Raw genomic sequence first — 57,671 nt, forward strand, 5'->3', positions numbered from 1 at the left:
TTTTCATAAAAAAAGACCCTATCCTGAGTCTCATTTAATCTGATATTTTTTCAGAATGGTCAATTTATTTTGAAAATTTCGTACTTCATTTGTTTAATTTAGCGCGCTGCTTAACAGCAACCATCCATGGGGTGGAAGAGTGATCTCAAAAGAAGAAGCTTATGGTGTTCTTGAAAAAGCTGAGGAAGCCGGTCTTGTTCATTTGACGAGCAATGTCCAAGGAGGACAATTCTATATCTGCAACTGCTGTGGTTGTTGCTGTGGTGTACTGAGATCTATTAATGAACTTGGTTTTTCAGAAGGTGTTAATTCTCATTATTATGCTAAAATAGAGGAAGACTTATGCAGTGGCTGTGGAATATGTTCAGATGAAAGATGTCAGATTGATGCAATTGAGGAGAATGAGGGTGTTTACAAAATTGTACAAAGCAAATGTATTGGATGTGGACTTTGCATAAGCACTTGCCCTGAAGAGGCTATTTCCCTAAAAAGGAAAGAAGAGGAAAAGATCGTCACCCCTCCGGTTGATGAAGCTGATTGGAACAAGCAACGTAGCATCGATAGAGGAGTTGATTTTTCAGTTTATCAATAAATTGTTCAACTTAGAACTGCCTCTAACATGTATCTCTCGTTTTTAAAAATTCTTCCGGGCACAAGATGTTGTGTCTATATTATTTTTCTTCCCAGATTCAAAATTCCATTGGGGGAGGGCAAAATAAAATCGCCAAATCTTCCATTCAATTTGATTGGAGATAAGTTGAACCCGCATCCGTGTAGGCGAAGCCGATATATTGGGCAGAGACGGAGAGCAAATCCATGTGGGATGGGGCTCAGGGGAAAAGACCGTGGATATGATCCTCCTGGCTACGGGCCGCCGTCCTTCCATCCGGGACCTGGGTCTTGAGAATCTGGGGGTTGAACTTGACAACAGGGGCTTGCCAGCCTCAAACCCCGATACCCTTCTTCTAATCAGGGAAGGACTCATCCCGAAAAGTAAATAATCAATCATTGGCCCCTTCTATGTCAGGTCGAAAAGGGTTTTCAATTAACAAGAAGTGAAAATCTGATTTAAGGAAGTACAGGCCGGACGACCCCATAAAACCCCTTCTTGGTCCCAGAAGAGGTGCTAAGGTACTGATCAGACAGCCCGGTCATATTTTGGCTGGGTTTTTTATTGTTTAAAAGGATTTCTTGATTTTAGGGCCCACTTCCTTTACCTGCCAATACCTGCAAATTAGGCTTAAGTGCGGGGAGCTAAGATTATACACATAAAAAAAGGCCTCAGAAAAACTCTGAAAGCCTTGATAGTCTGAGTGGTGATCCCACCGGGAATCGAACCCGAGTTTCCGGCGTGAGAGGCCAGCGTCCTAACCGCTAGACGATGGGACCACAAAAAAGTACCTATATGTATATTAAATTGGTGGTATTGTCAAACAAAATTAACAGCTTAAACCGGCTTCTTTTTTTGCCCTTTCCTGAACCCGAAGATCAAATAGATCAACCAGCCGATGATGGGAATAATCGCAATAAAATGCCAGAAAAATTTCATTTTTATTGATCCGAAATCTTTAAGGATAATGTCGATCAATGCCAGCATGGTCAGGCCTAGCGATATGGCAAAAACAAGCAGGATATACAGAATGGTTTGGTCCATGGATTAAACGGTTATCCCTTTAACTTGTCTGAGATTTTTAAAAGGGTGTCCACATAATAATTGCTGTGATTATACCTGAACAAGACCTCGTGTTGTTTTTGTCGGGCAATTCCCGGCTTCCAGCCATGGTGTTTCAGGTAGTTGGCAACACTGAAAATGGCATCTGCATGGTTGAAAAGATCGATTTTTCCATCGTTGTTTCCATCTTTGGCAAGCCGGAGGGCATTGGAGGGCATGAATTGGGAAATTCCCATGGCACCGGCATACGAGCCCCTGATGTTTTCCGGGGTAATTTTTTCTTGTTCTGAATATTTGATAAGGGCTTTGAGTTCTTCATATCCCCATTTGGATCGCTGTTTAACTTTTTTCAAAAAGGTCTCTTTTTTGGGTTTTTTCTTGTCAGGAATGGCATTCCAGATTCGTTCTCTCAAGGCATCATCCGTCAATGCCGCCATGGTGGAAAGTGTGTTGATGACGGTTCGTTTCCCCAGGTAGGTGCCAAGCCGGGTTTCAACGAGCAGAATAGCCGTGATGATGGTTGGGTCAACGCCAGATATTTTTTGGGCCTGGTCAAGGGCTGTTTTATGCTCAGTGATATATCCCTGCGCGGTTTTAATGGATTTTTCTGATGTAAACTGATCATAGTTAAGGCTTGATTCGGTATGCATAAAAAAAAGGGAAACACCGGAAGGATCGAAAAATACAGATTTGCTGGCAAACAAGCGTTCTGTCTTTTCTTGATCAAAGCCATCTTTGACCAGAGATTGGATCAATTTGTCAAACTCATTGCCTTTGTTTAATTCCTGCCCGGATAAAGGGGAAGATAGAATTGAAAAAAGGATGAAAATAAAAGAGGTAATCAATTTTTTTTGTAATGACAGCATCTTCATTCTCATGGGTTTTTTGTCTGCTCCCTTTTTATTATCGTGTATTGAGAATCCGCCTTGGGTCTCAATTTTTACCTGTTATATCTTATTTTTTTGGGGATTGCATTAAAAAAAAGGATTTCCATACAAACAAGCCCCCCGGTCACGAGAAGTGGCCGGGGGGCTGCTGGGCTTTGACGGGTTAAAAAGGGTTAAATGTCATAATACAGATAGAACTCATGGGGATGCGGACGACTGATAACCGGCTTAACTTCATTTTCCATCTTATAGTTAATCCAGTATTCAATAACATCTTTGGTAAACACATCTCCTTTTAACAGGAAGTCATGGTCTTCTTTCAGGGCAGCCAATGCTTCTTCCAGGGAGGCGGGGGCAGACTGGATTTCAGCAAGTTCTTCCGGTGGAAGATCATAGATGTTTTTATCCATGGGATCGCCCGGGTCCATTTTGTTCTGGATGCCGTCAATCATGGCCATGGCAATGGCGGAGAAAGCCATATAGCCATTGGCGGATGGATCGGGTGTCCGGAATTCAAGCCGTTTTGCTTTTGGCGATGCAGAATACATGGGCAGGCGGATAGCCGCACTTCTGTTCCGGCTGGAATAGGCCAGTTTAATGGGTGCTTCAAACCCCGGAACCAGCCGTTTGTATGAGTTGGTCGTGGGGTTGGTGATGGCACAAAGGGCTTTGCAGTGATTCATGATACCGCCGATGGCGTAAAGCGCATCCTGGGACATGCCCGCATATTTGTTGCCGGCAAATAACGGGTTGCCATCTTTCCAGAAGCTCATATGGGTGTGCATACCGGTTCCATTGTCGCCATATAAGGGTTTGGGCATGAACGTGACGGTGTGATTATATTTGGCGGCCACGTTTTTAAGGACATATTTGAACCAGGCAAGGTTGTCTCCCATGTTCAGCAGGGAATCAAATCGAAGATCAATTTCAGACTGACCTGCAGACGCCACCTCATGGTGCTGGCATTCCATGCCGATGCCAAGGTTTTCCAGGGTCAGCATCATCTCGGTTCTCATGTCCTGGTATTTGTCAGCCGGGGGGAGAGGGAAATACCCATGTTTGGGACGAATTTTGTACCCAAGGTTGGGCATTTCATCTGAACCCGTGTTCCAGTGCGCTTCAGGAGAATCAATTTCGAAAAAGGAGGCATGGGGGTCGGAGGCATACCGAATATTGCTGAAGATGAAAAATTCAGGTTCGGGACCGACATAAATCGTGTCTCCAAGTCCGGTGGTTTTGATGTATTGTTCCACTTTTTGGGCAATACCCCTTGGATCACGGCTGTAGGCTTCCTGGGTGATAGGGTCATGGATATTCCCGATGATGGCCAGGGTCGGAACCTTGAAAAACGGATCGATTTTAGCGGTTCTGGCTTCCGGGATAACGATCATATCAGAGTTGTCAATGTTCTGCCATGCGCGCATGCTGGATCCGTCAAATCCAAATCCGTCCTCAAATGCGGATTCTCCGAGTTCGCAAATCGGGACTGAAAAATGCTGCCAGGTGCCGATGAAATCCATGTAACGGATATCGACAACTTTTATGTCATTCTCTTTTACCATTGCAAGTACATCTTTGGGGGTCATTTTAATTCCTTTCCTAATAAGGGGTGTTAATATATGTTAAAGCGCTTCTGTTCCAGTTTCACCGGTTCTCACCCGGATGACCTGCTCAACCGGTATGACAAAAATCTTTCCATCACCGATTTTTCCGCTGTTGGCAGCGGCTCTCACCGTGTTAATGGTTTCATCAGCTCTTTCGTCACTGACAACGATTTCAACTTTGATTTTGGGGACAAAATCAACAACATATTCTGCGCCTCTGTATATTTCCTTATGTCCTTTTTGCCGGCCATAGCCGTTAACTTCCGTAACCGTCATTCCATAAATCCCGATTTCGCTTAAGGCTTCCTTTACATCATCCAGTTTAAATGGTTTTATAATGGCCTCAATTTTTTTCATTGGTAATCTCCTTTGCAGTTATATGTGGAAGACTTTTCAAAATGGCATTTTTTATCTGCTCAAGTCCTTTTTCGGTTTCAATTTTTGCATCATTCTCAATGCTTTTGACATAAAATACATCAACAACCTGGTCCACCTTTGTGGCGACCATGGCCACATTCACATTTGTATGGCTCCTGTACAAGGCATTGGTAATTGAAAATAAAAGTCCTGGAAAATCATAGGTAAATACCTCTATGATGGAAAAAAAACTGGACGTTTCATTGTCGATCCTTACGGTATTGGGTTTTGGCATTTTACCGGAGGATACCTGTATCATTCGGGGGATTTGATTGAGGGCGTTATCCAGGAAATGGTCATCTTTAAGGGCCTGGACCAGATCATTTTCCGCTTTTTCCCATTTTTCTTTTTCAAACAGTCTGTCTTTGGGGGGGGTGACCTTGAAAATATCCATGATATGCTCTTCGCCAAGAGAATAGGCCTGGGATGCCACAATGTCCAGTTTGTTCATGAAAAAGACCCCGGCAATTTTTGAATACAGGCCGGGTTGGTCCTTTCCACAAATGGACACGGTGCGGATATCTGAATTGTTTTCTTTTGATATCTGCCAGATAAAGTCTTTGTCGCCAAGATTCCTGAAAAGGTTTATGTGGTCAACAATACCCTGTGCAGGAACATAGACCAGATATCTTCGAGACATGGATTCAAGATGATGGTTTATCTCATCTTCTCGCCAACTTTCTTTCAGCAGTTTTAGAACATCTGTTTTCTTCTTGTCGATGAGGCGCTGGGTTTTCTTTGATGCCAGCTCCCCTTTTTTAAGAATGCTCATTGTTTTTAAGAAGAGATCTTTTATCAGGTTTTCAGTCCAATCGTTCCAGGCCTTGGGTCCTGTGGCTTTGGAATCTGCCACTGTCAGCAGGTAAAGCATTCTTAACAATCTGATTTTACCGATTTTATTGGCCATGTAAACAGCGGTTTCTTCATCCGAAATATCTCTTCGGGTGGCGGTTTTTACGAGGGCCAGGTGATGTTCAATTAAAAAGACAGCATCCTGAATTTCCGTTGAATTGAATTGGAATCGTTTCAGAATCGGCTCCGCAATTTTTGCGCCGGTTTTTGAGTGCTCTTTTGCAGGGTCAGACTTGCCGATATCATGGAGCAGGGCGGCAAACAGCAGGACGTTTTTATTCCTTACTTCTTTGAATACGGCAGGATAAAGGGTGTTCATGGGGGGAGAGACAACATCCTTAAAGCTGTTGATTATCTGGACACATCGAATCGAGTGTTTGTCCACTGGAAACAGGTGATAATGGTTATACTGAATTTTGTTGATAATGGCAGAAAATTCAGGAATAAATTTTTCCAGGATGCCGGTTGCCAGCATGACATTTAACACATTAAATTCCCAGTAAGACAGGGCCATGATTTTTTTAAATATTTTAATACAGTCCCTGTTTTTCTGCATTTCATCATCCACAAGATGTAAGAATTCACTGACGATTCTCCTGGCTTCATTGGACAGGGGAATTTTTCGCTGGCCGCTTTCAAGAAATATTTTGAGCAGCAGGTCCGGTTTCTGAAGGATAACGACGGTGTTGGCAAAATTGAGTCGTCTTTTTTTAATGAGCAATCCCTCTGTTTTCGTGGGACGGGTTTTGGTGCTGCCTTTTTTGATACGGCAGGAGGCCATGATATCTTCAAACGTGATCTGGTTGATTTGTTTTAACACATCCAACCGGTTATGGAGTTCGCCTAAAAACCGTTCAACGTCTGGCTGTTGTCTCTTTGACCGATACCCCAAAAGCCCTGCTAATTCGGTCTGATATTCAAAATGAAGGGTGTCACATTTTCTTTTTGTAATATAATGTAAAACGTTTCTGATTTTCCAGATATCATTCAGGGCATCTTCCAGGGCCAAATATTCAAAATTGGATAAAAATCCATAGTATTCCAGATCCCTTCTGGTCTTGATGTCGGATTTTATTTTTGCATACCATAAAAGGGTGTGATAATCCCTGAGACCCCCAAATCCTGATTTTAAATCCGGGGCAACAAGATAGGTTGAGTCGCCAAAGTCAAAATGTCTTTTCTCACCATGTTCGAACAGGTAGTTCAGCGTATTTTTCAGATGTTTGGTGGACAGCTCTTTTCTGAATCTTTCCATGAAGGCGGTATAAATTAATGAAGCACCACAGATGAATCTGGCATCCAGAACAGTGGTCAGGATATCAAAGCGTTCAAAGGCCATCTGAAGGCATTCATCAACCGTTCTTACAGCATATCCGACTTCAAACCGGGCATCCCACAGAGGGTAAAGAAGCTCCTGGACAAATGCTTCAACATCAGGAGGGATATGTTTTTCAAACAGGATTAAAAGATCAATATCCGAATGAATACACTGTTCTTTTCGGCCATACCCGCCCAGGGCAATGATGGCAAAAGGGCTGCCTGCAATGGTTAATTTTCTTGCAGCAATGCTTTGTTCAAACACTGTAAAAAAGTATTCATCCAGGATAACGGTGTGCTTTTCAAGAAAGCCGGGTTCTTCACCGCCAAGAAATTTTTTTATCAGCGCTTCTCTCTTCTTGATCAATATGTCGGTGTTTAATTTGTCCATGGTTGTATGAATTAGCAATTGGCGTGCCAGCGTAAGTCTGGCATGGGTTTTCCGGTTCGGCATTAAAAATACGAGAAAAATATTGCCTTATAAGATGATTTAATAGCACAAATGCAACTTTTTGCATAGAATAAATATCATTTTTGTAATTTGACGAATTGGAACTAAGATTACAGCAGAGGTGACATAAAAAAATAAAAGAAAATCAGGAGGGGAAAAAGCGTGTTGCAGCCACTCTTTTATGGGAAGGCAGCTGCGAAGGAAATTAGTATAACTGGTTTTTTATCAGTCTTTTTCAATTTTTTCCGGCTCGTCTTCTTTGTCCTCAATTTTAGTTTCTTTGGTTGCTTTTTTGAAGTTTTTAATTCCTTTACCCAGGCCGGCACCGATTTCCGGAAGTTTTCCTGCTCCGAATATAATGAGGATAATTACAAGAATGATTATCAGTTCCGGCATTCCAAGTCCCATCATGGCATACTCCTCTTTACTTCATGTTGTTATTAAATCAATTAAAAAGGTTTAACACTAAGTGTTTAAAGTGTCAATATTTTAGAATTTATTAGGATAAGGCATTGAGTTACATTTTTGTAATATGATTTTGAACCCGTTTTTTTTTAAAAGATAAGACTTGTGCAATGCTATTTTGTGATTAACATTAGCGCTTAACTGATAACAAAAACTTCAAAAATATATATGGAGAGTTGTATGAATAAGGAAGCTGTCAATGAATTTCAGGGTGCTAGAAAGTATGTTCTGGATCAGGAACTTGCCTCAATCGTTAATATTTCAATGAAACTTGAGATGCCGCTACTTCTCAAAGGTGAGCCGGGAACCGGGAAAACCATGCTGGCCCATGCCATTACTGAAAATTTGAACATGCCGTTGATTGTTCTGAATGTAAAATCCAGCATGAAACTGGTTGATGCATTGTATCAATATGATACGCTTACCCGTTTAAATGATTCCAGGTTTGGAGATTCCAAAAGGGATGTGAGCGATATCAATGAGTATATTAAAATGGGGAAAATCGGACAGGCATTTTGTGCTGACAAAAAAACCGTTTTGCTGATTGATGAAATCGATAAAGCCGATACGGACTTTCAGGATGATATGCTGGATGTTCTGGACCAGATGCAGTTTGATATCATTGAAACCGATAAAACCATAAAAGCCAGACACCGGCCGGTTATCATTATTACTTCCAATGCCAAGAAAGATCTTTCCGACCCGTTTTTAGGCCGGTGTAATTTTCATCACATCGCTTTTCCCGACCCCAAGATGATGCGCAAAATCATAGGGGTGCATTTTGAAGACATTGATGCCAAACTGGCTGAAAATGCAATTGATGCGTTTTACAGCATGAGATCGATTGATTCCATTGAGAAAAAACCGGCAACAAGGGAATTGATCAATTGGATGCGGGCATTGAATGCGGATCCGGATTTCAGGGCAAAGGACCTTGTTAAGGGCAAGCTTCCATTTCTCGGTGTTCTGTTTAAGAAGAGCCCGGATTATGAAAGGGCAACCAATATCGCCTCAAGAAAACGAATGTTTTAACTGGGGATGCCATGTTTGTAAAATTTTTCTATACATTAAAGGAGATCGGAATTCCCGTATCGCCCACCTCTTTTCTCACGCTGCAAAAGGCGTTGAACCAGGGGGTCATTAACAGCCTGGATGATTTTTATACCTGTGCCCGATCTATCCTTGTCAAGAGCGAGCGGTATTTTGATCTGTATGACCAGGTATTTGCCCATCATTTTGAAGGCGTTCCGTTGCCGGAAAATGATGGGTTTGAAATCGATGAAATTGCCCAGGGCATGCTGGATGAATGGCTGAAGAATTCCAAAATGGTTGCTGATGCATTGGGTGTTGATGAAGAAAAACTCAAAAAAATGTCACCAGAGGAATTGATCGATTATTTCAAAGAACGACTGAAAGATCAGGAAGGCCAGCACCACGGCGGGTATAAATGGATTGGTACCGGTGGATATTCCCCGGTGGGGCATTCAGGCTATAATCCCGGCGGGATGCGGGTTGGCGGACGATCCGGAAATAAATCAGCTGTAAAAGTGGCCAATGAACGTCGGTATAAAGATTATTCAACCGATGGGCCGCTGACCCAGGCCAGGATCGGTGAGGCCTTAAAACGATTGAGAAACATGATCCCATCCGGGCCCAAGGACACCATCAATATTGATGACACCATCCGGGAGACCATGAGAAATGCCGGTGAGATTGAGCTGGTGTTTGACAGGGCTTTAAAGGACAGGCTCAAGGTTATCCTGCTCATTGATAACGGCGGCTGGTCCATGGATCCGTATATCCAGGTGGTTCAAACCCTTTTTGATTATGCCAGATCCCAGTTTAAGGAAGTGAAGACCTATTTCTTTCATAACACCATCTATGATTATGTCTGGGAAGATCCCTCCCGGTATAAAAAACCCAAAAAAATTATAGAATTTGCCCGGCTTGATTCTGAAACACGGCTGGTGATTGTCGGGGATGCCAGTATGGCACCTTATGAACTCCTGGCCCATGACGGTTCCATCCATATGATGGAAAGAAGCGGCAGGCCCAGCATTGATCAGCTTAATTTCCTGGTGGAGACCTTTCCCCATTCTGTCTGGCTGAACCCGGTTTCAGAAAACATGTGGGGCTATACGCACACCATCATCGCCCTTTCAAAAATTTTTTCCATGTATGAATTATCCCTGGATGGCCTTGAAAAAGCAGTGTCCCGGCTCATGAGCAAGACATAAGGGGTGGGGAATTCACATGGGGTCAGGCTTTTTTTAGGGTTCTTTTTACCTGTCTATTCATGAAATAATGATAAAAAAGCACCCTAAAAAAAGCCTGATCCCGTCCATTAAAGCGGAACACCAGGTGAGGTAACATGATAAAGGGTTCGGGTGTTGTTGAATATGGTTTGTGAAAGGGTTTCCGGGTCTGTCTGCCGGATTTCGGCAATCCTGAGCAGAACGGATTTAACAAAGACCGGTTCATTGCGCCGGACCTTATTTTTCTGGGGGGCCGGCGTAAGGTAGGGGGCATCGGTTTCAATTAAGATCCGGTCTTCAGGAATAAGCGGCACAAGGCTTCTTAGATATTCCCCCCGTTTTTTCAGGGTCACTATCCCGGTAATGCCAATATAGTATCCCAAATCAAGATAGTTGAACAGGTCTTCTCTGGTGCCGGAAAAACAGTGTATAACACCTTTACGGCTTTTGGGACCGTCGGATTTTAAAATATCATAAAACCTTCCGTTTGAATCCCGTTCATGAAAAATCAATGGCAGGTCAAGATTTCCTGCCGTCTCAAGCTGGGTTTTAAAACAGTCTTCCTGGTCTTTAGCCGGAGAAAACATCCGGTTATAATCCAGGCCGGTCTCCCCCCAGGCCTTTACACAGGTGTTTCTCCGGGCCAGGCGGATTAATTGAGTCATTGTCTCTGCTGAACAGTGTTTTGCATCATGGGGATGAATACCCACGGATGTGATGATATGGTCATGGGTCTGGGCGATTTGAATGGCTTTTAAAGATGTCTGATGATCAACGCCGACAATCATGATGCCGTGGACCTGTTCATTTTCCGCCCGGTCAATCACATCGCCCAGGTCGTTATCATAGCAACTGTCATCAATATGACAATGGGAATCAAATAATATCATTTTTACTGTTTTTACCTTTTTCAATGGGTCATCGCTTCATTTTAATAGATTAAGCCTTCACTGAATGGAAGAAGCCGTTTTACGGTAACAGTGAAGGCTTAAATGCAAGAAAAACTGTTTTCAGCACTCCTTGACACATGCAATTTATAACAGTAAATTCAGTTTCAGTCAATTCAAGGACGGTGTAGATAAGATATTGCGAAGATATGGACGACAAGAAGACTAAAAATTTAATTATGCGGCTGTTTAATGTCCGCAAAAGATATGGCGGAATCCTGGCCTTAAATGACATTACCCTTGATATTGAGCAGGGTGAATTTATTCTTATTTCCGGGCCTTCCGGCGCAGGGAAATCCACGCTGCTGAAAATATTGGGCCTTGCGGAAAAGGCCTCGGAAGGCCAGATCCTGATTGACGGAATGAACCTTGCACGGATCTCTTCTTCCCGGCTTCCTTTTTTAAGGCGGCGGTTCGGTATGGTCTTTCAAGATTTTAAATTGATTCCCAACCGAACGGTCTATGAAAATGTGGCCCTTGTTCTGGAGGCTGCCGGGGAAAACCGGTCTTATATCAGAAAAAAAGTCATGCAGGTGCTGAGAACCACCGGCATGGAGAAAAAACAAAAAGCGCTGCCGCCAACACTTTCCGGCGGTGAGCAGCAGCGGGTGGCGGTTGCCAGGGCTGTTGTGGGGAACCCCTCGGTTATTCTTGCCGATGAACCTACGGGCAGTCTGGATGCAACCTCAGCCCAGGCCATTCTTGATTTTTTAATGGACTACCATAAAAAAGGGGCAACCGTATTGATTGCCAGTCATAATCTGCATCTTCTGGAAACACATGTTCGCGGCAGGAATGTTGAAATCTGTGATGGAACGATAAAACGGACTGCCACAATGCTATAAAACAGGGAAAGAAATTCAAATGAACCATTTTCTGAAAAAAGCGCTGGCAGATATTTGTTCGAACAGGGTTTTGAATTTGATTACGATTATAACGATTTCCCTTTCCATATTAGTGGTCAGTGTGTTTCTGCTTTTTTTTGAGAACGCCAGCCGGGTGATTGAATCATGGAACCAGGGCGGACGGGCCATGATTTATTTTAAAAAAGAGTTTCATCCGGAGATGCTGCCTGAATTAAAAACAAAGATCAATGCCCTGGGGGGGATTGATCGGATCACCTATATCTCAAAGACCCAGGCCTTGGAGGACCTTAAAAAGAAATTGTCAACCGGAACGGCCTTTTTAAAAACCTTAAAAGAAAATCCATTGCCGGATGCCCTGGAAATACGAATGACGTCCTATCATAATTTTGAAGACGTTAAGGGACTTGCCCAGGCAATACAGGCCATTGACATCGTTGAAGCGGTTGAATATGGGCAGGGATGGCTGGAACAGTTTTTAAAGATTTTCAACCTGTTCAAGATGGCCGGGTATTCCCTGTGCAGCCTTTTTTTTTTAATTGCATTGTTTATTACCGCAAATACCGTGCGGATGGCCTTTTACTCCCGCAAACTTGAAGTTGAAATCATGCGCCTCGTGGGGGCGACAGAAACATTCATCAAAGCCCCCTTTTATCTGGAAGGGCTTGTTCAAGGCTTTTTGGGAGGTATTCTGGGACTGACGGCCCTTTCGATCAGCTATTTGACGTTTTCATCGGGAATGACCCAGCATCTTGCCGCGGATGTGTTTGTTGACATCCGGTTTTTGTCGGTAAAAATCATCGTGTTAATTGTTTTTGGCAGTACTTTTTTAGGGTGGTTTGGATGTTATCTGTCCTTGAAACAAATATTAAAATAATGGTGTCTGTCGGGGTTATGGTAATGGTATTCTCCAGTGTCGGGGGTGCCGATCACAACCGGGTGGTCTATAAAGGTCTTGTGACGTCCTTTAAATTGAACATTCGGGAAACACCCGCCAATACCGCTTCTGTTGTGGCGGTGGTTGAACAGGGTGAGACGATTGATGTGCTGAAAAAACAAGGGGATATCGGCGGATGGTTGACCGTGGCCGTTAAAGGCAAGAAAGGCTATGTCAGAAATCGCCCTGAATATATTCACCTGACCCTGGTGCCAAGGAAAATCCAGGTCAAAAAACAGGTGAAAAAAAACCGAGACCGGTCCAATGAAACAAACCCGGAGGGCGGTGCCAATATCCTTGATCGACTTCAAACCCAGGAAAAAATGGTGGAAACCTTTTCCCAGAAAGAGGTTGAAATCATAGAGGGATTAAATGAAATTGATTATGCAGTGAACAAAGCCCGCACAAAAATCATGGCATTGTCCAGGGAAAGTGAGCAGTTGGCAGGGAAAATAGCGCAATACCAACAAGAGCGGGATCGATTGTCCAAAGAAATGACGCTCAATCGAGAATATGCGGGGAAACGGCTGACAGCGCTCTATAAAATGAGTCGGATTGGCCGATTGGATGTCCCGGGACGGCCCACCTCTGTGTTTGATTTTGTTCTTCAGCAAAATTCAATGAAACGAATCATTACCTCTGATGTCCAACTCCTTGAGCGACAAGATTCGGTGCTTGAAAAGTTTGAAATACTCGAACAATCGCTTCAAAGAGAGATTCAGGCAAAAACAGCCCTTGAAACAGACATCAAGGATCAAATCCGGATGAATGAAAAAGAGATCCGGAAAAAAGAAGTTATTTTAAAAGAGATACGTGGAAAAAAGGCATTGTCCCTGGCAGCAGTTGACGCTTTAAAACAGGCAGCCCGTCAGCTGGAAGCGCGTATCGACCAGATACAAAAGGGGGCGGTGGCTCCAGCGGAAGAGGGCGATTTTTCCCAATATAAAGGGCGGTTGATGATTCCGGTATCGGGTGAGATCATGTCAACATACGGACCGTCTATGCCAAAGGATTACAAGGTCTTCACTTTTCAAAAAGGAATTGATATAAGGGTGGAAAGGGGTGAACCCGTAAAATCCGTGTTCAAGGGAGAAATTATTTTTGCCCAATGGCTCAAGGGGTATGGAAATTTATTGATTATCAATCACGGCGACCATTATTATACGCTGTATGCCCATGTTGAAGAAATTTTTAAAGACAAAGGGGAGACGGTTGAAACCGGTGAAGTGATTGCAACTGCAGGGGATACCGGATCCATCAAAGGGATGTGTCTGCATTTTGAGGTCAGGCATCATGGGAAACCTCTAAATCCTATGAAGTGGTTAAGAAAAGGAGCGTAAAGATGAACGTCAGATGTTTCAGGGGATTCAAATCGGTGTTTTCCGTGGTGATGGTGACCTGTTTGTGTGTCTTTGTTGCAGGGGTTTCCACTGCGGTGAGGGCCGATGAGAATGCCTATAAGTCACTGAAGCTGTTTACGGATGTGCTGGAAGAATTGGAGAAAAATTATGTGGATGATGTGGATGCTGAAGAATTGATCCATAATGCCATTAAAGGTATGGTGGGAAATCTTGACCCCCACTCAAGCTTTATGCCGCCCGAGGCCTTTGATGAACTTCAGGATGATACAAAGGGTGAATTTTCCGGTATTGGTATTGTCATCACCATGAAAGATTCTATTTTAACCGTGGTCTCCCCCATTGAGGGTACGCCGGCCTATAAAGCCGGTATCCAGGCCGGCGACATCATTATCCGGATTGATGATAAATCAACAAAAGACATGGCCCTCTGGGAGGCCGTCAACATGATGCGGGGCCCCAGGCATAAACCCGTCCTGATAACCATTATCAGACAAGATGAACTGGATGCCATTGACTTTTCCCTGAAAAGGGATTTGATTCCCATCGAAAGTGTCAGAAGTGTGATGCTGGAACCGGGATATGGGTACCTCCGGATTACCAATTTCAGGATGAGCACGTTGGATGATATCAAAAAGCATCTGGAGATTCTGGAGTCTCAAAATAATGGATTAAAAGGCCTTGTCATGGATTTAAGGGATAATCCCGGGGGGCTTTTGGATCAGGCGATTAAAATATCTGATCTGTTTCTGGACCAGGGCAATATTGTGTCCATTAAAGGACGGCAGGCAAGAAATACACAGGAGTTTAAGGCATATCCCAATGATGAAGACCGGAAGTATCCGATTGTTGTTCTGATCAACGGCGGGTCTGCGTCTGCTTCGGAGATTGTGGCCGGTGCCCTTCAAGACCATTCCCGGGCATTGATTCTCGGAACAACATCCTTTGGAAAAGGATCGGTGCAGACGGTTCGGCCGTTAAAGGAAGGGTTTGGCATTAAATACACCATTGCCAGATATTATACGCCCAATGGAAAGTCTATCCAGGCAAAGGGGATAGAACCGGATATTGAAGTGGAATATGAGATCCTTGAAAAAAAAGAAAAAAAGGTATCCACATTTGACAGGATGATACGAGAGAAAGATTTAAAAAACAGTTTAAAACCGGAACGGACAAAACAACCGGAAAAAGTAAAAAAACAACCCAGGAAGCATCAGAGACTTCTTGATACGGATCAGCTGCAACAAGACGCGCAAGTTAAAAGGGCCCTTGATATTCTGATAAGCTATGGAGTCTTCAGCAAACTAAATGGCAGCTAAAAAAAAGGGGGCACCTCCAAAAAAGGGTGTCCCTAAAAAGAAGAGTGCGCCTCAAAAAAAGGCTGTATCAAAGAAATCGACATCCCCCCGGAAAAGCCCAAAACCGATTATCTTCACTGAATTAAAAAAGATACTGGTGGGGATTGGCATCCTGTTGTCATTGTGTTTAACCGTGGCGATGATAGCCGATATTTTCTTACAGCCCGGACGCCTTGAGAAAAAAAAACCAATGGTTATACGGCGGCCGGCCAAACCTGAAATCAAGCCCATCCAGGAAGGTCTCAGTGAGGTGACGTCCAAAAGAATGGTCACCGGCTTGAAAAAAAAATCAGGTAAGCCCATCACATACGAGGTATTTGAGGATATTGATCACACAACCATACCAAAACCAATGCCCCCTTCAATGGATCATACGCCCAAAATAGCGATTATTATTGATGACATCGGGTATGATAAAAAAATTGCGTGGGCATTGGGGGATTTAAATTCAAACATTACCTTTTCAGTACTGCCCTTTGCCCCATTTGGGCGGGTTATTTCTGAACGACTGAATGCAATGGGGTTCCAGTTAATGCTTCATCTGCCCATGGAACCCATGGAATATCCCCAGGTGAATCCCGGACCCGGGGCCATCTTGTCGGAGATGTCTCCTGATCTCCTTTTAGATCAGCTCAGAAAAGATATTAAAGAGGTCCCCTATGTTGTGGGGGTGAACAATCATATGGGGTCAAGGCTGACCTCCCATTCAGACCAGATGAACCAGATTTTTACGATTTTGAAAAAAAAGCACTTGTTCTTTATCGATTCCCGGACGTCATCGGAATCCCAGTGTGAGGCATCGGCAAGGCTTTTCAAACTTAAATTTGCCCAGAGAGATGTTTTTTTAGATAATCTCCAGGAAACAGCCTATATCACCGGACAATTGAAAACCTTGATCAATCTGGCCAAGAAGCATGGCTCTGCCATTGGTATCGGACATCCCTACGAAGCAACCCTGAAGACCCTTTCAAGGGAATTACCAAAGCTGAAGAATACCGTGGAGATTGTCCGGGCAAGCGACTTGACAACGATTCCGGGATAACTTGTGCCATGGACGGCACTAGTCTATTTCATTGAGTATGAAAAGTGCGTTTGACATGGGTATTCGTTCAGGAAAAGGGGGGGTGGCTTCAATACTGTCAAGAAAATGGCGATTGACAGCAATCAGCAGGGTATTTAATGGATCAATACTGATTAAGGCATCCTTTGGAAAAGACGTCATGCCCTTAAAGTTTTGGGGGCAGAAGTCAATAAGGGGTTTTTTGCCACGTTCCATATAGATGGGGTAGCCATGTGTTCGACAGATAATGGGACGGGCAGAATATAAAACACATGCCTTGTCAATTAAAAGGGGACAGGCATCGTCTTGATTTTTCAGGCGTTGAATAACCTTTGCCTGTATTTTTTTTGGCAGCTTGATAAACGCTGCCGATATGGCAAAGGCCTCAACCGGAAAAATCGTGAGAAATTTACAGCAGGTGTCACATCCTTTTTTACACACAATGGCTGCTGCGTATTTTTTTTCTATGTGCTGGATATGGCCGTCGACTCTTTTCAGAAGTGCGGTGTAATTTTCCAAGAGCAAATGAAGGCTGTTTTCATCCATTGGTGGTTCTCGCCGACTACACATCCACTGGTTTCCAGACACCGTTGTCACACCAGATCCTTGAAAACCATGACCCCGGGGGCAGCACTTTTTTTGATAAATCGGACGTGTCAATGTCACCATCCGTATCACACAGGCGATCCCAGGGTTCCAGGATGACAGGGCCGTTGGCAGAAGGGACAAGACGCGGTGCCAGGGGGTCACCCCAGGAACGGGAGTGAATCTCCTGTTTGAGGGCATCCATGGTTTTAAATGCTAACATCTGGGTCAGTGTAACAACAGCCGGCGGGCTTAAGGGGAGTTTGGCCTCAAGATTTTGTTCAAGGGCTCTTCTGGGGGTAACCCATATGCCATGCCGGGTTTCCATGTTGTCCGGGGCACAGGTTTGATTCTCCGGCATAAACGCAATAAAGAAACGGGTATCAAATCTTTTTTTCATTAATTCAGGGGTAATCCAGTGGGACCACCGGCCAAGGCAAGAGAGGGACAAGGTCCAGTCTTCACTGGTTATTTTTGTTTTGAACCAGGACGCTGGCAGTCCTTTATTTAACCGATAGCGGCAGATGGCATCCACATCTTTTTGTGTCTTGCCCTTGACGGATGCCATGAAAACACCGGATTCTTCAAGGGTTTCCCGGATAGCCGCAATGCTGAAACCCAGGGCTTTTTCATTGGAAAAGGTATCCCCGGCAAGTTGATGTTTAATTTGATCCCCGGACAGATCAATATGGGGTGCCCAGGCATCCATGCCCTTGTCATCCGGGTCCACCACCCCTCCGGGAAAAACATAGAACCCCCCCATGAATCCTGATTTTGTGCTCCTTCTCAACAGGTAGACTTCAAGGGCGTTGTCGTTTTCCCTGACAAGGATGACCGTTGACGCGTCTCTTAATGGCGGGGGGGTGTTTTTTTGAATCGTCATTTTTTTTCCTGAATTTTTTTTTCGAGATCTTTCCTCAAGGAGGTTTTATCCAATTTCTGGGCGGCAGTATAGGGCATGGCATCTATAAATTCAATCCGTTCCGGGAGTTGGAGTACCGAAGCCTGCTTTGATTTTAAAAAGGAAATAATGTCATCAAAGGTTGCATGAATCCCGGCTTTTAACTGAATATAGGCGCAGGCCTTTTCCCCCAGTTTGGGATCGGGCATGGGTATGACCGCCGCCGTTACAACGTCCGGATGCTGGAGGATCAGCCCTTCAATTTCCCTGGTGCTGATACTTTCACCGCCCCGGTTAATCATTTCTTTGATCCGGCCGGTGAGGGTGATATAGCCGTGTTCATCAATCCTGGCCAGATCGCCGGTTTGAAAGAAACCGTCACGGGTAAAGACTTTTTGGTTCTCTTCCGGATTATTGTAATAGCCCGTAAACACACCCGGCCCTTTAAGGACCAATTCTCCTTCCGTATTGGGGGGAAGCGGGTTCCCATTAAAATCAATGACGGTATACGTGTCATAGGGGCAGGTTTGTCTTCCCACGGTGGTACAGATGGTCTCGATATCATCCGTTGTCCGTGTTATGGAGGTCATTCCCTCTGTGGCACCATAGCCATTGTAAAATGTCATGTTTAATTTTTTTGTTACATCTTTTACCAGCTCAGGGTGGCTTGCCCCCCCTGCACTGTGCATCTTTTTAAGGGAGCTTAAATCATACTTGCCCAGGTCTTCATATTGGAGCAGTCTCTGGGCCAGGGCCGGAACCCAGATAATAGAAGTGATTTTTTCCCTTTCTATTGTCTCGCAGATGTCCTTGTCCGTTGTTGAATCCAGAAATATCGTCTTTCCAAGAGTGATCATACTTCCCAGAAACCCTTTTGTCATGGATAGGTCATGGCCGATGGGACCGGCGATTAAATTAATGTCTTCGGTATGCTGATCCCACGATTTAGCGCAATAGTCTACACTGGTGATCAGGCTGTTGTGTGTGCGGGGAACTATTTTGGGTGCCCCGGTGGTCCCCCCTGTCGGACCCATATGTGCGACCTGCATCGGGTCCGGCCTCAGTTCGGCCAGACGTTCCAGGCGGGTCTGGGTCAATTCCGTGTGTGTGATTAATGTTTCAAGGGTTGAAAAATCAGACGTATTTTCATCATTGCGAACGGTAATAATATGTTCGAGTGTCGGATGGTCTTTCATAACATCTTGAATAATCGGGAGGTAATCTGTTTTTTTATATCTGGAAGCCACGATCCATGCTGTGGCACCGGAGAGGTCGACCAAACGGTTAATTTCAAATTGACGGTACCGATCAATGGCCAGGACAGGGATTGCCCCCATTTTTTGAAGTGCAAAATAACTAAAAACGAATTCATTCCAGTTGGGAATCTGAACAATGACCCTGTCCAGGGGTTTAATCCCCAGGTCCAATAATCCAATAGCCAGGCGATTGGCCTTATCCCGGGCCGCTGCATAGGTAATGCGGGTGTTTTTATCCACAAAGGCTTCTTTCTGGGGATGGATGTCTGCTGCCCTGTCCAGGATATCGCCCAGGGTTAACCCTGCCCACCACCGAAATTTATTATAAATTTCAACATCTTCTTTTTTATAGGGGACGAAGCCTTCTAAAAATTTTGTCATTGTTCACCTTCCATTCAACTGTTCTATTAGTATTGACCCGTATGATAGCAAATACACTTACACTTTGCTTTCTGTTTTATTTGTGATCTCCTTTAAAAAATGAATATCGGTCTTTAATGATGGTTTTTTATCTGGTTGTTGATCCCCACTGCCCAGATAAAAAAATCGTTCTCAACGATAAAAAACAAAAAAATATCTGTCAATCATAAAATAAAAAAGTAACTTATCGAAGGTATACATCGGTGAGACCGGTCAGAAGTGGTTGAATTAAAGGGCGGACTTGACAAAAATCACTTTTTTGAGTAAGTGTTACTTACCTGCTTGAAAACAGGTTGTTTGGCTGAATGATATTATTTTGAATAACGACCATGCCCTGACGGGCACGACAACACATGAAAGGGGAGGCATGCGTATTGAGGCAGGTATAACGACTCAAAACTCATAACGCACTACTCGCTTACAAAAGGCGGTGTATGAGGCACAAAGGCAACACCAATCCCCCCGGCAGAATAAAAATCATGACCGCGTTTTCCCGGTTGATGGCTCAAAAAGATTTTCATTCCATTACCACAGCGGAAATCGCCGGGAATGCCGCGGTCACAGAAGGACTGATTTATAAATATTTTAAAGATAAAAAAGACCTTTTATATCAGGTATTAAACCAACATTTTCTTGAGTTCCAGGCAAAAATTCAAGACCGAATAGCCCATGCGCCTTCCTGTATTGAACAAATTGGCATCCTTATTTTCTCAAGTCTTGAAAGCTATATAGAGAACAGGGTTTTTTCAAGAATCCTTTTGCTGGAAGTGCGTAACTCTCTGGCGTTTTTTGATTCCGGTGCGTATGAAATGGTGCGGGAATATTCACGAACCCTGCTTGAAATTATTGAAACAGGCATAAGAAATGGAGAACTCAAGCCGGATGTGGATGCCGTTATTTTGCGCAAAGTGATATTAGGGGCCATTGAACATGCCTGCCTCGGAGAAATTATTTTTGACAAAGAACTTGATATTGAGCGCATGTCCACCGGCATTGCAAAAATTGTATTTAACGGAGTAAAAGCATAAATGAAACAAACAGACGTTCAAGAACTGATCAATGCAAGGTTACAATCTTCTTCAACCGTCATGACGGAAGATGAGGCAAAAAAAATATTTTCAGTATTTCATATCCCGGTGGTGCAGGAAATCAGGGAATCCGATATGGACCGGGTTCCGGCGGCCTGCCGGACAATAGGGTTTCCTGTGGTGCTGAAAGGCATAGGTAAAACGATTCTGCATAAAACAGAAGCCGGACTTGTCCGTGTGGGCGTGAATACGGCGGATCAGGCCCGGGAGGCGATAACGGAAATGAACGCGTCTGCGGGCGGGAAGATCGAGGCCTTTCTCGTTCAGCCGGTGGTGACCGGAAAAAGGGAATTTTTAGCCGGCATGTTCAAAGACCCCCAGTTTGGACCGGTTATTGTTTTTGGCCTGGGAGGAATATATACCGAGGCATTAAACGATGTTGTCCTTAAAATAGCACCGTTGAATGATGCCGATATGGAAGACATGTTTGAACAATTGTCTTCAAAAAAACTGCTGAATGATTTCAGGGGTGAAAAAGCAGTCAGCAGAATGGCTGTTAAAAAAATTCTCAAAGGACTGTCCGATATGGCACAGGCTTTCCCGAGCCTGAAGGAGATCGATATCAATCCGTTGATGATACAACCGGATGGTTCGCCTGTTGCCGTGGACGGTTTGATTGTCCTGGAACAGACAGCCGAAGAGGAAAACAAGCCCTACCCCATTGATTTAAAGGTTTTGGGTTCCTGTTACTATCCAAAGTCCATCGCCTTTATCGGGGCATCGGCCACCCCCGGAAAATGGGGACATATGCTGTTAACCAATACCTTGTCCCGGGCGTACAAGGGAAAGGTTTATCTGGTGAACCCCAAAGGGGGGAAAATAGCCGGCCGGCACGTGTATACATCTGTGACGGAAATTGAGGCAAACGTTGAACTGGCTGTCGTGACCATTCCGGCCGACAAAGTCATGGATTTGATACCGGCGTTAAAAAAGAAACACGTTAAAGGCATCCTGTTGATCACGTCAGGATTCAGGGAAGTGGGTGATGACGGGGCAAGATTGGAGGCGAAATTGATGAAACTCGCCCATGCAGCAGGAATCGTGATCCTTGGCCCCAACACCATGGGGATATGTAACCCCCATATTGATTTTTATTGTTGTGCTGCCCATGCATACCCCATACCCGGCTCCACCGCCCTTGTCTGCCAGTCCGGAAATATGGGGACCCAGCTTCTGGCGTTTGCCGAGCAGCAGGATATCGGTATCCGGGCATTTTCAGGCTCGGGAAATGAGGCCATGGTTACCATTGAAGATTATATGGAAGCATTTGAGATTGATGACCTGACACGAACCGTGGTGCTGTATATTGAGAGTGTAAAGGATGGGTCAAGATTTTTTAAAAGTGCGGCAAGGGTCTCCCGACAAAAACCCGTGGTCGTATTAAAGGGCGGCCGGACAAAAAAAGGCGAAAGGGCCGCCTCAAGCCATACCGGCGCCATGGCGGCTGATTCCCGGGTGTTTGATGCCGCCTGCAGGCAGTCAGGGATTATCCAGGTGCATCAACCCATGGAATTGCTGGACCTTTCTGCTGTTTTCTCATCCCTGCCCCTGCCCAGGGGAAACCGGGTGGCCATCATGACCCTGGGGGGCGGGTGGGGGGTGATCACAACAGATCTTTGTGCGGAAAACGGACTTGAAGTCCCTGACCTTTCGTTGGAAATCATTGAACGGCTCAACAGGATTCTGCCCTCCTTCTGGAGTCATGGAAATCCCGTTGATATTGTGGGGGAAGATGATCCCAGTATTCCCAAAACCTGTCTGGAGGAACTGCTCAATTGGGATGGGTGTGATGCCGTCATTCATTTGGGCATTCATGGGAAACGGGTACTGGTCAATAACATGATTGAATCCATATGCAGAACAGATCCCGACATTAACAAGGCCCAGGCAGAATCTTTTAAGGATTCGGTGCTGAAGTTTGAAGAGGCGTATGCCCAATATGTGGTCAAATTAACTCAAAAATATGAGAAACCGGTGCTGGGGGTCAGCCTGATGACCGATGAAATCAGCAGGACCCTGTATCGGCTGGATGGATATGAGTATAAGAGCGTGTTTTTCCCTTCCCCGGAAAGAGCGGTAAAAGCGCTTTGGGGAATGTGTCAGTATAATGATTGGCGGAACAAGCACCCATAAGAGGCCTTGTAACTTGATCGGTTTTATTTTATTATTGCGAGACTAGGGTATCATAAAATTTGCGGTCCTTAATGAAGATGAATCATTAATTTGAGGAGAAAAAAAAATGCAATCCAGAGTAACAACGTCAACACTGATTAAAATGAAACAAAAAGGGCAAAAAATTACAGCCTTGACAGCGTATGATTATCCGTTTGCCAGCATGCTGGATCAGGCAGGCATTGAGATTATTCTGGTGGGGGATTCCCTTGGCATGGTGGTACAAGGAAAGGAAACCACCCTTCCGGTTACCATGGATGAAGCCATTTACCACACCTCCATGGTATCCCGGGCCTGTACGTTTTCCATGGTCATCGGTGACATGCCGTTTATGTCTTACCAGGGTTCCCTTGATCGCGCCATTGAAAATGCGGGGCGATTTTTAAAGGAAGCCGGTGCCGCTGCTGTAAAACTTGAAGGTGGTGCCGATGTCTGTCCGGTCATTACGGCCCTGTCAAAGGCAGGCATTCCGGTTCAGGCCCATATTGGCCTGACGCCCCAGTCGGTTCATCAAATGGGCGGATTTAAAGTTCAAAGAGATGAAGAAAGGCTGCTAAAAGATGCCAGAGATGTCCAGTCGGCCGGTGCTTTTTCCGTTGTGCTGGAAGGGATTCCGTCACCGATTGCAGCAAAGATCACAAACGAACTTCAAATTCCCACCATTGGTATTGGTGCCGGTGTTGAATGTGACGGCCAGATCCTTGTTCTCCATGATATGATCGGTATCAATAACCGGTTTTTACCCAAGTTTGTCAAAAAATATGCAGATCTTGCCGGTGTTGCCAAACAAGGTCTTGAACAATACATCAAAGAAGTAAAAGGTGGGGAATTTCCCTCTAAAGATTATGAATACAAATAAAAAAAGCCTGGAATTCTGTGTTATCGGGTGTGGCAGACTGGGGATATCCCTTGCTGTATTTCTTTCCAAGCAGGGGTTTATTCCCAAAGCCTTTTCCAGCAAAAGTCGTGAGTCCGCCCAAAGAGCGCTTGGATTTGCCGGTAAGGGAAAGGTATATGAAACAGCTGTGGACGCGGTAAAAACCTGTGACCTTATTTTTATTACAACACCTGACACCCTTATTGAGCCGGTGTGTGAGCAGATCGCTGCCCAGGGCGGGTTTAACAGCGCCTCAATGGTGTATCACCTGTCCGGTGCCCTGTCTTCAAGTATCCTCGTAGCAGCAAAGCAAAAAGGGGCCAGTACAGGCTCCATTCATCCGCTGCAGGCGTTTGCACCCTATGAGAAAGGTCAGAAATCCCCGTTTAAGGGCATTAATATGTCCATAGAAGGGAATGATGCCGCCATTGAATTGGGCAAAGAGATTGTCAATGCGTTAAAGGCCAACTCATTTACCATTCCCACCCATGCCAAAACCATGTATCATGCCTCTGCTGTTGTGGCATCAAATTATCTGGTTACCCTGGAGCATTTTGCCCTTGAATTGCTGAAAGAAGCCAATCTTTCAGAGGAAAATGCCTATGAGATTTTAGAGCCGCTGATCATGGGAACCTTGAACAATATCAAAACCCAGGGCAGCATCAATGCCCTGACAGGTCCTGTGGCCCGGGGAGATGATGAAATTGTTTCCAGGCATCTTTTGGACATTGATAAAAAATTACCGCAATTCTCAAGCCTGTACCGGTTGCTGGGAAAACACACCCTTGATATTGCAGCCGATAGAGGTGAGATCAGTGATGATGCCAGAAAAAAACTTGCAGCCCTGTTTTAAATTTTAAATAAATTTAATTGTCTGTCTTCTGCCGCAAAGTCTCGGTTCGCTTTTTCCAGGCTTGTTTTGCTGGATATGACAGCAGTTCCTTTCAGCCCGTCATCAATGCTGAAATACGTTTGGGCAATGTCCTGGATTCTTTTTTTGTCCAGTTGCAACAACGCATCCTTGAATTGTCTGCGGATATCATCATCCAGTCGGATGATATCCCTGTAAAAGGCTTTCATGGCCGCAGGGCCAGGCGTTTCAGGTTTGTCGATTTCCGAGCAGACCTGTAAAATGGCTTCTTTGACATCGGTTTGGGTATAGTCGCCATTGATAATAAACTCACAGGCGTTTTTATAGACACCCAGGGTTCTGTTGATATGGGGATCCCTGTAAGAGCCGAATGAAAAAAGGCCTTCTTCAGGGTTATAAATGGCAAACCCACCGTATGCGCCGCCTTTTTCCCGGATTTCCCGGTGAAGATACATTGACCTGAGTAGTTTGCTGATCACGGCCAGCCCCGGGGAGTCCTTATGGGTCATTCGAACCGTTTTAAAGGACTGACCCACAAAAGAGACGGAGGTATTGGTATACCAGCCATCATGGGGCAGGTCGTGTTGAAAGGATATGTCCGGTGTGAAAAAGGATGTGTCCACATCATTGGAAAGCGTATCATGAATGGAACGGACCCTGTTGTCAGCAGCTGAAATAGCTGTTTTATTCCCAATCAAAGCGGGTTTGAGGTTTCCCTGTTTTAAAACAGACTGGGCAATCCGGGTCATTTTTTCCGAAAGGGCTTCAAGGGTGTTATGCCTGTTGTCGGTTGTGTGGAGTTGTTCGGTGATGCTTTTGATGAATTGATACTGGGCAATACCGTGCCAGAGTTCATTAATATAAGAGGCTTGGGACAGATGCCGGGACGCAAGGGAGATGGCATACCTGTGACCGGTTGATACAATGGAGGCTTCCATCCCTGCTTGGTATTGCAGCAAAAGACTCTTCAGCCGGTCGAAATCCTGGAAACTGTGCGCTTCGATAAACTCTTTTATCAAGTCAAACAATCGTTCAACATTCCGATCCAGGACCTTCCCCTGAAGGGCAAGGAAGGAATGGGATTCAGCGTCTTTTGAAAAGTAAGATCCTGAGAATGGAGAGACCGATATCCCTCCGGTATACAGATCCATGAGTTGCGCTATTTTGTCATAAGCGGTCTTCTTTGTTCCGCTGTTTGTAAAAGATTGGCAGAAAAAGGGGATAAGGGCAAACAAATCGGGCGGGATACTGCCGGCCCCCAAAGGGCAGGTAAAATAGAGGATACCCGATGTCGCCTTATTATAACAGGTTGAAAAATTGACATCTTTGATCGTGTCGGGCTTGATGATTTCTATTTCATGGGGGACATCCACGAGTTCAAGGGTCGGTAAAACCGATACATCTTCCTCTTTTTCCTGAAGCGCTTCAAGGGTTTTTGAATCTTTTCTGATCTGTTCAAGGTCATCTGGGGTCATGTTTTTTAACAGAACAGACAATTCTTTTTGGGTTTTTTCGCGGTTTTTTTGTTCAAGCGTTGAATCCGGTTCAAGGGTGAAGAGGACCCTGTGGGGATTTTCAAGAAAATATTGCCTTAATTTGTTTTCAAGAAAAGGGCCGTTTTTTATGTTCTCTTTTAGTTTGTTTAAATCATCATCAATATTGATGCAGGAGATGGGATCACCATCATGGATAACTGTGGCGGCAAAGGAGAGTAGTAATTTTATGCCAAAGGGGTAAGGGGTATTGGTGATTTCTTTTCTGTGAAATTCTATCTGGTGGATGGCTGAATCGATCAGGTGCTGATCAATTCCTTTATCGGCCAGCGTTTCAATGGTTGAAAAAATAAGGTTTTCCACCTGGTCAACAGACGCTTTGGCAATGTCTTTCAGGCCGCAGGAAAACAGGGTGTCTCGATTTTCCGGGTCAAAGCCGGTTGAATCGGATAACGCCGATCCCAGGTTGGCGTCGATGAGGGTTTTTCTCAGGGGGGACGCAGAATTGCCCAGAAGGATCTGTTCTAAAACAGTGAGGACGAGGACCTCAAAAGAATCTTTGACATCACAGGCCAACCAGGCCACACACGCCTGGTATTTTTTTGACAGGTCTTCAGGGTCAGAATACGCATAGGCCTGTGTTATTTTTTTAGGGGTGCTCCATCGGGGTTGGGATGGCACCTTTGAATCAATGTCAAGCCGGTCAAATTCATTGAGGACGTTTTCACAAATAAAGGTCAGAGTGTCTTCCAGGGGCAGATTGCCATAGGTATAAAAATATGAATTGGACGGATGATAATACCTGGCATGGAAATCTTTCAGGTTTTCCCAGGTGAGGGTCGGGATGTCTGATGGTTCACCGCCTGAATTGTTCCGGTAGGTCGTATCCGGGTAGAGGGCTGCCAGCAGGGATCTGCCCAGAACCTGATCCGGGGATGACATGGCCCCTTTCATCTCGTTATAGACAACGCCCTTGTATTCAAGTTCAACCCCCTTATCTTCCCGTTCAACAACCTCCAGACGGTGACCTTCCTGCTTGAAACTCAGTTCATCGATTTTTGGGAAAAAGGCAGCATCAAGGTAAACATTCATCAGGTTATAATAGTCTTTTGGATTTTGGGTGGAAAAAGGATACATGGTCCAGTCAGATGCCGTAAATGCATTCATAAATGTGGACAGGCTTCTTTTGATCATGGAAAAAAACGGGTCCCGGACATTGAATCGTTTGGAACCGCATAATACCGTATGTTCGAGGATATGGGCGACACCGGATGAGTCCTGGGGAACCGTTCTGAAAAACACACCAAAGGTATTTTCTTTGTCTTTGTTCAAAATATGGATATGCCGGGCGTTTGTTTTAATGTGCTCAAGTTGAATCATGAGGGAGTCAATGGTTTCGATGGGGGTGATTTTGTTTATCGTATAGCCGCAAAGCTCCTGTCCTGGTTTAAATGCCATGTTTTCCATGTATGATGTGTCCCTTAAACTTTTTTGTAGATACCCCGGGTTACCCGTTTGATTTTTTTTATGTTGTCCAACCGGAATATGATATTCCTCAGTTTCTTGTCTTCAAATCCAGTGGCCGCTTTAATGGTTTTGAAATTGGTGCCTTTCGGGTGATTGGCAATCACATCCAGAACAATTGAAGAGGCACTTTTCCGCCTGACCGTGGGGGGTGCTCCCTCTTTTTTGACTGCGGGTTGTTTTTGAAAAAATAATTGCTCCAGTTTGTCAAGCCGGCCATGTAAAAGGTTAAGATCTTCTTTTGACGGGATATCAAGCTTGCTTAACACCATTTTTATAAAGCTTTCCCAATTTACTCCTTGTTCTGTCTTTTCTACCATGATAAGCCTCCCAAAGAAAAGGGTTATTGTTGACACGTAAAGATATCAAAAATATCAACGCCAGGCGTTTGATATGAAAAAAAGATAAAAACATCGAAAAGCTGAAAAAACAGCTTTGAATTAATTGACAATTGAGTTAGTTTTTTATTGATATACACTAAAATAATTACTTTTTTGGGCTTAAAAAGTCAAGTAGTAAATTTTTGTGATGTCTGGTTTAAGTAATTTGGCCAGGATATTTTTTCTTTATTTCTACGGGTATCCGGCCGCGTATTTTTTTCAAAATTCTTTTCAAGTAATGGACGCGATTCAGCATTGGTGATCATTTTGACCGCAACGCGCCATAATGAGGATGGTTGTTATTTTGAAAGGAATATTGAATTTTATCAAAAAATAATTTATAATAATCAGCTTTATACAAACCAAGCTTAAACCATTCTGCTAATGAATGTTGGTGGGCCGCTTCAGGGCTGTCATCCAGTTTGATCGCCTGTTTTATGAGCAAAGGTATTTTTTTACCCCTGTGTTGAATCGATTAAATTAGAAATAAAGGGCCAGAATATGGTACATCCCGGTCAGTTGTTAAAAGAAAATAAATTGTATGCCGGCAAAGAACTGGGGCAGAATTTTCTGGCAAATCCGGGTACGGCCCGTATGATTGTTGAAAAGACCGGTATATCCGAACAAACACGGGTTATGGAAATCGGGTCCGGGCTGGGAGCGCTGACCATTCCCATTGCACGGATCGCATCCCATGTGACGGCAGTGGAAAAAGATTCCCGTCTGATACCCCTTTTACAGAAAGCCCTTGAGACTGAAGCATTGGAAAATGTGACGGTCATCAATCAGGATGTTTTAACCCTTGATATTAATGCGCTGGCCAAAGACAAAAAGCTTGTGGTCATAGGGAATCTGCCTTATAATATTTCTTCACAAATCTTGTTTCGATTAGTTGAAGAAAGACACTGTATTGAAGAGGCATTTTTAATGTTTCAAAAGGAACTGGCAAACCGGATTATTGCGCCTCCTGGTGGAAGAGCATATTCAAGGCTGTCCGCTGTGGTTCAATATGCCGCAGCGGTTCATTTTGTAGCGACAATCGGTCCGGCATCTTTTTTTCCACGACCTGAAGTAGATTCAACTATTTTAAACTTTAAGTTTTATAAAACCCGATCGTTTAATCAAGAACAGGAAAAAATGTTGTTTGATGTCATTAAAGCGGCTTTTTCAAAACGAAGAAAATCTTTAAAAAACGCAATGGTAGGTGGGGGCGAATTTGATTTTAAAAAGGACTTTGTTGTTCAGGCGTTGGAACTGGCCGGCATAGATGACACAAGACGGGCGGAAACACTTACTGTGGAAGAGTTTAAGGCTCTCACCCGGGCGGTATGGGAAACAAGCTGAGAGAAGGAGATGATGAATAAAAAAATTTCCATTGATGATCTGATTGAAATTGTCAAGACCGGCGGAAAAATAAAGACAGGTGTGGATGTCTATAATTCAAAAGGGGTTTTACTTCTGGACAAGGATGTCCTGGTAGAAAAAATAAGGATTCTAGATATCATCAAAGAGAACGGTATCCACTCTGTTCCGGTCAATATAGCTGCTAATGGCGGCCTTTGGGATGAGAATGGCAATCTGATTATTGGAACAGCGTCTCATGAAACAGCAGATCCTGCCATGACATTATCCGAAATCGACGCCATCTATCCGGATATTGCTGCAAATAAAATTGAGATGCGGCTTCAGGAAATTGAAGAGATAAAACAACAGGCCGGCAAAAAATATGCAGAAGCGAAAAATAGCGTTAAAAAGGTTTTAGCGGATATTAAGCGGACCGGCGGTGAATTTGATTATGATGAGGTGGAAAGTAATGTTTCCAACCTGGTAGATTTTCTGGTTGTTTCTGGTAACCCTTTTTCTTACCTGACCCAGGAAATATTTTCATATGACGATTATCTGTATAACCATTCTGTTAATGTCTGTGCAATTGGAACAGCCGTTCTTCAAAGGTTTAACCAGACGTTTTCAAAGCTGGTGGATGACTTTCTCAAGGGAAATACATCGGATATTTATAATCCTTTTGAAAAAAAGAGCGAAACATTGCATAAATCATATACCTGTTATTATCCCGAAGACCTGAGTGATATTTCCCTTGGGTTCTTTCTTCATGATATTGGGAAAGTAATGGTTGACGAGAAAATTTTAAATAAAGAAGGCCGATTGACAGCAAAAGAGTTTGAAGAAGTAAAAAAGCATTCCTATGAATACGGTATCAAGCTGCTTGACAAAAATCATCTGAAAAATTCCGTGGTCAAAAATATTATATATTGTCATCATGCACCGCTGTATGAGGGTGAGGAACGATGTTATCCCGTTGATATACATTATACGCAGGTGCCGCTGTATGCAAGAATTTGTAAGCTTGCAGATATCTATGATGCCATGACATCCCGGCGGTGTTATAAAGAGGCCTTCAATCCCATCAATGTGGTGACACAATTGTTCAGAACCTATGCCAAAAAAGATAAGATGCTTCAGTATATCCTCCATGCATTTGTCAAAAGTATTGGCATCTATCCTCCCGGCAGTATTGTTTTTTTAAGGAATGGGCAGATGGCCTATGTCCTTGAAAGTGAGGGACCCCTTGTCATTCCGTTTACAGATGAAACAGAAAATACCTTGGGCCATAAATCAGATCCGATCAATATCGGTGCGCCTGGACTTGAAGAATCAAAAAAGATTGATAGCAGAAGAAGTGTTAAATCGCCCAAGGATGTATATGATATTCTTCCTCCCTATATAAAAAAAATAACCGAACGACCCTAAAAATCAATATGCCCTTTGTTATGTTTGAAATCGTTTTTAAAGCATTATGGAGGCATAGAAAGGACGTTTTATGATCAGAGCAAATGATAATTACAGTAAATTAAAAGCATCTTATCTTTTTTCAGATATTGCCAAAAGAGTGGATGACTACCAAAAGAAAAATTCCGGTACACAAATTATCCGGCTGGGGATTGGTGATGTGACAAAGGCCCTTGTCCCGGCAGTGATTAAAGGATTTCATGACGGCGTGGATGAAATGGCCAGTGATGCCACCTTCCGGGGGTATGGTCCGGAACAGGGATATGCGTTTCTCAGAGATAAGATTGCTAAAAATGATTTCCAGGACAGGGGGGCGGATATATCTGCGGATGAAATTTTTGTCAGCGACGGTGCAAAATGCGATACGGGAAATTTCCAGGAATTGTTTGCAACAGATATTCGCGTGGCCATCCCTGATCCGGTTTACCCGGCATATCTGGATACCAATGTCATGGCCGGCCGCACCGGTGAGTTTGCAGATGGTCGATATACCGGCATGGTGTACATGGACTGCTTGAAAGAAAACAATTTTCTGCCGAACCTGCCGGATGAAGAGGTGGATCTGATTTATCTTTGTTTTCCCAATAATCCCACGGGTTCCACCGCCACACGAGCAGATCTCAAAGGTTGGGTGGATTATGCAAAAAAACACAAGGCCTTGATTTTATTTGATGCTGCCTATGAAGCGTTTGTTCGCGATGAAAATCTTCCCAGAACGATTTATGAAATTGAAGGGGCCAAAGAGGTGGCGGTTGAATTCAGAAGTTTTTCAAAAGCAGCAGGGTTTACCGGTACGCGATGCGGGTTTACCGTTGTGCCCAAAGACTGCAGGGTTTTTAATTCAGTCGGGGAAAAAACATCTCTTCATTCCCTGTGGAATCGTCGGCACACCACCAAATTCAACGGGGTCTCCTATCCGGTTCAAAAGGCTGCCGAGGCAGTGTATTCTGAAGCGGGTAAGGTCCAGGTGAAGCAGCAGATTGATGCGTATCTGAAAAATGCTGATATCATCCGAAAAACCATTGACAGTCTTGGGTTTGATTATGTCGGCGGCAATAATTCCCCTTATATCTGGGTGGATGGAAAAGACAGGGATTCCTGGGACTTTTTTGATCTGCTTTTAACCAAAGCCGGCGTTGTCTGTACACCGGGAGCAGGGTTCGGCAGATGTGGCCAGAACTATATCCGCATCAGTGCATTTAATACGCTTGAAAATGTAATGTCGGCCATGGACAGGATTAAAGAGGCATTAAAATGAATCATTTTTTCAAGGTGAAAAGTCTGGAAGAGGTCATGGCATTGACAACGCAGTTTTCACCGGTGGCATCGGAAACCATCTCCGTTTCCCAGGCCTATTCAAGAGTTCTGGCCCAAGATCTGGTCGCACCGAAAGACCTGCCCGGATTCCGGCGGGCCACCATGGACGGGTATGCGGTTGTGGCAAGTTCTACATTCGGGGCCTCTGAATCCAGTCCTGCCTGGCTTGATGTTGTGGGAACCATTCGGATGGGGGATATTCCGGATGTTGACTTGGAACCAGGGAAAGCCGCTAAAATTTCAACCGGGGGCATGCTTCCCCAGGGGGCGGACAGTGTGGTCATGGTGGAGCATACAGAACTCATTGATGATACCTCCGTTGAAATTTATAAAAGTGTGGCCCCGCTGCAGCATGTCATTGATGTCTCCGAAGACTTTGCCAAAGATCAGACCGTGTTACCCAGGGGCGTTTTCATGCGGCCCCAGGAAGAAGGACTTGTCGCCGGGCTTGGGGTCACACAGATTAAAACCTATAAAATACCCAGGGTGGGAATTATTTCCACAGGGGACGAAATAATTCCCATTGACGAAGATCCGGCTCCGGGCAAAATCCGGGATATCAATTCGTATACCCTGTCCGGCTTTATCCGGGAAGCCCATGCCGTGCCGGTGCGTTATGGCATTGTTAAAGATGATATTACCGCCCTGAAAACAGCTGTTGAAAAAGCGGTTCAACAAACGGACATGGTCCTCATTTCCGGGGGAAGCTCTGTGGGAACAAGGGATTATACCGTTGACGTATTATCGTCTTTGCCTGATACGCGCATATTGGTCCACGGCATGTCCATAAGTCCCGGAAAACCAACGATTCTTGCCCGGGCCGGGAACAAACCCATATGGGGGCTGCCCGGTCAGGTGGTATCTGCCATGGTGGTCCTTAAAATAGTGGTCATTCCATTTTTAAACACGCTCAAGGGCCTCGGGCAGCAGGACAGGACAATTCGGATTCCAGCCAAATTGACCCGAAATGTTTCTTCGGCACAGGGTAGAAGAGATTTTGTCAGGGTCCTGCTGGAAAAGAAGAACAACCAGCTGATGGCAAAACCGGTCCTGGGTAAATCAGGATTGATCAGGACCATGATTCATGCCGACGGACTCCTTGAAATCGGTGATCATGTTGAAGGCCTGGAAAAAGATGCCATGGTAGAGATTATCCTTTTATAGAAAAAACCAAGAAAGAAGATCAGACCAATGAATTCCAAACGAAACGTATACCTTGATATGAAAAGTATCGCAGAGACAAAAAAGATCCTTTTTGAGCAATTTGGACACCATGTGACGAAAAGTGAACGTCTTGATGTGGTGAAGGCAAAGGGCCGTGTTCTGGTAAAACCGGCCATTGCGGCCATCTCTTCGCCGAATTTTCATGCCGCTGCCATGGATGGCATTGCTGTGGCGGCAAAGGTCACCTTTGGTGCAAGTGAAGACGCTCCCATAACCCTTGTTCCCAACGAGAATGCCTTCTGGGTCAACACCGGTCATGCCATGCCCGAGGGCACCAATGCCGTGATAATGATTGAACATCTCAATATCCTGGATGAAAAGCGTGTTGAAATTGAAGCCCCGGTCTTCCCCTGGCAGTATGTCCGAAAAATGGGCGAGGATATTGTGGCCACCCAATTGTTGTTTCCCAGGGGGCATAAGATCACTGCATATTCTCTGGGTGCGCTCCTGGCCGCCGGTATTTTTACCGTGGAGGTTTACAAACGTCCCAACGTTTTAATCATCCCAACAGGATCGGAACTCAAACAATGGCAGGAGATCAATATTGATCAACTCAAACCCGGGGATGTGGTGGAGTCCAATTCTTCCGTACTGGGGGGGCTGTGTGAAGATCATGGGGCCCAATTTGACTGTCATCCCATGCTCAGAGACAATCTTGATACAATTCAGAGCGCTGTGGAGGCTGCTGCAAAACAAGCGTATGACATGATTTGTATCATTGGCGGATCTTCGGCCGGATCAGAAGATTTTGCAAAACCCGTGATTTCAAACCTGGGGGTTGTGTATGTCCACGGGGTGACCATGATGCCCGGCAAACCCATGATGTTTGGCCGGGTGTTTGATACGCCGGTATTCGGCATCCCGGGATACCCTGTGTCCGCTATTGTCGCTTTTGAACAGTTTGCAGGTCCTTTGCTGTTAAAAATGCAAAAACTTCCCGAAAAACAGATCACAACGGCGGTTGTTTCCCCGGCCCGGAAAATTGCTTCAAAATTGGGACAGGAAGAATTTTTAAGGGTAAAAATCGGTTCAGTGGATGGTCGATTAATGTCGTCCCAACTGCCGAGGGGATCCGGCAATATTACCACGCTGACAGAAGCGGATGGCATTATCAGGATTCCACAAAATGTCGAAGGGATATCGGAAAAAGAGAGTGTTCAGGCCCAGTTGTTACGGCCGTTAACGGCCATTGAAAATACCATCGTGATTACCGGTTCCCATGATAACACCCTGGACATGCTCGCGGATCAGATAAAAGGATTCAATGGCGATATGAGTGTTTCCTCAAGCCATGTGGGCAGCATGGGCGGCTTGATGGCCATTAAAAAGGGCGCCTGCCATATGGCCGGTGCCCATCTCCTGGATCCTGCCGATGGCAGCTATAATATTTCATATGTTAAAAAATATCTGCCGGATCAAAGGGTTTGGTTAATTAATCTTGTCATGAGGGATCAGGGACTGATTGTCCCAAAGGGAAATCCAAAAACCATCCGGTCCATTGAAGATTTGAAAGACAAGACCCTGCAGTTTATCAACCGCCAGCCAGGATCCGGAACACGGATTCTATTCGATTATAAACTCAAAACCCTTGGCCTGTCCCCTGATGATATTGCCGGATATGAAAATGATGAATACACCCATATGTCTGTGGCTGTTTCGGTGCTTTCCGGAAGGGCAGATGCCGGCCTGGGTATTCATGCCGCTGCCCGGGCCCTTGAACTTGATTTTATACCGGTTGTGACGGAAGAGTATGATCTGGTGATTCCGGACAGGTTTTATCATACCCGGAAGATTCAGGTTTTACTTGAAACCATTCATACAAAGGAATTTCAGGATCGGGTCATGTCTCTAGGCGGATACAGCATTGAAAATACGGGTAAGATAATGTATCGATCCGATGGTTGTAGTGTGTAATTTGTCGACCCGGTGTAACTAGAACCTGAAAGGCCACAAAAAAAATCTATTTTTTTTGTGGCCTTTCCATTGAATACCCTGGAAAGAAAGGCTATACAGCCTCGTTCTTCCCAGGTTTTTTGTCACTTAATAGGGATGAATTTCAACCCGTCTGTTGGTTGCGCGGCCAATCTCAGTGCCGTTCAATGCAACGGGTTTGGTAAAACCAAATCCTTCTGTTGCCATTCTGTTCGTTAATATCCCTTTTCCTATCAGGTAATTCTTAACGGCATGTGCCCGTCTCATGGACAGATCCATGTTGTATTCAGCCGTACCGATATTGTCACAGTGGCCGTGAAGTTCAACGCTCATGGTAGGATTTTTCTTGAGGATTTTGGCCACATCATCCAATAATGGATAGGCTTGGGCTTTGATGACATCTTTATTAAAGTCAAACAGTACATTGTCCAGGGTCCAGCACCCAACGGCATTAACCTTAGCACCTATTGGCGTTCCGGGGCATTGATCATTCTCATCATAAACGCCGTCTTTGTCCGTGTCTTTTTTGATGGGCGCTTTGACAACAGGGGCAGCAACGACCATCGGGACCGCTTTTCTGGAGAGGAAGGCGCGTTCAACGAAATTGGCCATGCCGGCACTGGTTAACAATGCGTCTGCTGTTGAATAAAACCCGCATCCGCCGATGGCGGCCATTTTTTTCAGAAGGACTTCTCCCTCAGGAGAATCACCAACAAGGACCGGATAAAAACAGATGGAGGAACCATACAGGTCTTTTAATTTTTTTGCAGATGCCAGAACGTTGCCGGGCAAATCGCGTCCATCGGTGATGATGACAACGGCATTCATATCGCCTGAAAGCCCTTCAAAGTCAGTGCCCGCGGCATCAAGTGCTTGATACATGGGGCTGGGACCACCCGGCTTGGTGATTTTTTCAAAGTTATTTTCTAAATTGTGGGAAAAATATTTTTCCATTCCGTAAAAAAGTTCACTGGATTTTTTTGATACTGAATTCAGGTGCCCAAAGGATCTGACGCCTGCTGTCTGACCCATTTCGGGAATCGTGTCATTCATCCTGTGCACCAGCGTCTGGGCTGTCGTAAACTTTTTAATTCCATTAATTTTTTCATCCATTGAACTGGATGCATCAAAGATGATCAGGAAATTATCCACTTTGGATTCATACTTGTTGGTGTTAAATTGTTTTGCTTGAAATGAGGGCATCGTCGCCATCTGTTTTGATGCACATCCGAATAAAAAAAGGAAGGCAAAAAATGTTAGTAAGCCTCTAATTAAAAGTCTCATGGTTCTTTCTCTCCTTTTGATTTTGTTAGTACTTATGCAGTGTTTTTATGAAGATGGTGTAACTAAAATATACTCCTTTTTACACGATGACAAGAATAAAATCAACCTTTCTTTTATTGATTTTATACCCTTTAGATACCCTTTCCTCAACTGATTGCCTAAAACTACTCACGATTGGGAAAAGGTCAAGCCACTGAAAGAAAAACAGAGAAAACAGGCAAGGCGATGTTTCAGTGTTTTATTTAATATCTTGCAATTTAAGGCCAGGAATTATATACGAGTGCTGTTTGTTGACCATAATAAATAAAAAGAAAATTACCAAACATGGAACTTTATCAGGGAATCATTCTTGGCATTTTACAGGGACTTACAGAATTTTTACCGGTAAGCAGTTCTGGCCACCTGGTGCTGGGACAGATGTTTTTTGGAATGACCCAGTCTCAATTGATTTTTGATATCAGTGTCCATGTGGGAACCCTCCTGGCGGTGCTGGTGGTTTATGCGGCGGATATTCTGGCCATGCTTTCATCGTTGTCTGGTTTTTTTTCAAAGGCTGTCCATTTCAAGCCGGTGGCACACCTGGTCAAGGAAGATAACCATCTTCAAATGGCAGGGTTAATTGTGATGGCGTCTATTCCAACAGCCGTCATTGGGCTTGTCTTAAAACAGTTTGAGCAGATATTATTCAGCTCCGAGGTGCTGGTGGGGTTTATGTTGATTCTGACGGGGACAATCTTGTGGCTTTCCCGGAATTATTATTATAATGAAAATAAACAACAAAAATTTGGCATTAAAAAGGCGCTTTTTATTGGCGTGACCCAGGGACTTGCCGTCATTCCCGGTATTTCCCGGTCAGGTTCCACCATTGCCGCGGGTATGGTTATGGGACTGGATCGGCACAACGCTGCCAAATTTTCTTTTTTGTTATCCATTCCTGCCATTGTGGGGGCGGAAATGTTAGGCTTAAAGGATATCCTAACAGAGGGGCTTATCATTGATACTGTGACCCTGTATGCGACAATCGTTTCATTTATAACCGGCTTGATTGCGTTAAAAATTCTTTTGAGGTTGGTTCATTCGGGCAGGTTCCATCTGTTTGCCCCGTATTGTTGGCTGTTAGGCTCACTGGTCCTTTTATCAAAAATTATCTAAAGGAGGCGGTATGAATCCGGGGATTTTCAGGGAATATGACATAAGAGGTGTTGCAGGCCAGGATATTTTAGAAGAGGATGTGGTCAGTATTGGCAAGGCCTACGGCACTCTTTTACAACAGCAGAATAAAAAAATCGTATCCATTGGAAGGGATTGCCGACAGACGTCTGAAAAATTTTCAGATCTGCTTATCCAGGGAATTCTTTCTACAGGGTGCGATGTCATTGATATTGGCACTTGTCCCACTCCGGTGCTCTATTTTTCCATACAGCATCTGAATCTTGACGGGGGTGCCATGGTGACTGCAAGCCATAATCCACCTGAATATAACGGGTTTAAATTGATGAATGGAAATGATTCCATCCACAGTCAGGGCTTGCAGGATATCCGTATCGTCATAGAAAAAAAGGATTTTGTTCATGGGAATGGGCAGGTGACCCAAAAAGACGTGATTACCCCCTATAAAGACTATATTGTGAATAACATACAGATCAACCACCCCCTGAAAATCGGGATTGATGCCGGCAATGGCACAGGTGGGATCACGGCGCTTCCGGTCTTGAAAAAACTGGGGTGTGAGGTACACGATATTTATTGCGATATGGATGGCACCTTTCCCAATCATGAAGCAGATCCCACCCAGAAAAAGAATTTGCTCGAACTGATACAACTGGTGAAGGAAAAGCACCTTGATCTGGGAGTGGGATATGATGGAGACGCGGACCGGATAGGGGTTGTGGATAAAAATGGCCAGGTGATCTATGGCGATCAGCTCATGGTGATCTATGCCAGGGAAATTCTTCAACGAAATCCAGGTGCAACCTTTATCGGGGAAGTCAAGTGTTCCATGGTCATGTATGATGATATTCGAAACCATGGCGGTATAGCCATCATGTGGCGCACCGGCCATTCGTTGATCAAGAAAAAAATGAAAGAGGAAAAGGCAGTTCTGGCCGGTGAGATGAGCGGGCATATGTTTTTTAAGGACCGGTACCTGGGATATGATGATGCGCTCTATGCCACCTGCCGCCTGCTTGAAATCATGGCAGATACCGGTAAAGGCGTTGATGACTTGATCCAGGATCTTCCCAAAACGTTTACAACGCCTGAAATTCGTGTGGATTGCCCGGATGAGATTAAATTTGATGTGGTGGCGAAAATCGTTGCCCATTTTAAGGCCAGACAGGATGTCATTGATATTGACGGGTTAAGAGCCGTTTATGATGACGGCTGGGGACTTGTCAGGGCATCCAATACCCAGCCGGCCCTGGTACTTCGATTTGAAGCCTTGAGTGAACCCAGGCGGGATGAAATAAGACATGAAATAGAGTCTGTATTAAAAACCATTATAGAGGAGATAAAATAAGATTTTACAGTTGAAATGATAAAATCTTATCATTACCATTTTATGGAGTTATCGGTACAGCAGCAGTCTGCAGTCAATCATACCGGCTCCCCGGCACTTGTTGTCGCGGGGGCCGGTTCCGGTAAGACACGCACCCTGACTGCCAAGTTTTCACACCTTGTCAATCTGGGTTATGATCCCAAACGGATACTGACCATTACCTTTACAAACAAAGCTGCCGACGAGATGAAGTCCCGGCTCATTGAGATGACGCGTCTTCCGTATCATAGTTTCCAGTGGGTCAGAACGTATCATTCAGCCTGCCTGATGATATTGAAACAGCATTGCGAAAAACTGGGGTACACCCCCCCCATACAGGTGTTTTCAGTCTACAGCCAGGGAAAACTGGTCAAAGAACTCTGTGTGAAAAATAATATTGAAAAAAAGCATGCAAACAAGATTTTATCCGCTATTTCCCGGGCAAAAAATTTTGGGAACCCGGGAAAATATTTTGATTTGAAACCGACCTTTTTCAGTCTCAACATTGAAGACCTGTATGCCCAATATGAAGACCGATTAAAAGAAATGAATTCAGTGGATTTTGATAATATCCTTTTGAAGGCAAGGGATCTGTTAAGGGATTACAAAGACATCCGGGAGTATTATCGAAATTATTTTTCCTATATTCTAGTGGATGAATACCAGGACACCAATAATCTTCAAGAAGATTTAACCAACCTGCTGCTGGGAGATCATCGGAACCTTTTCTGTGTGGGGGATGACTGGCAGTCGGTCTATGGATTCCGGGGGTCCAATGTTAACCATTTTATCGATTTTCCGAAAAAATACAGGGATTCAAAAATCTTCAGGCTTGAAGAAAATTATCGGTCTGCAGATGAAATCGTCCAGGTGGCAAATGATTTAATCGACCATAATCCGGATAAAATGGAAAAAAAATGCTTTTCTAAAAAAAAGGGTGGCGTGGTTGAAATTTATGATTTTTTGTCAGACGCCCATGAAGCCGAATGGGTTGCCAGGAGAATCAAGGGATTAAATCGCCAGGGTCAGGGCATTGGGTTTGATCAAATGGCAGTGGTTTACAGAACAAAATTTTGTTCTCTTCCCTTTGAAAAAATTTTCAGGAAATACCGGATACCCTATAGTATGAAAGGCTCCCAGGGCTTTTTTGAAAGAATGGAAGTCCTGGATATTAATTCCTATTTGAGTGCTGCATTTTTCCCCAATGATGATGTGTCATTTGAGCGGATTGTGAACACGCCCAAAAGGGGCATCGGACCCTCTATGATCAAGCGAATAGCCGCCATGCGAACCCCGGAGACAAGTCTCCAGGATGCCGCCAGAATCATGGTCAAAGATCGGGTGTTAACTAAGAAAATTCATGAAAACCTTTCCCGGGTTCTTGAGGTTCTGGATGAAATAGTGGATTTGGCACCTGCCCGGGCAATGGAAGTTGTTCTGGAAAAAACCGAATATTTTGACTATCTGGAGAAAAAAACAAAAACAAAGGCAGAGTTTGTTTCAAAAAAAGAAAACCTTGAACAATTGATTTATACGGCAAGATCTAAAAATGATCTTTTGGAATATCTTGAGGAGGCGGCACTCATCAGGGAGGATAAGAAAGAAGAGGATGAATCTGATTCATCCGGAGTTTCCCTTCTGACCATCCATTCCGCCAAAGGCCTGGAATATGATACGGTCTTTATTGTGGGGTGCGAAGAGCGCCTCTTTCCCCATTGGCGATCCATTGATGGGGGGGATAAGGCCATTTTCGAGGAAAGACGGTTGATGTATGTGGCAATGACCCGGGCTGAAAGGTTTTTATACCTGACCCATACCAGTTATCGGAAAGGTGAATTCGCAACCCAAAGCCGATTTATTGATCAAATTCAAGCGTGTTTATCCTGATGCTGAAAAAGGAAGGGAATGGCAGATTTTTTTTTCTCTGTTAAAGCGCCACTGACACAACTTGCGGTAAAACTGTTCAAGAATGGGCGACACATCATCCCCACTGATCAAAAAAGTATTTTTATTACCTTGTTTTTTGCCATTTTTTCAACGGTCACCGGCGTGGGCATCGTGGTGCCGCTTCTTCCCGTGTATGCCAATGACCTGGGGGCGACAGGGGTATATGTGGGATTGATATTCGGATCGTTTTCCCTGTCCCGGACCTTTCTGATGCCGCTTTTCGGGCGGCTGTCTGATCAAAAGGGCCGAAAACCGTTTATTGTGACCGGCTTATTGGTTTATACACTTATATCCATTGCCTTTATCTTTTCAAAAAATGTAGAAACATTGATTTTACTGCGATTTATCCAGGGGGCAGGATCGGCCATGATCATGCCGGTGGTTCAGGCCTATGTGGGGGAGATCACCCCGGCAGGATCGGAAGGGTATTCCATGGGATTGTTTAACCTGTCCATGTTTTTAAGCTTGAGTCTGGGGCCTTTGATGGGGGGTGGGATAAAAGATCTGTGGTCCCTTGATGCGGCCTTTATCTGCATGGGACTGCTGTCCTGCATTGGATTGTTCCTGTGCGTTGTTTTCCTGCCGGCCGCCGGTGACGAAACCGTAAAAAATTCAAAACACCAAGTGACCCCATGGATGCATCTGTTAACAGATAAAGGGATTATTTCCATTTCTGTATTCCGGTATGCCTATACGTCCTGTATCGGGGTCATCTGGTGTTTTCTTCCGCTGTATGCCGATACGGTATTCGGCCTTTCCGGTTCTTTAATCGGTGTGCTGGTCATGCTGGGCGTTTTTGTATCCGGGGCGCTTAATCTTCCCATGGGGGTTGTGGCAGACCGGGTAAACAAGCGGATGATGGTAATTTTGGGGGGCATGATGTCAACCACAGGGATGATGTTGCTGTTCCGGGCGTCGACGTTTTCCGATCTGGTGGTCGCGGTTGTCGTATTTGGTATCGGCGGCGGTATTTCCATGCCTTCCATTATGGCCTATGGTGTTATAAAGGGAGATGAAAAAAAGGCCATGGGATCGGTTATCTCCATCATGACCGTCGCCCACAGTTTAGGAATGCTTACCGGTTCAATGGCTGCCGGGCTGGCCATGGATTTCTTCAGCTTGCGATGGGCTTTTCCCTGCGGTATGCTCATCATGGCCTTTGGAACTCTTTTTTTCTGGATCGGGGTCGATAACCATACGTTTGTTAACAAAAAACAGTAAAAAAACCGTCTACCCTGTTCCATCGCTGCCAGGGGGCATTCCCCTGACCAGGCCGTGACGGTTTTAGGCGGGCCATGCGATATGGAGTGGCCGTTTTTGAGCCATCAGCCAGATACCGTCTCCTTTTGAAACCATCATTTCTTTTGACGGATTGACGGTCACTGTGTTGTCCGTGGTTTGCATGGCAAAGGTCAGGTGATTGTATGTTTCTTTGAGATACTCATGCAGGGCCCACCAGGTGAGACCCTGGATGGTTTTAGGGACAACGGCATAATAGATTTCTTCAGCAGCATTATTTCTCAGTAGAATTTGTAAGGGGATATGGACCTTGTCCTGCATGGCCTGCACCATCATCTCAACCGTCATCTGCATGATGATTTGAAAGTCACCCGGAACACTGGAAAAGGTGTCCAGAGAATGGGTTGAAATACAACGAACGGTAATCTCGCACGCCTCATTTTTCAGCTTAAGGGCATTAATCAATGCAAACAGACTTTCTTCATCCCTGCCTGTGTGAATGATGATCCTTGCGGCTTCCTTTATATTGGCTTTATTGAGGGCGTTGAGGGTGTCGGGGCTTCCCTTGATAAAAAAAACAGAAGGCAGGTCTGGAAAAGGGTGTCGTGTGATATCGGCCAACAGGATAAGATCCTGTCCAGAACCGCTTTCATCTTTATGGATTTCCTCGATCAATTGTCCTGTTTCATCGGTGAAACCCACTATCAATATATGCCCCTTTCCCTTGTAGTCTCTTTCTCCGTGCATTCGTTTATCTCTCCTTTCAATCAGCGATGAAGCGAAATGGGTAATAAAAGCAGCCCCCAGACCGATACCCATGAACATGGGCAGAAAAACCGCCACAATCTTGCCCGGGTTGGAGACGGGAAACAGATCCCCATAACCAACGGTGGTGCTGGTCACAATACTCCACCAGAGCGCCTGGTCAAAACGGTTTAACGCGGAATCCGGCGGTTCAACAACCTGAATCAGCACACTGGAGATCAATAAAAGCGTCAAATAGGCGAAAACAATGGAGATGCCTCTGCGTTTCAGCCCCATCCGTAAGAAATTTTTCAAAAAATACAGCAAAATAGATCTCTCCATTCCGGTAATAGCATGCCCCCAATATGGCTGCATTATATGCTTAGCATAATTATATCATTTGATGTTCATTTGCAATATGGATTTGTCCCAACCCATGACAATGCCGTATAAAAAAGGATGAAATTTTATTTGTCCTTTAACATAATCCATTGTACTGTTATTTTATTGAAATTGACCAGACAGTTAAACGCATTCAAAATAATTTTAGGGTTTGAAAAAAAGTGCGGAAGAGTGAACGTATTTTGCTTGGACGACCATATGATTTTTTTGTCTCTGATCTATCATCTTTGATTTATATGAAAGAACTTTTGAGCGGCTGAAATGAATGAGAAAGACCATTACTTAAAGGCAACCCTGAAAAGCGTTGCTGAAACCCAAGCCAAAATGTTGAGGGCCATCACTTACACGGTTAGTGTCCTTATTCTGCCGGCACTTTTTATAGCGGTTAAGGGATCGGTTGAAAACAAGGTCTTAACTGAGGCAGTCGTATATGTTATTGCCTATATTGTCTGGCTGTTGTTTGGCGTGATTTTAATTGAAAAGATAAAATATAAGGTCCGGTCAATATTAATCCTGCTCATTATCTTTTTGTTAGGAAGCTTTGTCCTTGCTACACGTGGGTTGAGCGGGGGGGGGATTTTGTTTCTTACCAGTTTTTGCGTTATGTCTACTGCATTAATCGGGTTGAAATTCGGGCTGTTGGCAATTGCTATGTCTTTGTTTGCCATCATTGGCATTGGCCTGTCCATGGTGCATCATTTGCTTCCATTTGACCCGGATATTGTTTGGAATTCTGCGTCTGTTTTTTCCTGGCTTATTGCGGGTGCTGTTTTTTCAGTGTTAACTGTCTGCATGGTGTGGACTTCTGGAATTCTGCAAATGAGGCTGCTCAAAACATTGTCTGAATTAAGACATAGCCAGGAGAAAATCACATCGCAAAATATGGACCTGATTAATGAAATAAAAAGGAGAAAAGACATTGAGCAACAAAAAAAAGAGGTGGAAAAATATCTTTCCCGTTCTCAACGGTTAGAATCTATCGGCACCCTTGCCGGGGGTATCGCCCATGATTTTAATAATATTCTTTTTCCTGTGTTAGGCCATACTGAAATGCTGCTGGAAGATATCCCTGAAGGCGATCCATTTCGAGATAACCTGAATCAAATTCATGCCGGGGCCTTAAGAGCCAAAGACCTGGTAAAACAGATCCTTACGTTTTCACGGCAAGAAAACAATGAATGGATGCTGATGAAGATCCAGCCCGTTATCAAGGAGGTATTAAAACTGATCAGGTCTTCGATCCCCACAACCATTGACATTAAACAGGATATCCGTTCTGACTGTGGTGTCATTAAAGCAGATCCCACACAAATTCATCAGATTGTAATGAATCTGACCACCAATGCGTATCATGCCATGGAAAAGACGGGGGGGGTATTAAAGGCCAGCCTCAAAGAAATCGAGTTAAGTGAGCAGGATCTTTTGAGCCCGGATATGGAACCAGGGGCTTATGCCCTTTTAACAATATCGGATACCGGCACTGGTATGGATAAAGCGGTGACGGAAAAAATATTTGATCCGTTTTTCACCACCAAGGGACACAAAGGCACTGGAATGGGATTGTCCGTTGTTCACGGCATTGTTGCAAAGATGGATGGTGCGATTCAAGTCAATAGCGAACCTGGAAAAGGAACGGCGTTTCATGTGTATCTGCCGGTGGAAAAGCGTCTTTCTGAAAAATCGTTACCCCATTCAAATCCGCAAATTCAGGGCGGCACAGAACAGATTCTTCTCGTCGACGATGAAGACGATATCCTTACAATGGAAAAGCGAATGCTGGAGCGTTTGGGATATAACGTTATTTCACGTAAAAGCAGTATTGAAGCCCTGGAGGCTTTTTCTGAGAGCCCCGATAAATTTGACCTGGTTATCACGGATATCGCAATGCCAAATTTGCCGGGGGACAAATTATCCGCTGAACTGACTAAGATACGCCCGGATATTCCCGTACTGCTTTGCACAGGGTTCAGTGAAACCATGTCTGAAGAAAAGGCCGCTTCACTGGGGATCAAGGGATTCCTATTAAAGCCGATTGTCATGACGGAACTTTCTCAAAAGATCCGTGAAATTCTGGATGAAAATAAACATTGAAATTTTCTGTTTTAACCTGTCTGTTAATCAGGAATGTCTTGATTTAGATACGGCATATTGAGGGGATTCGATCTGTTTTGACAAAACAAAGCCAGGACCGGGTTTGGGAAGGGCTATTCAAGCAGCCAGGATTCGTGGGTATAGAGACTTAACAGGGCAGGATGGAGAATGGTGTTAATCTGCTGATTGGTTGTCTTAAGGGCATTTTTACCAAATACCAGTTCACTTTTGAACACCTGGGGGGTGATAAATCGTGTGGGGACGTCAATCACCAATTGGTCTATTCTTTCCAGTATTTTTTCTTTTTTAATGTTGGGATGCCAGGCCAGATACCATCCCCAGTCTCCGAAACTGGGTACATTCTCATGAAACGGAAGGATGGAAAGCCGGGCGCTTTCGATGGTTCTTCCGATACACAGAAAGCTTTCCTTTGCCAGATAGGGAGAGGTTGCCTGGACCACCATCAATCCGTGTTGGGACAAATGCTGTTTTATTTTTTTATAAAATGATGTGGCATAAAGTTTGGTCAGTTCCGGTGTGGACGGATCCGGCATATCAATGATGATGACATCCCAGAACCCGGAAATATCACTTAAAAATTTATCAGCGTCAACATTCATTACCTGCACATCAGCCAGTTTATGGGCCGGGGTCTGTTTTGCAGGAGGCTTTTTTTTATTTGTTTCAATATAGAGGCGCTTAGGGATTCCCGGGGTGATGCCGCTGCTCACCCGGGTGACGAGGCGGGCATCTTTGAATGCATTCTGGTTGATCCGTTTTAAAACAGGATGCGTTTTGGCAAGACGGGTCATTTCCGGATCAAGGTCCACCAAAAGCACTTCTTTGACCGCGTTATATTTCAACACCTCCCTTAATGCACATCCGTCGCCCCCCCCGAGAATGAGGACCCGTGATTTGATCGGGACAAGATTCATGACAGAATGTACCATGGGTTCATGATACCGTTGTTCATCCGTACTGCAGAATTGCAGGTTCCCGTTTAAAAAGAGCCGGACTTCATCAAAGGGCTTGTAATGGGTGATGGCAATATGCTGGTACTGGGTTGTTTTACTTAAAATAATAGGGTCATCATACAGGGGTTGCTCAATTTTGATGTTCCATTGCCGGTTATTGAGGTATCCGTAACAGATGGCGCAGAACGTGACCAGCATAATGGCGGATAACAGAACCCCTTTTTTTAACAGGCCTTTTTTTTTAAAATAGATAAAGGTGATAAAGGCCAGAAAAAAGTTGACCCCTGCGGTCAAAAAAGCGGCCTCTGTAATGGGAGTGAATCTTAAAAGGATAAAGACATAGATGAGGGACCCGATCAAACTGCCAATGTAATCAGCGCTCAGAATATTCCCCAGGTTGGTGGACAATTCTTTGCTGAAATCATTGTTAATCCGGATAATAACGGGAATTTCAAGCCCGATCATGATGCCGATGAAACTGACGAAAAAATAGAGGACCAGGCTGTAATGGGCGGTATACCCATAGGAGATGTAGGTCAGGGTGGGGGAAAATCCTCCGGCAAGGGCTAAGCCGGTTTCAACACCGATAAAGGTGTAGATGAGGTTTTTTTTGGAAACCTGTGCCTGGATCAGGCTGCCAAACCCCATCCAGAACAGCATGAGCCCGATGACCATGGCCCATTGTTCAAAGGAATTGCCCAGAATCATGGAGGCAAGGCTTGCCTGGATATACTCAAGGATAATGCCGCAGGCACCGCTGGCAAACATGCAGGTGCACAGCAGCACAGAGGCAAAATTGAGCTGGGGTTTCTCCCGGGTCATCTGTTTACATGGAAAAGGCGATGATAATGGCCACTGCATTAATGGCGCTCACCACGACAATTAAAGCGGCTACATTTCGATCTTCTTTGACTTCCGTGGCCATATTGGTGGTGGGCAACAGCAGTTTGTCCACCACTGTTTTGAAAATCAGCAGCATCACAATGCCGTATACGGCATAAATGCCGAAACTTAACACATCGTTGCCCCATCCTGTGAAAGGCCCTGAAATACTGGCCATGAGAATAATGCCCAGGGCAATGAGGATACCGCCAAGACCGATACCGGCCGAAAGGTTATTGCTTTTGATTTCATTTCTCACATTAAAGGGGGTGATCAGCTCGTAAAGAAACCCGAAAATCAACAGGGCCAGTTGTCCCAGTATAAAAAAGAGAATGGCGCTGGCAATGCCCTGGACAAATGTTCCGCCGGTTCCGGAGATGGATCCATGGAGAATGAATCCCGTGGCCACGAACATCCCTGCTTCAACCATTCCCACAGCTGAATTTCCGATAACCTGAGTGCCATCGGGTTTTATAATGACTTTCACACACTCTTCATCATTGTTGATATTGCCCAGCATGATAAAATCATTGATAAATCGGGATGAGAACATGAATCCCGTTATGATGAGCCCGTCAATCAATAATTGGATCAGGTCAAGCAGAAAGCCTTTTGAAGCCCCCCCCATGGCACCTGACAGTGCAATGGCAATCCCGAGGTAAAGTCCGGCCCGTCTTAACCCCACCGCCAGGTTTCCGTCATCAATATGAACATCATCATCAAATTCTTTGGTCCGCCAGTCATCTACCCGCTTAACCAGCCAGATAAAAAAGATGCCCACGATGACATAGATAACGCCTTGGCTAAGCCCTGCGAGTGTTACAGCTATCTTCATTCTTTTCTCCTTAGAATCGGTTTATTTGCCTTTGCTTTTCGGACCACCGCCACGAAGGTTGGCTCCGGCACCTCTGACAGAAGCGGTTTGGGATTTGAGGCCGCCGCTTTTTGCAAAATTGGTGCTTTGAAATTTTGGGGATTGTTTTACATAGGTGCCGGACGTACCATATTTCCGGGCCCCGTTTTGGGTTTGCCCAAAATAGGGTTGACGGTTCCTGTAGTTATTGTTCCAGCCATTCCAGGAATTGTAACCAAAATAAGATGGCCGGGAATTAAAGAGCATAGAAAACAAAGCATATTTTCCATACCAGGACCAGAACTGATTCCCCGTATTATCTTTTTGCCACTCCCCGTATTTTGAATTGCCCACATAGGCCATGCCCGGCGGTGTTGCCTGGATCAGACGGTCCTGTTCAAACACACCATAGGGTTTGGCCAGGATGGCCATGCCAAGGTATTCAAGATTGGCATCATAAAAGTCGGCATCCACCTGTTCCCAATCCGTTTCTCGGGTGTCACCATTTTCTTCCAGGATATATTTGTGGAAATAGGCTTCCCGTGAATCTTCCACCCAGAAAGAAGCGGCGTTGTGACCTCTTCCCGGCCATTGGTCCGTGGGTTTAATGGCCAGTTCTTTCCACAGACCTCCCACAGTGCTTGAAAATTTTGAGCCTGTAAATCCCGCACTGATTGTGGCAATGGTATCCAGGTTCTCTGCCGTTAATGCCTCATATGCTTCAGGGCTGACCTCACGGCTGAAGGTGGCAAACCGGGGGTCGTAATAATCAGAATTTTCATTCCAGGATTCCCTTTTGATGGTCACAAAATATTCTTCCTTCATATCTTTAAGGATTTTTGTGTAACTGGAATAAAGCTGGGCCATATCCCCGGTTAATGTTTTTTCAAGAATCCCGGCTTGTTCAAGGCCCGAAGTAAGGGCCTGGGCACTGTCTGTAAAGGCGGCATAGTCGGCACTTGATCCTGCGGTATGCCGGCTGTATTCGGCTTCCACAACACTTAGATTTTCCCGGGACTGGCGTTCCAGTTTTGTCAGGGGGGCCACCCGGGCCTTGATTTTTTCGGTTAAATCAGGAAAGTCAGCCATGGCTTTTTCCATGGAGCCGGTTTTAAACTGGGTTGCCATCCGGCGGATATGATCGGCCTCTTGTTTTGCCCGGGCGTGTAAATCAGCTGCATTTTCAATGGTCTTTCTGATCTTTGAAAAACGTGAAATCGGGTATAGGGAGAATGCTTCAGCATCCTGGAGGATTTTTTTTATTCTTGTTATCTGCTGTTTAACCTGGGGGACAAGTTCGGGCTTGTTTTGGCTGATCAGGGGCGAGAGGTCCTTGTCATAAAGGTCTTTTGCCCTCTTTAGCGCATCATGGGCAAGTTGAAACTTTTGAGGCCAGTTTTCCTTTAGGGCAAAGGGGTTAATTGCTTTGAATTCAGGCGAGTCCGTCAGGGTTTGATATTTGCCTTTATTTTTATTTACCTGGGATTTGACGGTCTTTATGGTGTCAGGTATGGCCTTGGCTTCATTTTTAAGCGTCTTGGGAAGGCCTTCGCCACATCCTGCCAACATCATCACCATAACGGTAAAGGTTAATCCGGCAATAACGCTGATAAGGAGATGTTTTCTAATCATCCTTAATGGTCTCCTTTGCTGATGAGACGGATCATGTTCGGATCAACAGGGCTTGAGGTATAGATCTGGTATTCGTCCCTGCCTGATCCCGACCATTCCTCAATGGTGAGAAATCGAGTGTGGGCTTCATTTTCAAATTCATACATGTAGACCTTTTCCTGGCTTTCCCCCCGGTAATAAACCGATGCCCAGTCATCCTCATACCAGAATTTTTCGCCATTGATCACGATTACATCCTTGTCATCGGCAATCTGGTCAAGGTCATCTTCATCAATGACAGCGCCTTCATCATCTTTTAAATCCCGGAAGGAAAGGCGATCAAGGGTCATGGAGACTTCAAGGACATCATCGAATTCCCATTCAAAATTAGTCGATTGACCGGTTTCAAGGCAAAGGCAGGTCAACTCATAAATAAAATACCCTTTTTTGTTTTTAAAATCATCCGAGGTCTCTTCATATTTATTCAGGGTTTTTACAAAATAAGTGTTGCCAAGATATTCAAAAAATGAATGAATGCCGGCATCTTCAATACTCAACACTATATTTTTTTGCTGGGTAACCAGATGGTCTTTTTTAAGGGTTCGTATTGCACTGAATCTTTCCTGGAAAGATTTTTGTGTTGCCATATCAAGCATGGAATGCCTCCAATGTTAAATCGTTCCGGCTAATTGTCCTGACGTCTTGCTGTGAGTGCATCGGTTCTTGCCCGGAACCGGTCGTTCATTTTTCCCAGTGCATTGGAGCTCTGGGATGCGATATTAATGGTTTCCTGTGAAATCAGGGCATAGGTTTCAAAGGCCTGTTCATAGGTTTGACACGCTTCTTCCAGGGCATCAATATCCAGCGTCATACTCTGGCTCATTTTTGCGCCTTTGATGGCTGCGTTTCCAATGACTTTTGCCGTGTCTTTCATGGTTTCAGCAGCCGATTTTTGAACCATATCCAGGTGTTGCAGGGTCTCCATCTGCTGTTCGGCCGCCACCCGGACAGCCAGGGCATTTTTAACAGCCGTTGAAAGGATCATGTCTGTCCGCTGAACCAAGCGTCTGACCAGATGGGAGTTTCTCACCATCATTTCCCCGCCGAACCGTGTCTGGAGATTTGAATTGTCAATGGTCTGCAGGTCCACCACAGCCATGGCAAGGTCACTGGTCAATGTGGTCAGGGCCTCTTTGTTCCTTGGGTCCTGGATGCTTCCCAGATAGTCCATCAATTTTTGCCAGATGACCTGGCCCAGGTAGATTCGTTCCTGGAGCCGTGGCTGGATTTCTTTTAAGTTGTCACAAATGGTGGACAGTTCTGAGGCATCAAAGGCGACCTGGTCTGCCTCATGCCTTAAATGATCCCGGATGCCGTCAATGGTGGAATTCACCGTTTCCCTCCGCTCGGCAATAATTTTAAGGACTTCGTCACCCTTGGGCAGACGGTTCACGGTTTTTGTGAACAGCCCCAGCATTTTCTTTTGAAAGGGCATCTCAGCCCGGGCCACCATGGTGGGGTTTACTTTGTCCAGTTCCATTTTAATGGCCAGGATATTTTTCCCCACAGGAGACGAATCATCTGCGGCAACGTTTTTGAGCACATTCCCCATTTTACGATCATAAAGGGTCACCTGGGCCTGGGTCTCGTCCATGATTTCCTGCCCCAGACCGAAGACAAAATTACCCAGTTGCCAGTCCGATGGATCTGCTTTTATTCGTTCAAGAAATTCATTGGCCTTGGCTTCAATGGCCTGTATGTCTTCAACAGCCAGATGTTTGGGTTGCACCGGTTCAAGATGGGAAGGGGACTGGACCGGGGTTAAGGCGCCCTGACCCGACACCTGGGTCACTTGGGCAAGGTCCGGGGCTTTGGCCTGCTGGGCGACGCTTTGAAGATCTTGAGCCATATCATTCATGTTATCCTCCTTAGGGGATCGTCTATAAAAGGGTTAAAACAGTAATTAATTAAGAAAATTTGCCCGCCAGGAAATTTGCCATGGTTTTAAATTCTGCGGTTTCGTTTTTTTCGACAATATCTCTGGACCGGTTGGACACGTCATGCAGGCTTTCAATGGTTTTTTTAAATATATCCTGCTGTTTTTCTCGGCTTTCCAATGACAGGTCAAGGTATTCCTTTACCGTCTTTAAAAGGTGGTTTTTTCCTATTTTTTTAATTTCATAGGTCAGGGTATCGCCGGGATATCGTTCGATCATTGCCGGAGTGATGACCATTAGATCATCAATAATGGCTTCTATTTTTTCTGTCATTTCATTTGATAGATCCTTGTCCTTTCTCAGCAGAATATTTAAGCTTAATAAAGACTTCAGGATATCTGTATACGTTTGGTCAGGGGATTTTTCAGGCTGGGGGGCAGGTGAAGCGCTCTCTTTTAAAGGGGTTTTCCGGACTTTGGTGTTTTTTTTATAAATGGCAAAGCCGATGATTGCAATAATGAAGAGGGTTGCAATGATCATGGTCATTTGTCTTGCTCCTTGGGTTAAGACGGTTATATCAACAATATCTTCTGAAAAAGTAATGCAAAACTTTTGTTTTACAAGGTTAGAAAATCGTTAAATTGTGTAACACACAAGATTATGGGCTATCCTGAAAAATCAAGAAAGGAACAGGGCGGCCAACAGACCTTGTGAAAAAGATCCGTTGGCCGTTCAAATTAAGCGGTTCAATATTGCAATTAAAACTTATCGGGTTCTGTCCAGTATTTCCAGGATATCTTTCGCCTGCTTTCCGTATCCTTTATCAGCACATTTTTGAACCCATTCAGCATAAGCGACTCTTAAAGATTTGCCCCAAGCCTTTTTTTCTTCAGGGGTTAGTATTTTGACGGTTCCCACCTCCGCCAATTTTTTCAGGCTTTTTTGGTCAAAGGCTTTCATCACCCCCAAAGACCGCTTCTCGGTTTCTTCAGATACTGCCATCATGGCGGTTTGGTTTTCAGGAGATAAACTGTTCCATGTATCCAGATTAATAAAATTCACCCATACTGTCCACCATATGGGCCCTACAGCATGGTTTGCAACTTCATAATATTTTCTTGAATACATGGAACTCCATGAGGAAGAGAATGCATCAATTGCTCCTTTTCCCATGGCATCATACACTTCAGCAGATGCAATCTTTATTGGGGTTGCCCCCCAGGCTGACAGACTGGCCAAGGCCCCTGGAACCGGAGCCCTGATCTTTAATCCCCTAAGATCGTCCAGGGATTCGATTTTTATTTTTCCGCAGATACCATTGCCGCCATAGGCACTGTAATATAGAAGCTTAACATTTTTTTCTCGAAACAAGGGTTCCAGAATTGCGTTGACCGCATCTCTTGCACGGAACCAGTGATCCATATCATCAATCAAAAGGAAATAATCAGAAAAACTGAAAACAGGGTTGCGTCCCCCCCAATGGCCCAGGGCCGTGAGACCCATCTCAACGGCTCCCATGGTCGTCGCATCAATTCCATTTCGATATCCGAAAAGCTGACCACCGGGATAGACAGTTACCTGAATACTGCCTTGGGTTCGTTTTTCAATTTCTGTGGCAAAGAAAGGCAGCAGATCAGCACTGAAATAATGGGAGGATGTCATGCCGGTGAAATACCTTAATTTGACGGCTTTTTGGGCATGAACACTTGCGCAGAACAATAGGCCTGCGGTGATTGTCAAGGCCACACAAAGAAAAATTTTACAGGTTGCTGATTTGGTCATCATTTTAATCTCCTTTTTCGGGTTTATATGAAAGTCGTGCGTTAAACCATTGTGACACCAGGGTTTCTTTTACTGCACCATCAGGGACGGAAGCCATGTCGCCAATTCGGGGAAGAGTGTCAGTATATACAAAGAGAGCACCATGATTAAAATAAACGGAACGGTTCCCCTGATGATCGTTCCCATGTCAAAATTTGACAGGCCTTTGATGATAAACAAATTTAGACCAACCGGGGGTGTCAAAAGCCCTATTTCCAGAACGATGATAAAAAAGACACCAAACCATACGGAATTGAATCCTGCGGCCATGATCACCGGATAAACCACAGGAAGCGTAATGACCATAATAGAGGCGGCATCCAGAAACATGCCCAGAATCACCAGCATACCCGATATAACCAGAAGCGTTTTGACCGGTGAAATCTGGGATGTCTTGACAAAATCGACCAAATCAGCAGCAATGCCCATCTGAGATGTCAGCGCCCCAAATATTCGGGCGCCGACAATGATGATAAGGATCATGGAGCTGATCTTTGTACCGGTCAAAATGATTTCAAATAATTGCGGCCATGTTACTGATTTCATGATTAATATAGTGATAACAATGGCATAAATAACCATGATGGCGGCAGCCTCGGTGGGGGTAAAGATTCCCATATAGATGCCGCCAAGAACAAATACCGGCGCAAGCAATCCGCAGGACGCCCTCATCAGTATGGCCAATTTGTTTACCTCGGGCATGTCTTTCCAGTCTATTTGTTCCGGTACCTGACCTTTCTCAAACAATGACGCCGCATTAATTTTAGACCGGATAAGAATATACAGACAATAAAATCCAAATATCATGACGGCAGGTATCATACCCGCAATAAACAGTTGACCGATGGATTCTTCGGTAATGACACCATACAGGACATACCCGATGGAAGGGGGGATCACTGTACCAATGGTAGAACCGGCAACGACACCACTTGAAATTGATCGTTTATATCCGTTGCTGATCAGAATCGGCAATGAAACAGCGGCAATAAGTGAGGTTGTCGCGACGCTGGATCCGCTGATCGCACAAAAAAATCCCCCCACCAGAATCGTTGATATCAGTGGCGCTGAAATGAAATTTCCGGCAAAATATCTAAAGAATAAAAACACATCATCAACAATTTTTCCCCTTTCCATGATAATTCCGGCAATAATAAAAAGGGGCAGGCAGGTCAATGGAAAGCTTTCCACTGATTTATAGGCAAGAAAAGGCAGCTGCTTTAATGTTGATTCCCCTATCAGTAAAATCATACCGACACTGCCGACGAATCCTAGTGCCAGGAAAACCGGCATCCCACACAACAGGACCAGCAGTGCGATAAAGCAGATTCCCCCAATGGCATTCCCATATACGGTGAACAGGAATCCCAGGATTAATACCGCCATAAAAATGGCAATGAAAAGAGACGGGTTCTTGGATGGACCGGTACAAAAATTTTTAACTTTAAACAAAGGAGCGGATTGAATTGATACCGATACCATCATCCGAAGGAGTTGCAGGAAAAGCAGGAGCGACCCCAGACTGATACTTGAGATAAGAAGTCCCTTGGGTATGGGGACTTCTGAAATTGTCATTGCACCTGATGAGAAAGAGTTCCATGCCCATTTCCAGCTGACCCAGCCCAGGACGATAACGTAAAAAAGGGCGATGGCATAGGTGCTTATTTTTAACCCCGCCTTGGCGCTATCGGATAAATGATTAAAAAAAAGATCGACACAGATATGTTGCCCTTCTCTTAATGCATAGGGTGCAGAAAGAAACGTAAAGAGGATAAGCGAATATATGGCCAGGTCAAAGAGCCCGGGAATATGCATGCTGAGAAAGTACCGACAGAACACCTGTGTTGAAATAAACAATGAAAGCAATACCATCAGAGCAACAGAAATGAACCCCATGGCCGACAAAATTTTATCCAGAATGCATTCCATTATTTCAAATATTTTTTTCATTATACCTACCTGATAATATGAGCGTATTTCTATGCATGGGTTTCTTTGACCTTGATGAAATTTGTTTTCTTCAGTTCTCTGGGAAGGGTCTGGGCCGGTACCCAGGTAAGTTGCGGTGCAATTCTGACCTCTTCTTTGAAGAGGGAAAGCATTCGTTCTTCAAGCAATGGCAGATCAGATCCTGAAATCGAGTCGTCGTATTCCAGGGTGATCTTCAATGGCGGCTCCACCAGTGGACCCGGCTTGCTCAAGAGAATGTGAAAAAATCCGGTTACCTTTGGTCTGAATTTTAATATGGCGGTCTTGATCGCTTCAGGATAAACATTCACCCCTTTAATAATTAACATATCATCTGCCCGTCCAATGATTTTGAATCTCATCCCCGGCATGCCGCAGTGGCAGGGATCAACTGAGATCTCAAGCAGGTCTCCCAGCGAATACCGCATAAAGGGTCCCCCTTCCCAGTCTAAAAACGTGAAGACCATTTCGCCTGTGGCACCATGTTCAATGTCTATTGGCTGTTTTGTGCTGGGATCCAAGAGTTCAAGCAGACAATGATCTTCTGATATGAAATGCATGCCACTGAATTGATCAGGTGGTTCGTCACAAGAGATCCCATGAAATGCATGCCCTCCTCCTGTATGGTCAAAAACTTTGGCACCAAACCCCTGGGCAAGCATTTTCCTGACTTCCGGATTCCCTCCACCGGGTTCACCCGCACAAAAGAACCATTTCAGCCCCAGTTCTTTTGCATCCTTTCCAATGAGTTGTGGACATTTTTCAATCATATACTGACCAAATGAAGGGGTGGCAATGATGGCGGATGGCGATGTCAGCCGGATAAAATCAAGCACTCTTTTGGTCCCCCCCTCTATGCCGATGGGGACAACACAGGCACCCATATGCATGATCCCCTGGGACAGCGGAAGTCCACCGGTAAACATGGACAAAGAAAGGGCCTGGATCATCACATCACCCGGCCTGATCCCGGCCCGCCAGTATTTTCTGGCATGCATCTCGTTCACCACATCGATATCATGCTGAGTCAGTGTATAAAGGGTTGGCGTACCCGTTGTTCCTGAGGTTGAATTGATCCTTACAATTTTTTCCCGGGGTGCGCATGCCATAAGGGCATAGGGGTTACCGTATTTTTCAATGGAGTCTTCCTGGGCTTTTCTTTGTTCCTCTTTTGTCATGAGCGGTATGTTTGAAAATGCTTTAAAACTTTGGATATCGCCGGGTTCTGCACCGACAGCATCCATTTTATCACGATAGAACGGGGAACGTTGATAGTTATACGCCACCTGTTTTTTTAGTCTTTCCAGCTGCAATGCCCGCATGTCTTCCCTTGGCAGGGTTTCTATCTTTTCGTTCCAAAGCGTTCTCTCTTTGTAAAAGGCCATGCTTTCCTCCTGTATCCATAAGGTTACACATCACTGCAAATTTCCATTAAAATGTTCTGGGTGGTTTCTTTTTTGAAAAAGGCAACACTGCCATGACTTCCGGTCCGGGGAAAACCTTCCATAACGCTCAGGCCTTTTTTTTCAAATGCCAAAACAGCGGCATCAACATTGGCTGTTTTTATGGAAAAATGGTTAACGCCAGGGCGCTCGCCCATGACGTCTTTCCCAAAATTATTTTTTCCTTCCATATATTGAATCAATTCGATGTCTATATTTTCAGCCTTTAATGTCGCGATTTTCAACCCCACGTTATCCATCTCCTTGATTTCGGAAGACGAAAGCCCAAAAAGGGATTCAAATAGGGTCACACTTTTTTCCAGGTCTTCTACAATGATGCCGATATGGTCCACATGTGGAAGTGTCATTATTTTTTCTCTCTTAAATATTTTGTGGCCTCAAGATCTACTGCCATTGTGATCTCATCAATCACAACACCATAATCCATTCTGGCGCTTCGGGTTGACACCATTTCATTTTTTACATCTTCAAGGACGGTATCAATAGGTCTTAAAAAGGGATCACCATATCCGCCGCCCCCACCGGCTATATCATGAAAAATCGTGTTTTTGGGAATATTACGGATGATTTCTTTGGATTTGGCGGTTCTTATGGTGCCGTCCGGGTAGCGGAGCTCTATCTTGTTGAT

The 57,671-nt window shown here is 44.7% G+C and carries 48 protein-coding genes and 1 tRNA gene (1 of these 49 running past the window's edge); 23 read left to right on the forward strand and 26 right to left on the reverse strand.

Translation table 11 applies throughout. The features are described from left to right. Positions 1 to 139: 139 nt before the first annotated feature. On the forward strand, positions 140 to 592 hold the full coding sequence (locus Q1Q15_RS05735; protein ID WP_300457567.1) for a 4Fe-4S dicluster-binding protein: 453 nt from the start codon (positions 140 to 142) through the stop codon (positions 590 to 592). Between the two features lie 199 nt (positions 593 to 791). Next, a complete protein-coding gene (locus tag Q1Q15_RS05740; RefSeq protein ID WP_300457568.1) occupies positions 792 to 1,001 on the forward strand; it encodes a hypothetical protein in 210 nt (69 codons plus the stop codon). 313 nt (positions 1,002 to 1,314) lie between these two features. Here the strand turns inward: Q1Q15_RS05740 and Q1Q15_RS05745 are convergent. The 7 genes from Q1Q15_RS05745 to tatA all read right to left on the reverse strand — a co-directional run bounded on the left by Q1Q15_RS05745 (position 1,315) and on the right by tatA (position 7,611). Further along, positions 1,315 to 1,389: transfer RNA gene (locus Q1Q15_RS05745), tRNA-Glu, on the reverse strand. Between the two features lie 58 nt (positions 1,390 to 1,447). After that, entirely contained in the window at positions 1,448 to 1,654 is a 207-nt protein-coding gene (locus Q1Q15_RS05750; protein ID WP_300457569.1) for a PLDc N-terminal domain-containing protein, read from the reverse strand. Positions 1,655 to 1,665: 11 nt separating this feature from the next. After that, entirely contained in the window at positions 1,666 to 2,538 is an 873-nt protein-coding gene (locus Q1Q15_RS05755) for a lytic murein transglycosylase (protein ID WP_300457570.1), read from the reverse strand. A 194-nt stretch (positions 2,539 to 2,732) separates the two neighbouring features. Continuing rightward, the gene (gene glnA, locus Q1Q15_RS05760) at positions 2,733 to 4,145 is read right to left on the reverse strand and encodes a type I glutamate--ammonia ligase (protein ID WP_300457571.1); all 1,413 of its coding nucleotides are present in this window, start codon (positions 4,143 to 4,145) and stop codon (positions 2,733 to 2,735) included. A 36-nt stretch (positions 4,146 to 4,181) separates the two neighbouring features. Next, positions 4,182 to 4,520 (reverse strand): P-II family nitrogen regulator, encoded by a 339-nt coding sequence (locus Q1Q15_RS05765; RefSeq protein ID WP_300457572.1) that lies wholly within the window; start codon positions 4,518 to 4,520, stop codon positions 4,182 to 4,184. Further along, positions 4,507 to 7,203 (reverse strand): [protein-PII] uridylyltransferase, encoded by a 2,697-nt coding sequence (gene glnD, locus Q1Q15_RS05770; protein ID WP_300457573.1) that lies wholly within the window; start codon positions 7,201 to 7,203, stop codon positions 4,507 to 4,509. The genes Q1Q15_RS05765 and glnD overlap by 14 nt, the downstream gene beginning before the upstream one ends. Before the next feature lie 222 nt (positions 7,204 to 7,425). Next, positions 7,426 to 7,611 (reverse strand): twin-arginine translocase TatA/TatE family subunit, encoded by a 186-nt coding sequence (gene tatA, locus Q1Q15_RS05775; RefSeq protein ID WP_300457574.1) that lies wholly within the window; start codon positions 7,609 to 7,611, stop codon positions 7,426 to 7,428. A gap of 234 nt (positions 7,612 to 7,845) precedes the next feature. Here tatA and Q1Q15_RS05780 point away from each other — a divergent pair, with 234 nt between their 5' ends. Then, positions 7,846 to 8,697 carry a MoxR family ATPase gene (locus Q1Q15_RS05780; protein WP_300457575.1) on the forward strand — a complete coding sequence of 284 codons (852 nt, stop codon included), beginning with the start codon at positions 7,846 to 7,848 and terminating at the stop codon, positions 8,695 to 8,697. 11 nt (positions 8,698 to 8,708) lie between these two features. Beyond that, positions 8,709 to 9,902, forward strand: coding sequence for a hypothetical protein (locus tag Q1Q15_RS05785; protein WP_300457576.1), 1,194 nt, complete (start codon positions 8,709 to 8,711; stop codon positions 9,900 to 9,902). Positions 9,903 to 10,009: 107 nt separating this feature from the next. Here Q1Q15_RS05785 and Q1Q15_RS05790 read toward each other — a convergent pair whose 3' ends face one another. Beyond that, a complete protein-coding gene (locus Q1Q15_RS05790) occupies positions 10,010 to 10,810 on the reverse strand; it encodes a TatD family hydrolase (RefSeq protein ID WP_300457578.1) in 801 nt (266 codons plus the stop codon). A 206-nt stretch (positions 10,811 to 11,016) separates the two neighbouring features. On the opposite strand from Q1Q15_RS05790, the gene Q1Q15_RS05795 reads away from it, so the two are divergent. Genes Q1Q15_RS05795 through Q1Q15_RS05815 form a run of 5 tightly spaced genes read left to right on the forward strand, consistent with a single transcriptional unit; the run spans position 11,017 to position 16,425 of the window. Then, the gene (locus Q1Q15_RS05795; protein ID WP_300457579.1) at positions 11,017 to 11,712 is read left to right on the forward strand and encodes an ATP-binding cassette domain-containing protein; all 696 of its coding nucleotides are present in this window, start codon (positions 11,017 to 11,019) and stop codon (positions 11,710 to 11,712) included. A gap of 19 nt (positions 11,713 to 11,731) precedes the next feature. Further along, positions 11,732 to 12,607, forward strand: a complete 876-nt coding sequence (gene ftsX / locus Q1Q15_RS05800) for a permease-like cell division protein FtsX (RefSeq protein ID WP_300457581.1) — start codon at positions 11,732 to 11,734, stop codon at positions 12,605 to 12,607. Further along, on the forward strand, positions 12,574 to 14,007 hold the full coding sequence (locus Q1Q15_RS05805) for a peptidoglycan DD-metalloendopeptidase family protein (protein ID WP_300457582.1): 1,434 nt from the start codon (positions 12,574 to 12,576) through the stop codon (positions 14,005 to 14,007). The genes ftsX and Q1Q15_RS05805 overlap by 34 nt, the downstream gene beginning before the upstream one ends. A 2-nt stretch (positions 14,008 to 14,009) precedes the next feature. Next, positions 14,010 to 15,344, forward strand: a complete 1,335-nt coding sequence (locus tag Q1Q15_RS05810) for a S41 family peptidase (RefSeq protein ID WP_300457584.1) — start codon at positions 14,010 to 14,012, stop codon at positions 15,342 to 15,344. Continuing rightward, positions 15,334 to 16,425 carry a divergent polysaccharide deacetylase family protein gene (locus tag Q1Q15_RS05815; RefSeq protein WP_300457586.1) on the forward strand — a complete coding sequence of 364 codons (1,092 nt, stop codon included), beginning with the start codon at positions 15,334 to 15,336 and terminating at the stop codon, positions 16,423 to 16,425. Before Q1Q15_RS05810 ends, Q1Q15_RS05815 begins: the two co-directional genes overlap by 11 nt. 18 nt (positions 16,426 to 16,443) lie before the next feature. On the opposite strand, the gene Q1Q15_RS05820 is transcribed toward Q1Q15_RS05815, so the two are convergent. Genes Q1Q15_RS05820 through Q1Q15_RS05830 form a run of 3 tightly spaced genes read right to left on the reverse strand, consistent with a single transcriptional unit; the run spans position 16,444 to position 19,566 of the window. After that, the gene (locus Q1Q15_RS05820) at positions 16,444 to 16,989 is read right to left on the reverse strand and encodes a YkgJ family cysteine cluster protein (RefSeq protein WP_300457588.1); all 546 of its coding nucleotides are present in this window, start codon (positions 16,987 to 16,989) and stop codon (positions 16,444 to 16,446) included. Between the two features lie 16 nt (positions 16,990 to 17,005). After that, the gene (locus tag Q1Q15_RS05825; protein WP_300457590.1) at positions 17,006 to 17,911 is read right to left on the reverse strand and encodes a hypothetical protein; all 906 of its coding nucleotides are present in this window, start codon (positions 17,909 to 17,911) and stop codon (positions 17,006 to 17,008) included. Continuing rightward, entirely contained in the window at positions 17,908 to 19,566 is a 1,659-nt protein-coding gene (locus tag Q1Q15_RS05830; protein ID WP_300457592.1) for an AMP-binding protein, read from the reverse strand. Before Q1Q15_RS05830 ends, Q1Q15_RS05825 begins: the two co-directional genes overlap by 4 nt. Positions 19,567 to 20,039: 473 nt before the next feature. On the opposite strand from Q1Q15_RS05830, the gene Q1Q15_RS05835 reads away from it, so the two are divergent. The 4 genes from Q1Q15_RS05835 to Q1Q15_RS05850 all read left to right on the forward strand — a co-directional run bounded on the left by Q1Q15_RS05835 (position 20,040) and on the right by Q1Q15_RS05850 (position 24,595). Beyond that, complete coding sequence (locus tag Q1Q15_RS05835; protein WP_300457594.1) at positions 20,040 to 20,633, forward strand: TetR/AcrR family transcriptional regulator; 594 nt, start codon at positions 20,040 to 20,042, stop codon at positions 20,631 to 20,633. Then, a complete protein-coding gene (locus Q1Q15_RS05840) occupies positions 20,634 to 22,826 on the forward strand; it encodes an acetate--CoA ligase family protein (protein WP_300457596.1) in 2,193 nt (730 codons plus the stop codon). Positions 22,827 to 22,932: 106 nt separating this feature from the next. Then, positions 22,933 to 23,724 (forward strand): 3-methyl-2-oxobutanoate hydroxymethyltransferase, encoded by a 792-nt coding sequence (gene panB, locus Q1Q15_RS05845; protein ID WP_300457598.1) that lies wholly within the window; start codon positions 22,933 to 22,935, stop codon positions 23,722 to 23,724. Continuing rightward, positions 23,711 to 24,595 carry a DUF2520 domain-containing protein gene (locus tag Q1Q15_RS05850; protein WP_300457600.1) on the forward strand — a complete coding sequence of 295 codons (885 nt, stop codon included), beginning with the start codon at positions 23,711 to 23,713 and terminating at the stop codon, positions 24,593 to 24,595. Before panB ends, Q1Q15_RS05850 begins: the two co-directional genes overlap by 14 nt. Here the strand turns inward: Q1Q15_RS05850 and Q1Q15_RS05855 are convergent. Together Q1Q15_RS05855 and Q1Q15_RS05860 are read right to left on the reverse strand one after the other, a co-directional pair. Beyond that, complete coding sequence (locus tag Q1Q15_RS05855; RefSeq protein ID WP_363320875.1) at positions 24,592 to 27,564, reverse strand: insulinase family protein; 2,973 nt, start codon at positions 27,562 to 27,564, stop codon at positions 24,592 to 24,594. The genes Q1Q15_RS05850 and Q1Q15_RS05855 overlap by 4 nt on opposite strands. Positions 27,565 to 27,587: 23 nt before the next feature. After that, positions 27,588 to 27,950, reverse strand: a complete 363-nt coding sequence (locus Q1Q15_RS05860; protein ID WP_300457604.1) for a hypothetical protein — start codon at positions 27,948 to 27,950, stop codon at positions 27,588 to 27,590. 561 nt (positions 27,951 to 28,511) lie between these two features. On the opposite strand from Q1Q15_RS05860, the gene rsmA reads away from it, so the two are divergent. The 5 genes from rsmA (at position 28,512) to Q1Q15_RS05885 (ending at position 35,273) form a co-directional block, all read left to right on the forward strand. Continuing rightward, entirely contained in the window at positions 28,512 to 29,354 is an 843-nt protein-coding gene (gene rsmA / locus Q1Q15_RS05865; RefSeq protein WP_300457606.1) for a 16S rRNA (adenine(1518)-N(6)/adenine(1519)-N(6))-dimethyltransferase RsmA, read from the forward strand. 9 nt (positions 29,355 to 29,363) lie between these two features. Beyond that, positions 29,364 to 30,779, forward strand: coding sequence for an HD domain-containing phosphohydrolase (locus Q1Q15_RS05870; protein ID WP_300457608.1), 1,416 nt, complete (start codon positions 29,364 to 29,366; stop codon positions 30,777 to 30,779). A 70-nt stretch (positions 30,780 to 30,849) separates the two neighbouring features. Next, positions 30,850 to 32,076 carry an LL-diaminopimelate aminotransferase gene (locus tag Q1Q15_RS05875; protein WP_300457610.1) on the forward strand — a complete coding sequence of 409 codons (1,227 nt, stop codon included), beginning with the start codon at positions 30,850 to 30,852 and terminating at the stop codon, positions 32,074 to 32,076. Beyond that, positions 32,073 to 33,299 carry a gephyrin-like molybdotransferase Glp gene (gene glp / locus Q1Q15_RS05880; protein ID WP_300457612.1) on the forward strand — a complete coding sequence of 409 codons (1,227 nt, stop codon included), beginning with the start codon at positions 32,073 to 32,075 and terminating at the stop codon, positions 33,297 to 33,299. The genes Q1Q15_RS05875 and glp overlap by 4 nt, the downstream gene beginning before the upstream one ends. 27 nt (positions 33,300 to 33,326) lie before the next feature. After that, complete coding sequence (locus Q1Q15_RS05885) at positions 33,327 to 35,273, forward strand: molybdopterin biosynthesis protein (RefSeq protein WP_300457614.1); 1,947 nt, start codon at positions 33,327 to 33,329, stop codon at positions 35,271 to 35,273. A 126-nt stretch (positions 35,274 to 35,399) separates the two neighbouring features. Here Q1Q15_RS05885 and Q1Q15_RS05890 read toward each other — a convergent pair whose 3' ends face one another. Further along, entirely contained in the window at positions 35,400 to 36,575 is a 1,176-nt protein-coding gene (locus Q1Q15_RS05890) for an OmpA family protein (protein WP_300457615.1), read from the reverse strand. Positions 36,576 to 36,899: 324 nt separating this feature from the next. Here Q1Q15_RS05890 and Q1Q15_RS05895 point away from each other — a divergent pair, with 324 nt between their 5' ends. Genes Q1Q15_RS05895 through Q1Q15_RS05910 form a run of 4 tightly spaced genes read left to right on the forward strand, consistent with a single transcriptional unit; the run spans position 36,900 to position 42,279 of the window. Then, entirely contained in the window at positions 36,900 to 37,727 is an 828-nt protein-coding gene (locus tag Q1Q15_RS05895; protein ID WP_300457617.1) for an undecaprenyl-diphosphate phosphatase, read from the forward strand. 10 nt (positions 37,728 to 37,737) lie between these two features. Further along, positions 37,738 to 39,093, forward strand: a complete 1,356-nt coding sequence (locus Q1Q15_RS05900) for a phosphomannomutase/phosphoglucomutase (RefSeq protein WP_300457619.1) — start codon at positions 37,738 to 37,740, stop codon at positions 39,091 to 39,093. Positions 39,094 to 39,135: 42 nt separating this feature from the next. Then, positions 39,136 to 40,998 (forward strand): ATP-dependent helicase, encoded by a 1,863-nt coding sequence (locus Q1Q15_RS05905; protein WP_300457785.1) that lies wholly within the window; start codon positions 39,136 to 39,138, stop codon positions 40,996 to 40,998. Positions 40,999 to 41,016: 18 nt separating this feature from the next. Then, a complete protein-coding gene (locus Q1Q15_RS05910; protein ID WP_300457621.1) occupies positions 41,017 to 42,279 on the forward strand; it encodes an MFS transporter in 1,263 nt (420 codons plus the stop codon). Positions 42,280 to 42,342: 63 nt separating this feature from the next. Here the strand turns inward: Q1Q15_RS05910 and Q1Q15_RS05915 are convergent, their stop codons facing one another. Beyond that, positions 42,343 to 43,368 carry a potassium channel family protein gene (locus tag Q1Q15_RS05915; RefSeq protein ID WP_300457623.1) on the reverse strand — a complete coding sequence of 342 codons (1,026 nt, stop codon included), beginning with the start codon at positions 43,366 to 43,368 and terminating at the stop codon, positions 42,343 to 42,345. A gap of 336 nt (positions 43,369 to 43,704) precedes the next feature. Here Q1Q15_RS05915 and Q1Q15_RS05920 point away from each other — a divergent pair, with 336 nt between their 5' ends. Continuing rightward, the gene (locus tag Q1Q15_RS05920; protein ID WP_300457625.1) at positions 43,705 to 45,534 is read left to right on the forward strand and encodes an ATP-binding protein; all 1,830 of its coding nucleotides are present in this window, start codon (positions 43,705 to 43,707) and stop codon (positions 45,532 to 45,534) included. Positions 45,535 to 45,647: 113 nt separating this feature from the next. On the opposite strand, the gene Q1Q15_RS05925 is transcribed toward Q1Q15_RS05920, so the two are convergent. The 11 genes from Q1Q15_RS05925 to Q1Q15_RS05975 all read right to left on the reverse strand — a co-directional run. Next, positions 45,648 to 47,369, reverse strand: coding sequence for a polyamine aminopropyltransferase (locus tag Q1Q15_RS05925; protein WP_300457627.1), 1,722 nt, complete (start codon positions 47,367 to 47,369; stop codon positions 45,648 to 45,650). Then, positions 47,335 to 48,225, reverse strand: coding sequence for a DUF350 domain-containing protein (locus Q1Q15_RS05930; RefSeq protein ID WP_300457629.1), 891 nt, complete (start codon positions 48,223 to 48,225; stop codon positions 47,335 to 47,337). The genes Q1Q15_RS05925 and Q1Q15_RS05930 overlap by 35 nt, the downstream gene beginning before the upstream one ends. A 21-nt stretch (positions 48,226 to 48,246) precedes the next feature. Further along, on the reverse strand, positions 48,247 to 49,875 hold the full coding sequence (locus tag Q1Q15_RS05935; RefSeq protein WP_300457631.1) for a hypothetical protein: 1,629 nt from the start codon (positions 49,873 to 49,875) through the stop codon (positions 48,247 to 48,249). A 2-nt stretch (positions 49,876 to 49,877) separates the two neighbouring features. After that, positions 49,878 to 50,510 (reverse strand): DUF4178 domain-containing protein, encoded by a 633-nt coding sequence (locus Q1Q15_RS05940; RefSeq protein WP_300457633.1) that lies wholly within the window; start codon positions 50,508 to 50,510, stop codon positions 49,878 to 49,880. A 29-nt stretch (positions 50,511 to 50,539) separates the two neighbouring features. After that, positions 50,540 to 51,772 carry a toxic anion resistance protein gene (locus Q1Q15_RS05945; protein ID WP_300457635.1) on the reverse strand — a complete coding sequence of 411 codons (1,233 nt, stop codon included), beginning with the start codon at positions 51,770 to 51,772 and terminating at the stop codon, positions 50,540 to 50,542. A gap of 49 nt (positions 51,773 to 51,821) precedes the next feature. Next, on the reverse strand, positions 51,822 to 52,337 hold the full coding sequence (locus Q1Q15_RS05950) for a hypothetical protein (protein WP_300457637.1): 516 nt from the start codon (positions 52,335 to 52,337) through the stop codon (positions 51,822 to 51,824). A gap of 219 nt (positions 52,338 to 52,556) precedes the next feature. Further along, positions 52,557 to 53,576 (reverse strand): TRAP transporter substrate-binding protein, encoded by a 1,020-nt coding sequence (locus Q1Q15_RS05955; RefSeq protein WP_300457639.1) that lies wholly within the window; start codon positions 53,574 to 53,576, stop codon positions 52,557 to 52,559. Positions 53,577 to 53,642: 66 nt separating this feature from the next. Continuing rightward, positions 53,643 to 55,562, reverse strand: a complete 1,920-nt coding sequence (locus Q1Q15_RS05960; RefSeq protein WP_300457641.1) for a TRAP transporter large permease subunit — start codon at positions 55,560 to 55,562, stop codon at positions 53,643 to 53,645. A 29-nt stretch (positions 55,563 to 55,591) separates the two neighbouring features. Next, complete coding sequence (locus tag Q1Q15_RS05965) at positions 55,592 to 56,965, reverse strand: AMP-binding protein (protein WP_300457643.1); 1,374 nt, start codon at positions 56,963 to 56,965, stop codon at positions 55,592 to 55,594. Positions 56,966 to 56,988: 23 nt separating this feature from the next. After that, positions 56,989 to 57,390 (reverse strand): VOC family protein, encoded by a 402-nt coding sequence (locus tag Q1Q15_RS05970; protein ID WP_300457645.1) that lies wholly within the window; start codon positions 57,388 to 57,390, stop codon positions 56,989 to 56,991. After that, positions 57,390 to 57,671: the 3' end of a hydantoinase B/oxoprolinase family protein gene (locus Q1Q15_RS05975; RefSeq protein ID WP_300457647.1), read on the reverse strand. Its footprint extends 1,461 nt past the window's final position; the window shows 282 of its 1,743 coding nt (coding positions 1,462-1,743); its start codon lies beyond the right edge, outside the window; its stop codon occupies positions 57,390 to 57,392. The genes Q1Q15_RS05970 and Q1Q15_RS05975 overlap by 1 nt, the downstream gene beginning before the upstream one ends.

The sequence above is a fragment of the Desulfobacula sp. genome, assembly GCF_030145145.1.
Classification (GTDB): Bacteria; Desulfobacterota; Desulfobacteria; order Desulfobacterales; family Desulfobacteraceae; genus Desulfobacula.

Bases quoted from the DNA above. Each gene is read 5' to 3' on its own strand.
- Q1Q15_RS05935 (WP_300457631.1), bottom strand. From the start codon at position 49,875: ATGATTAGAAAACATCTCCTTATCAGCGTTATTGCCGGATTAACCTTT.
- Q1Q15_RS05755 (WP_300457570.1), bottom strand. From the start codon at position 2,538: ATGCTGTCATTACAAAAAAAATTGATTACCTCTTTTATTTTCATCCTT.
- Q1Q15_RS05950 (WP_300457637.1), bottom strand. From the start codon at position 52,337: ATGACCATGATCATTGCAACCCTCTTCATTATTGCAATCATCGGCTTT.
- Q1Q15_RS05855 (WP_363320875.1), bottom strand. From the start codon at position 27,564: ATGGCATTTAAACCAGGACAGGAGCTTTGCGGCTATACGATAAACAAA.
- Q1Q15_RS05925 (WP_300457627.1), bottom strand. From the start codon at position 47,369: ATGCAGTGGCCATTATCATCGCCTTTTCCATGTAAACAGATGACCCGG.
- Q1Q15_RS05780 (WP_300457575.1), top strand. From the start codon at position 7,846: ATGAATAAGGAAGCTGTCAATGAATTTCAGGGTGCTAGAAAGTATGTT.
- Q1Q15_RS05820 (WP_300457588.1), bottom strand. From the start codon at position 16,989: ATGGATGAAAACAGCCTTCATTTGCTCTTGGAAAATTACACCGCACTT.
- Q1Q15_RS05840 (WP_300457596.1), top strand. From the start codon at position 20,634: ATGAAACAAACAGACGTTCAAGAACTGATCAATGCAAGGTTACAATCT.
- rsmA (WP_300457606.1), top strand. From the start codon at position 28,512: ATGGTACATCCCGGTCAGTTGTTAAAAGAAAATAAATTGTATGCCGGC.
- Q1Q15_RS05850 (WP_300457600.1), top strand. From the start codon at position 23,711: ATGAATACAAATAAAAAAAGCCTGGAATTCTGTGTTATCGGGTGTGGC.
- tatA (WP_300457574.1), bottom strand. From the start codon at position 7,611: ATGATGGGACTTGGAATGCCGGAACTGATAATCATTCTTGTAATTATC.
- Q1Q15_RS05920 (WP_300457625.1), top strand. From the start codon at position 43,705: ATGAATGAGAAAGACCATTACTTAAAGGCAACCCTGAAAAGCGTTGCT.
- Q1Q15_RS05970 (WP_300457645.1), bottom strand. From the start codon at position 57,390: ATGACACTTCCACATGTGGACCATATCGGCATCATTGTAGAAGACCTG.
- ftsX (WP_300457581.1), top strand. From the start codon at position 11,732: ATGAACCATTTTCTGAAAAAAGCGCTGGCAGATATTTGTTCGAACAGG.
- glnA (WP_300457571.1), bottom strand. From the start codon at position 4,145: ATGACCCCCAAAGATGTACTTGCAATGGTAAAAGAGAATGACATAAAA.
- Q1Q15_RS05815 (WP_300457586.1), top strand. From the start codon at position 15,334: ATGGCAGCTAAAAAAAAGGGGGCACCTCCAAAAAAGGGTGTCCCTAAA.
- Q1Q15_RS05900 (WP_300457619.1), top strand. From the start codon at position 37,738: ATGAATCCGGGGATTTTCAGGGAATATGACATAAGAGGTGTTGCAGGC.
- Q1Q15_RS05895 (WP_300457617.1), top strand. From the start codon at position 36,900: ATGGAACTTTATCAGGGAATCATTCTTGGCATTTTACAGGGACTTACA.
- panB (WP_300457598.1), top strand. From the start codon at position 22,933: ATGCAATCCAGAGTAACAACGTCAACACTGATTAAAATGAAACAAAAA.
- Q1Q15_RS05835 (WP_300457594.1), top strand. From the start codon at position 20,040: ATGAGGCACAAAGGCAACACCAATCCCCCCGGCAGAATAAAAATCATG.
- Q1Q15_RS05955 (WP_300457639.1), bottom strand. From the start codon at position 53,576: ATGATGACCAAATCAGCAACCTGTAAAATTTTTCTTTGTGTGGCCTTG.
- Q1Q15_RS05875 (WP_300457610.1), top strand. From the start codon at position 30,850: ATGATCAGAGCAAATGATAATTACAGTAAATTAAAAGCATCTTATCTT.
- Q1Q15_RS05940 (WP_300457633.1), bottom strand. From the start codon at position 50,510: ATGCTTGATATGGCAACACAAAAATCTTTCCAGGAAAGATTCAGTGCA.
- Q1Q15_RS05910 (WP_300457621.1), top strand. From the start codon at position 41,017: ATGGCAGATTTTTTTTTCTCTGTTAAAGCGCCACTGACACAACTTGCG.
- Q1Q15_RS05930 (WP_300457629.1), bottom strand. From the start codon at position 48,225: ATGAAGATAGCTGTAACACTCGCAGGGCTTAGCCAAGGCGTTATCTAT.
- Q1Q15_RS05810 (WP_300457584.1), top strand. From the start codon at position 14,010: ATGAACGTCAGATGTTTCAGGGGATTCAAATCGGTGTTTTCCGTGGTG.
- Q1Q15_RS05945 (WP_300457635.1), bottom strand. From the start codon at position 51,772: ATGAATGATATGGCTCAAGATCTTCAAAGCGTCGCCCAGCAGGCCAAA.
- Q1Q15_RS05750 (WP_300457569.1), bottom strand. From the start codon at position 1,654: ATGGACCAAACCATTCTGTATATCCTGCTTGTTTTTGCCATATCGCTA.
- Q1Q15_RS05870 (WP_300457608.1), top strand. From the start codon at position 29,364: ATGATGAATAAAAAAATTTCCATTGATGATCTGATTGAAATTGTCAAG.
- Q1Q15_RS05805 (WP_300457582.1), top strand. From the start codon at position 12,574: ATGTTATCTGTCCTTGAAACAAATATTAAAATAATGGTGTCTGTCGGG.
- Q1Q15_RS05795 (WP_300457579.1), top strand. From the start codon at position 11,017: ATGGACGACAAGAAGACTAAAAATTTAATTATGCGGCTGTTTAATGTC.
- Q1Q15_RS05790 (WP_300457578.1), bottom strand. From the start codon at position 10,810: ATGATATTATTTGATTCCCATTGTCATATTGATGACAGTTGCTATGAT.
- Q1Q15_RS05965 (WP_300457643.1), bottom strand. From the start codon at position 56,965: ATGGCCTTTTACAAAGAGAGAACGCTTTGGAACGAAAAGATAGAAACC.
- Q1Q15_RS05905 (WP_300457785.1), top strand. From the start codon at position 39,136: ATGGAGTTATCGGTACAGCAGCAGTCTGCAGTCAATCATACCGGCTCC.
- Q1Q15_RS05885 (WP_300457614.1), top strand. From the start codon at position 33,327: ATGAATTCCAAACGAAACGTATACCTTGATATGAAAAGTATCGCAGAG.
- Q1Q15_RS05830 (WP_300457592.1), bottom strand. From the start codon at position 19,566: ATGACAAAATTTTTAGAAGGCTTCGTCCCCTATAAAAAAGAAGATGTT.
- Q1Q15_RS05960 (WP_300457641.1), bottom strand. From the start codon at position 55,562: ATGAAAAAAATATTTGAAATAATGGAATGCATTCTGGATAAAATTTTG.
- Q1Q15_RS05785 (WP_300457576.1), top strand. From the start codon at position 8,709: ATGTTTGTAAAATTTTTCTATACATTAAAGGAGATCGGAATTCCCGTA.
- Q1Q15_RS05890 (WP_300457615.1), bottom strand. From the start codon at position 36,575: ATGAGACTTTTAATTAGAGGCTTACTAACATTTTTTGCCTTCCTTTTT.
- Q1Q15_RS05765 (WP_300457572.1), bottom strand. From the start codon at position 4,520: ATGAAAAAAATTGAGGCCATTATAAAACCATTTAAACTGGATGATGTA.
- Q1Q15_RS05860 (WP_300457604.1), bottom strand. From the start codon at position 27,950: ATGGTAGAAAAGACAGAACAAGGAGTAAATTGGGAAAGCTTTATAAAA.
- glp (WP_300457612.1), top strand. From the start codon at position 32,073: ATGAATCATTTTTTCAAGGTGAAAAGTCTGGAAGAGGTCATGGCATTG.
- glnD (WP_300457573.1), bottom strand. From the start codon at position 7,203: ATGCCGAACCGGAAAACCCATGCCAGACTTACGCTGGCACGCCAATTG.
- Q1Q15_RS05825 (WP_300457590.1), bottom strand. From the start codon at position 17,911: ATGACGATTCAAAAAAACACCCCCCCGCCATTAAGAGACGCGTCAACG.